Below are 55,895 nucleotides of genomic sequence, written 5' to 3' on the forward strand. Positions count from 1 at the left end.
GCCGACCCTGACCCTGCACCCGGACACATACCTTGGCGTCCTTCTTGGAGACATCAATGCCCGAACACCGCGGATGAACCACCTCCATGACCATCACCTTCCATCCAGAACTATTGTCGTGGAGCGTGTTTCGGGGAGAGCCAAACAAAGACAGGAGTCTCTCTCGCGTGCTCACAGGCAACAATCCACGGCCCCCGCACAACCACAGGGGTGCTCTCCGCCACCAAGCTGCTCGCCGTACTCACCGGCAACACAGACGCAACGGGGTCCACCGAAACACCCCACAAGCGTCGACCCAACCCGCTCCGAGAAGCAACCCGCCACCACGGCTACCAAGCCGAACGCCCCGGACTAATTTTCATCCCCCACGCCGGGGTGCAGCCCCCTTGGCAGCTGCTCGGCAAGGGGCGGGCGAGCTGGCCTGTAAGCCGGATTCTGTTCCACACCGCCGCGGCTCTCACCAACGGCGGCACGGCGGCGACCATCCATCTGGACACACCGTTGCCGGGTGCCTCAAGCGGCCTACCCGCAGGCTCGGGCGAGCAACCCTCGGGCGCCTGCGCGGCCGCACTTTCGGTGCGACCTTCTTGGCCTTGCTTCGGGTGGGGTTTACCTAGCCACCCCGGTCACCCGGAGTGCTGGTGCGCTCTTACCGCACCGTTTCACCCTTACCACCACGAGGGTGGCGGTCTGCTTTCTGTGGCACTTTCCCGCGAGTCACCTCGGATTGCTGTTAGCAATCACCCCGCTCTGTGAAGTCCGGACTTTCCTCGACTCGACGCTGGTCTTGCGACCAACCCGAGCCGCGGCCGCCCAGCCAACTCGTCCGCGACCAACACGGTACTCGCTGGACAATGGCGAGGCCAGCGGCGCCTTCGGCGGAGGTCCGCACCGCTGCCTCGGGTCGCACCTGGCCCGCATGGAGCTGCGGGCGGCGTTGCGCGAATTCCACCGGCGCATTCCCGACTACGTGATAAAGCCCGGAGTTCAGCTACACCGCCGCACTGAGGTCAGTGGAGGCGCTGCCACTGACCTTCCCGGTGCCCACACCATGACACGAGTCGTCGTCGACGCCCACCGCTGCGTGGGCCACGGGCGTTGCTACACCTTGGCGCCCGACGTCTTCGACTGCGACCCGTTCGGCCACTCCGTTGTGCTCGTCGAGGAAGTCGGCAGCGAACTCGAGGCGCAGGCGGTCGCCGGTGAGCAAACTGCCCGGAGCAGGCGATTACGATACTTCGCTGATGTCTCGGTGGAAGCAGCGTGTCGAATCCGGCGATTGGGTCGCCATCAATGCCGAGGTGAGCGAATTCGGCGGGGCGCTGTTGCCGCGATTGATCACAACCAGCGAGGCGGCGCGGTTGCGCAAGCTTTACACCGATGACAGCTTGTTCCGTTCGACGGTCAACATGGCGCCCAAGCGGTATGGAGCCGGCCAGTACCGCTACTTCCACGCGCCCTATCCCGAACCGATCGAAAGCCTTAAGCAAGCGCTATATCCTAGGCTGCTGCCGATCGCGCGCGACTGGTGGTCCAAACTCGGCCGGCACGCTCCGTGGCCGGACACCCTCGACGAGTGGTTGGCGGCCTGCCACGCCGCCGGCCAGACCAGATCCACCGCGCTGATGCTCAAGTACGGCACTAATGACTGGAATGCCCTACACCAGGACCTCTACGGGGACTTGGTGTTTCCACTTCAGGTGGTGATCAATCTCAGCCACCCCGATACCGACTACACCGGCGGCGAATTCCTTCTCGTCGAGCAACGTCCCCGTGCCCAATCCCGTGGCACCGCAACACAATTGCCACAGGGGCATGGCTACCTGTTCACCACCCGCGATCGGCCGGTGCGATCGACGCGGGGTTGGTCGGCTTCACCAGTGCGCCATGGGCTTTCAATCATTCGTTCGGGTGAACGCTATGCCATGGGGTTGATCTTTCACGACGCGGCGTAATGGCACGGGCCCCGAACATCGCAGGCGCCGTCACTACGCAAACACGAAGAGAACAGTGCGTGTCTATTTGGTGCTGGCCAAAATGCATGCCGACACGCCGGTTGACCTGCCACGACTAATCGCCTTCGCAAATATAGCGTGAGCCGAAATCGGACCGGAAGGCATTGGGTTGACCGAAGATCCGTTCGGCGGAATGTCTCGTCGCGAGTTTATTGCCAGGGTCGCCGCGGGCGGCACCGGCGCTCTAATGTCCTTTGCCGGCCCGGTGATAGAAAAGGCTTACGGGGCTGGGCCGTGCTCTGGGCATTTGACCGACATCGAGCACATTGTGTTGTTCTTACAGGAGAACCGATCATTCGATCATTACTTCGGAACGCTTTCTGGCACCGATGGATTCAACACTCCGTCGCCCGCGTTCCAGCAAAAGGGCTGGAATCCGCAGACGCAGCAACTCGACCCCGCCGGCATCACCATCCCGTTCCGATTCGATACCACCCGAGGCCCGTTCGTTGACGGCCAATGCCTGAACGACCCCGACCACTCCTGGAAGGCGATGCACGAGTCCTGGAACGGCGGTGCCAACGATAACTGGCTACCGGCACAGGTCAGCGCCAGTCCGGTGGTGGGCAATGTCCCCGTGACTATGGGCTATCACACCCGCAAAGACATCCCCATCCACCACATGTTGGCGGACACGTTCACGGTCTGCGATCGGTACTATTGCTCGGTTTTGGGTCCCACCCTGCCCAACCGGCTGTACTGGATCAGCGCCTCGATCGACCCCGCCGGCACCAACGGCGGCCCCCAACTCACCAGCCCCGCCGCCGAACCGGTTGCTCAGTTCAGCTGGACAACCATGCCGGAAAACCTCAGCGCTGCCGGCATCAGTTGGAAGCTGTATCGCAGCAAAGCTCTCGGGCCAATCGCTAGTCATTACCTTAACTACACCTATGACCGAATGATGACGTATTTCAAGCAAGCCCAGGATCCCCGCTCAGACCTGGCTCGCTTCGGCGTCGCACCGACCTACCCCCTCGACTTCGCCGCCGACGTCAAAGCCAATAGGCTGCCCCAGGTTTCCTGGGTGGTTCCTAACACACCGTTGTCCGAACACCCCGCATTCCCCCCGGCCGTCGGCGCTATCGGCATTGTGCAGCTGCTAAGAATTTTGCTTTCCAATCCGACGGTATGGGAAAAGACCGCGCTAATTGTCGCCTACGACGAAAATGGTGGTTTCTTCGACCACGTCACACCGCCGACCCCTCCGGCGGGAACTCCCGGCGAATTTCTCACCGTTGCCGACATCAACAGCGTGGCGGGCGCTAGCGGCATACGTGGACCCATCGGTTTGGGTTTTCGCGTCCCGTGCATCGTGATTTCGCCATACAGTCGCGGCCCGCTGATGGTCCATGACGTTTTCGATCACACCTCACAGCTGAAGTTGATCGGCAAGCGGTTCGGGGTGCCGATTCCCAACCTCACCGCCTGGCGCGACAGCACGGTCGGCGATATGACGTCGACGTTCAACTTCGCCGTCCCCCCTAACCCCTCGCGACCCGACTTGGGTCACCCGCTGCTTGACGCGGTGCCGAAACTGCCCCAGTGCGTACCCAACGTGTATTTGGGAACGATCGGGTTGAATCCGAATCCAGTGACGGGAGAGATCGGCGAGGCAATCCCGTATCGGGTGCCCTTTCCGCAGACAATGCCCAGTCAGGAAACCACCCCCGTACGCGGTGTACCCAGCGGTCTCTGCTAGCTAGCACCGGGTGTCTACAGGTAACCGGTTTGGTTGACCAGCCGCACCGATGACGCTCCATCGGGATAGAACTCGGCGATGCTCAACGACGCCAGATCAAGATGCAACCGGTACAGCACACCCGGGCCGACACCCAATGCGAGCCGCAGCAACACCTTGATCGGGGTGACATGCGAGACCACCAGCACCGTCTCGTTCTCGTGCGCAGTCATGATCCGGTCACGTGCCCGACGCACCCGCCACATCACTTCGTCGAAGCTTTCGCCGCCCGGCGGCGTCGTGCTGGTGTCGTGTAGCCAGCGACGATGCAGCTCGGGATCGCGTTCGGCGGCCTCGGCGAACGTCAGCCCCTCCCACGCGCCGAAGTCGGTCTCGATGAGGTCGTCGTCGACGGTCACGTCCAAGCCCAGCGCTCTTGCCGCCGTCGTCGCGGTGTCGTAGGCCCGCTGCAGTGGTGAGGAAATCACGGCCGTGATCCCGCCGCGCTGCCCCAGATATCGCGCCGCCAAGCCAGCTTGCCGCCATCCGACTTCGTTGAGCACCGGGTTGCCGCGCCCGGAGTAGCGGCGTTGCACCGACAACTCGGTCTGCCCATGCCGCAACAACAGCAGCCGGGTGGGAGTGCCGCGCGCGCCGGTCCAGCCGGGCGCGACCGGGGACTGCGTTGCAACCTTGGCGGGTTCGGCGACCGGGACGGTGGCTTTGTTCACCCTGCGGTTGGCGCGAGCGGCGGCATCCATCGCCTCGTTGGCCAACCGATCGGCGTGCGAGTTCCGGGCCCGGGGCACCCATGAATAGGTGATCCGGCGAAACCTCGACGCGAGCACCTGAGCCTGGGCGTGCAACTCAACGAGGTCGGGGTGCTTGACTTTCCAACGCCCCGCCATTTGTTCCACCACAAGCTTGGAATCCATCAGGACTGCCACTTCGGTGGCACCCATTTTCACCGCATCGTCCAAACCGGCTATTAGACCGCGATATTCAGCGACGTTGTTCGTCGCCCTGCCGATCGCCTGCTTGCTCTCTGCGAGCACGGTCGAGCGGTCCGCGGTCCACACCACCGCGCCGTAGCCGGCCGGGCCGGGGTTGCCCCTCGACCCGCCGTCGGCCTCGATGACAACTTTCACTTCTCAAATCCCTTGACCCGCAACAAGATCGCCCCGCACTCCGGACAGCGCACCACCTCGTCTTCGGCGGCCGCGGCGATGCGGGCCAGCTCGCCGCGGCCGATCTCGATCCGGCATGCGCCACACCGGTGACCCTGCAATTGTCCGGCGCCCGCCCCTCCCCTGGCCCGCTGCCGTTCGTAGAGCGCCGACAGGCCGGGGTCCAGCGTCGCGGTCACCGCCTCGCGACGCGATGAACGTTCATTGCGGGCGTGATCAAGCTCGGCGAGCGCGGCGTCGAGTTCCTGTTGCGCACTGTCCAAGTCGGCCTGCAGCCCATCGAGCGCTTGCAACTCGGCCCGCTGCTGGGCCTGCAGCTCCTCGCGGCGCTCCATCACGTCGAGCAGGGAATCTTCCAGGCTGGCCTGACGACGCTCCAGGGTCTCCAGCTCGTGTTGCAGATCGGACAATTGCTTGGCATCCGTCGCCCCGGACCTCAGCAACGACCGGTCCCGGTCTTCGCGCTTGCGCACCGCGTCGATCTCGCCCTCGAAGCGCGACACCTGGGCGTCCAAGTCCTCCACGGCGATTCGAAGGGCGGCCAGCCGATCGCTGGCGGCCGTGTGCTCGGCCTTGACCTTCTCGTAGGCCTCCCGCTGCGGCAGATGAGTGGCCCGATGAGCCATCCGGGACAGCTCAGCGTCCAGGGTCGCCAGTTCGAGTAGCGAACGCTGCTGTGCTACTTCGGCTTTCATGACGGATCTCTTTCAGTCTCGTTCTCGAGATTCCACGGGTCGGTTCGGAGGGTGCACACCCGAACCGGCAACGCCGCGCCAAACCGCGATCGCAACAGCTCGGCCGCCTGGCCGCACCACGGGAATTCGCTGGCCCAATGCGCGACGTCAATCAAGGCCACCTGTGAGGCCCGGCGATGTTCATCCGCCGGATGGTGCCGCAGGTCTGCCGTGACATACGCCTGCACGTCCGCGGTGGCCGCGGCGCCCAACAACGAGTCCCCGGCGCCCCCGCACACCGCGACCCGGGACACGAGCATGTCGGGGTCGCCGGCCGCGCGCACGCCCCAGGATGTCTGGGGCAACGCGGCGCTGACGCGGGCGACGAATGCGCTCAGCGGTTCGGGTTGTGGCAGCGTGCCGATGCGGCCCAACCCGACGCCGGTCGGCGGCGGCACCAACGCGAAGATGTCGAACGCCGGCTCCTCGTAGGGGTGCGCAGCCCGCATCGCCGCCAACACACCGCGCCGCGCTCGCGCGGGTGCGACGACCTCGACGCGATCCTCGGTCACCCGCTCGACGGTGCCGATACTGCCGATCACCGGCGACGCTCCGTCGTGTGGCAGGAACTGACCGGTACCCGTCACACTCCAGCTGCAGTGCGAGTAGTCACCGATGTGTCCGGCACCGGCTTCGAAAACCGCCGCCCGCACCGCGTCTGAATTCTCGGGAGGCACATAGATGACCCACTTGTCGAGGTCCGCCGCACCCGCGGCACCCGACGCGGGGGCAAGCACCGCTTCGACACTCAGGCCGAGAGCCTGCGCCAGCGCGTCGGACACCCCAGGCGACGCCGAGTCGGCGTTGGTGTGCGCGGTGAACAGGGAACGCCCGGCGCGGATCAAGCGGTGCACGAGCGCGCCCTTGGGCGTGCTGGCCGCGACCGTGTCGACCCCGTGGAACAGCAACGGATGATGAGCCAGGAGCAGCCCGCCCTGGGGAACTTCTTCGACGACCGCCGGCGTCGCGTCGACCGCGATGGTTACCGAGTCCAGCACATCCGCAGGGTCGCCACACACCAAGCCCACCGAATCCCACGACTCGGCAAGCGCCGGCGGGTACGCCTCGTCCAGCACCGCGATGACGTCGTGCAGGCGCACAGTCACGACAGCACCTCGGCGATCTCCCCAACGAGCAGCGGCCATTCCGCCCGCACCGCCGCCCGCAGATACCGCTCGTCGAGGCCAACGAACGTGTCGCAACGGCGCACCGCAATTCCTTGATTCTGCAACCGGTTTCGTACCACATCGGCACCTGGCGTACTGAACAAGACAAACGGGGCCCGGCCGTCGACCACAGTGGCACCCACCGACCTCAGACCCGCCACCATTCCAGCACGCAACCCTGCCAGCCGGGCGGCATCGGCCGCTGCCTCGGCAACGGCTTGGGCGGTGCTGCAGGCGGCGATGGCCGCCAGTTGCAGCGTGCCCACCGGCCAGTGTGCGCGTTGCGCGGTCAGCCGGGCCAACAGCTCGGGCGAGCCAAGCGCATAACCAACCCGCAATCCGGCCAGCGACCAGGTCTTGGTCAAACTGCGCAGCACCAGCACGTCGGGCAGACGGTCGCCGGCCAATGACTCCGGTTCGCCGGGAACCGAATCCATAAACGCCTCGTCGACCACCAGGATCCGTCCGGGGCGGCGCAACGCGAGGAGCTGCTCGCGGGTGTGCAGCACCGACGTGGGGTTCGTCGGATTGCCCACCACGACAAGATCGGCGTCGTCGGGCACCGTCACGCCGTCCAGGCTGAACGGCGGCTCCAGCACGACGTGATGCACCGGGATTCCGGCCGCGTTCAGTGCCACGGCCGGCTCGGTGAACGAGGGTGCAACGATCGCGGCCCGCCTCGGCCGCAGGTTGCTCAACAGCGCAAAGCCCTCGGCCGCCCCGGCCAGTGGCGCCACCTCATCGCGGCTTCGCCGGTGGCGAGCAGCGGCCGCGTCTTGCGCGAGGCGCACATCCTGGATGCCTGGGTAGCGGGCCAGATCCGGCAGCCGCGCGGCCAGTCGCTGCACTAGCCACCCCGGCGGTTGCGCGTGGCGGACGTTGACGGCGAAGTCGAGCATGCCGGGCGCGACGTCTTGATCGCCGTGATAGCGCGCCGCCGCGAGGCTCGTGTCAAGACTTGCCATCCGTGAAACACTAGTGGGCCGCCGCGCCGCCTCGGCAGTGTCTAGCCAACACCATCACAGCCAACCACGCCCATCAAGGACAATGGGCGTGTGACAGGCACCATCTCCGCGCGCCCCACCGATTGCCGCCCGCAACTGGTGATCTTCGACCTCGACGGCACCCTCACCGACTCGGCCGACGGGATCGTGGCGTCTTTCCTGCACGCGCTCGGCCACATCGGCGCCGAGGTGCCCGATGGCGACCTTGCCGCACAGATCGTCGGCCCGCCCATGGACGAAACGTTCCGTTCGATGGCGCTCGGCGGACGCGTCGACGACGCGATCGCGGCCTTCCGAGCCGAGTACGGCGCCCGCGGCTGGGCGATGAACAGCCTGTTCGCCGGCATCGATGCACTGTTGGCCGACCTGCAAGCCTCCGGCGTCCGACTGGCGGTGGCCACCTCCAAGCTGGAGCCGACGGCCCGGCGCATCCTTGCCCATTTCGGGCTGGACCAGCACTTCGAGGTCATTGCCGGCGCGACCGCAGACGGGTCCCGCAGCAGCAAGACCGAGGTGCTGACCCACGCGCTGGAACAGCTGCGGCCGCTGCCCGAGCGCGTGCTCATGGTCGGCGACCGCAGCCACGACGTTGAGGGGGCGGCCGCACACGGCATCGACACGGTGGTGGTCGGCTGGGGCTATGGGCAGGCCGACTTCGCCGAGTTGATCGACGCCACCGGCGTGACCCATGCCGCGACGATCGCCGAACTGCGGAGGGTGCTGGGTGTCTGATCCGCGTGCCCTCCATGTCACGTTCGTCTGTACCGGCAACATCTGCCGCTCGCCGATGGCCGAAAAGATGTTCGCCCACCAAATCCGGCAGCGTGGTCTGGATGGCGCGGTACGAGTGACCAGTGCGGGCACCGGCAACTGGCACGTCGGCGACTGCGCCGACGAGCGGGCCACCAGGGTGCTGCGTGCGCACGGCTACCCCACCGAGCATTGCGCCGCACAGCTCGACGCCGATCACTTGGCAGCCGATCTGGTGGTGGCCCTGGGCCGCAACCACGTGCGGCTGCTGCGCCAACTCGGGGTTGACGCCACTCGGATACGGATGCTGCGCTCGTTCGACCCGCGCTCCGGGGCCTACGCCCTCGATGTCGAGGATCCCTACTACGGCGACCACGACGACTTCGAGGAGGCATTCGCCGTCATCGAGGCCGCCCTGCCCGGCCTGCACGACTGGGTCGACGAGCGACTCGCGCAGAACGGATCCGGGTGACGCCGCGGTTGATACGGGGCCTGGCGTTCCTGCTGCGACCGGGCTGGATCGCGCTGATCCTGGTGGTCGTCGCGTTCACCTATCTGTGTTTCATGGTTCTCGCGCCCTGGCAACTGGGGAAGAACACCAGGACGTCACGCGAGAACCAACAGATCGAATACTCGCTCAACACTCCCCCTGTGCCATTGAAAACCTTGCTGCCACAACAGGATTCGTCGGCACCTACGGCCCAGTGGCGCAGGGTGACGGCGACCGGGCATTACCTGGCGGACGTTCAGGTGTTGGCCCGGTTGCGAGTGGTCGAAGGAGACCAGGCATTCGAGGTGCTGGCGCCATTCGTTGTGGACGGCGGGCCAACCGTCCTCGTCGACCGCGGATTCGTGCGGCCGCTGCCAGGCTCACATGTACCGCCGATCCCGCGCCCGCCCGATCAAACCGTGACCATCACCGCGCGGCTGCGCGACTCCGAACCAACGGTGCCGGGCAAGGAGCCGTTCGCCAGAGACGGTGTGCAGCAGGTGTATTCGATCAACGTCGGACAAGTATCGGCATTGACCGGTGTCCCGCTGGCCGGGTCTTATCTGCAACTGGTCGAAGACCAACCCGGGGGGCTGGGGGTGCTCGGTATACCGCACCTGGACGCGGGGCCGTTTTTGTCCTACGGCATCCAATGGATCTCGTTCGGCATCCTGGCGCCGATCGGATTGGGCTACTTCGCCTACTCCGAGATCCGAGCCCGCCGGCGGGAAAAGCAGACGGCTCCAGCGCCGGACCAGCCCATGACCGTCGAGGAGAAGCTCAGCGATCGCTACGGCCGCCGGCGTTGAAGGCCGAACGCCACCACGGCGGCGGCCGCGGCCTGCACCGCTCGCGATAGCGCCACCGCACGACGTAGATCGGCCACCGTGGGCTGCCGGCCGTCACCGAGTCTGGGCCGGATCTGCAGCTCATGGTGGTACTGGGTCGGTCCACCAAGTCGTACGCTCAGCGCACCGGCGAATGCCGCCTCGACGACCCCGGCGTTCGGGCTGGGATGCCGCGCGGAGTCACGACGCCAAGCGCGCACCGCACCCAACGCTGAGCCGCCCACCACCGGTGCGCAGATCACCACCAATGCCGCAGTTACCCGCGCGCCGAGATAGTTGGCCAAATCATCCAATCGCGCTGCGGCCCAGCCGAATCGGATGTACCTCGGCGAGCGGTATCCGACCATCGAATCCAAGGTGTTGACGGCGCGATATCCCAGCACAGCCGGCACGCCGCCGGCCGCAGCCCACAGCAGCGGCGCCACCTGGGCGTCGGAGGTGTTCTCCGCCACCGATTCCAGGGCCGCGCGCGTCAGCCCCTGCTCATCCAGCCAGGCGGGATCGCGCCCGCACAGCGATGGCAACAGGCGTCGGGCGGCCTCGACGTCGCCATTATCCAGCAAGTCCGACATCTGCACGCCGGTGCGCGCCAATGAGGTGCCGCCCAGCGATACCCAGGTGGCGGCCGCGGTAGACCAGAACACGGCCCGGCGTTGCAGAGCCGCACCCAGTAGAGCCGCCATGCCGACCAGCAGACTCGCGTGTATTGCCCCGGCGAGCCTGGAGTCGCGGTAGCTGACCCGCTCCAACCTCGCGGCAGCGTCGCCAAACACTGCGACCGGGTGACCGCGTTTCGGATCGGCCAGCACGAGATCGAACAGGTAGCCGGCCAGCACGCCGGCGACCCGGGCCTGCCGTGTCGAGGCAAACACCCCGGCAGCGTCTCATACGTGGTCTACTCGAACCCATGGGAGGACATCCGCGATGAAGCGGCCCGCGACTCGAATCGCCGACCTGTTGAACCCGGCGGCGTTGCTGTTGCCGGCCGCGAACGTGATTATGCAGTTGTCCTTGCCGGGCGTTGGGTATGGCGTGCTGGAAAGCCCGGTGGACAGTGGCAATGTCTACAAGCATCCGTTCAAGCGGGCCCGCACCACGGGCACCTATCTGGCGGTTGCCGCCATCGGTTCCGAGTCGGATCGCGCCCTGATTCGCGGCGCTGTCGATGTCGCGCACCGGCAGGTCCGGTCGACATCGTCGAGCCCGGTGTCCTACAACGCATTCGACCCCAAGTTGCAGCTGTGGGTGGCCGCGTGCCTCTACCGCTACTTCGTGGACCAACACGAGTTCCTGCATGGACCGCTCGATGACGCCAGCGCCGACCTTGTCTATCGCGACGCCAAGCGGCTGGGGACCACGCTGCAAGTGCCCGAGCGCATGTGGCCGCCGGACCGGGTCGCCTTCGACGAGTACTGGAAGCGCTCACTCGACGACCTGCGCATCGACCCGCCGGTGCGAGAGCATCTTCGCGGTGTGGCCTCGGTGGCTTTTCTTCCGTGGCCGCTGCGAGCACTGGCCGGACCGTTCAATCTGTTCGCGACGACGGGATTCTTGGCGCCGGAGTTCCGGGCGATGATGCAGCTGGACTGGACGGCGGCCCAGCAGCGCCGGTTCGATTGGTTGCTGGCCGCGGTGCGGCTGGCCGACCGGCTGATTCCACACCGGGCCTGGATCTTCACCTACCGGCTGTACCTGTGGGACATGCGATTTCGCGCCCGCCGCGGCTGGCGGATCGTCTAAACCGCCGACTGTGAAAACCACGACGCCGAAATGGCGTGTCGCGTCGGCAAATTCACACTCGGCGAGGCACCTCAGCGAACAGTCGCGAAGAACTTGCGCAGGTCATCGACGAACAGCTCGGGTTGTTCGAACGCAGCAAAGTGCCCGCCGCGCGGCATCGTGGTCCAGTGCGTGATGTTGTAGACGGGCTCGCACCAGGACCGCGGCGCGCGCAGCAGCTCCTTCGGGAAAGCCGCGACGCCCGTCGGCAATTCGACGCGGTCCAGTTGCCCCCAAACCTTGAAGCTCTCCCAATACAGCCGGGCCGAGGACGCCGCAGTGCCGGTCACCCAATACATCATCACGTTGTCGAGCAGCTCGTCTCGGCTCAGTGCGTTCTCGGGATGCCCGTCGCAGTCCGTCCACGCCCAGAACTTTTCGACTATCCACGCCAACTGACCGACGGGCGAATCGACGAGGCCGTATCCCACCGTTTGCGGCCGGGTGGACTGCTGCTTGGAATAGCCCGTGCCCCACTTGCGGTGCTGGGCCAGCGCGGCCATGGCCTGTTGTTCTTCTGCGGTTGGACTGGCCATCGCTTCGGCCGTAGGCCGGCCGATGGGCATGTTCACATGGATGGCCGCGCAGTGCTTGCCCGTGCGCCCGATCTGGGTGCTGACCGCCGCTCCCCAGTCACCGCCCTGGGCGCCGTAGCGCTGGTAGCCCAGGCGCAGCATCAGCGCCTCCCAGGCGTCCGCGATCTTCTCGACACCCCACCCCGTGCGGCTCGGCTTCCCGGAGAAGCCATACCCGGGAAGCGACGGGCAGACGACGTGAAAGGCATCTTCGGCGCGTCCACCGTGGGCCGTGGGATTGCTGAGCGGCTCGATCACCTTGTGAAACTCCACGATCGAGCCCGGCCAGCCGTGGGTGATCACCAGCGGAAAGGCGTCCTCGTGCGGGGAGCGCTGATGGATGAAATGGATGTCCAGCCCGTCGATTTCGGTGATGAACTGGTCGAACCGGTTGAGCGCGGCCTCACGCGAGCGCCAGTCATATTCGCTGGCCCAATATGTGGCCAAGTCGCGGGTGTAAGCCAGCGGGATGCCCTGGCTCCAGTCGTCCACACATTCGGCTTCCGGCCATCGGGTGCGCGCCAACCGCGATCGCAAGTCGTCGAGGACGTCATCGGGAACGTCGATGCGAAACGGCCTCATGCCACTATCGCTGGTTCGCGTCCTTGATCAGCGCGCTGATCTGCTCTAGCAGTTGGCGCATGTCGGCGCGCATCGCGTCCACCGCGGCATACAAGTCCGCCTTGGTCGCCGGCTGCTGGTCCGACGCCAGAGACCGCACCGGCGGTCCCGACGTCTGCTTTGCCGTGCCTTCGCTCCGGGAACCAGATAGCTCGCTCACGCCCACGACCTTGCCATACCGGCTCAAACACGTCCAAAACCGCAATCGGGCACCACGCACGCGCCGCGAGCGCCGGTGCCTATACCGCCAGCAGGGCGCAGCCCTGGGCTGCGACTGCCTTGGCCAGGTCGTCGAACCAGTCCTGCATGGCGGTGCACAGCCTGTCCGCGACCGGCATCAGCGATCTGTCTGCGACAACCATGATCGACAGATTCCCGTCGTAGGTGAACCCGATCAACCCTAGGGCTTTCGTGCCGCCTGGCAGGGCGGTGCGTAACCAGCGGTCGAGGCGGCATCCGAGACTCGAGGCGCCGCTGGCGTCATACGAGCGTCTGGAAACGCTGCTGTCGCAAGGGGAATCGATCCATATCTTCCCCGACGGCGAACGCGCGCGCAGGTCCGGCGGATGATCGCCGACGCAAGCGGCGAGCCCGTCGTCGATAGCCACAGCCTCAAAAAGCCAGTCGTCAAGGATTCCGTCGCCACCCGATTCACCACCTGAGGCGGCCGCGCTCGCGCCCCGCGTCCCTAACAGGCTCGGATGATTGGCGGGCTGTTTCGGCCCGTCTTGGCACACTCTTGGCACAACGAGGATTTGATCGTCACGAGCTAGTCGCATTTGCGCATCAAGCCTGGTCGACCTGGCCGATCCAGGCATTGATCGCTGCGACGGCGGCATCGAGCGAGAGTTCGATGCTCGCCGACGCCGCGGCCCGCTTGTAGTCGTTACCCCAGTGGGCGTGTCCAACTACAGTTGGCGGCCACTTCCTTTTCCTTGCCGGCAAACCGAGTTGCTTAGCTTCGTCGGCTCGGGCCTGAAACAGAGCCGACCCGGCTGCCTGGATTTCGGCCAGACTCGGGCTTCCGGTCTCGGCTGCGAGGTCGCGCAGGAGGAGCAGGTCGACTACGTCGCGGGCACGATCGTTGATGGAATCTGGCGGTTCGTGGGGGTCAGAGACCGCGTGCATCTTCTGTGCAATCTGAAAGCGCATGGCGATCCCAACGAGGTGTCGGGGTCTGGCAGTCCGAACCCACTCACCGGTGGCGGGTCGATAACTTCGAAGTCTTGGCCGATGCCTGACTCGTCGGGTGAGACCTCGAACTGGATCCGCCTCCAAGTGACTCCTCGGAGCGCGATGACGATGTCGAACCGACGCGGCTTGATGATCTTCGTAGGAGCATTGACGACCTCGACCTCGCCCCGGCGCAGCGTGAGAGGTCCCCACGGCTCGGCCAGCGCGTCCTCCAAAGCTAGAAGAAACGCGTCCAGATCACCGCGGACGAGCCCGTCGACGTCCTTGGTAGGGCGGGTAGTAGCGGGCAATCGGTGCTGCAACAGAGTGCCGCCCTTAAGGAGGAACAGCTGCCTTCCGTCGGCATCGATTGCGCGTTGGACGCAAGCGACAGCGACCGACGACGCGACGAGCCAGCCGAGTCTGCCGCCCTTGGCCTCCTGGCCAAGCTTGCCCTCGGCTTGAGCAATCCATTGGTTGAGAACGGCCGCCGACGCCGGCTGCTTGGTTTTCGGCGTCAGCGTGCGCAACAGAGCGGCAAGCCGGGAATCGAAGCGCTCATGGCTCATAGCGCGCCTCCAATGCCTCGGCCAGTCCGTCACGTTCGGCAGCCTTCAGATAGCCCTGGACGTGACCCCGGTCGATGGCCTGCCGCAGCAGGTAGGTGGGGGTGCCGTATGCGATGCACTGGGCAATGGCGGTTGCCGGTGTGACGGTGGGGATCTCCTGCCACCAGCCAATCTGCCTTGGCGCGAGGTCCTCCCGGTGGATGACGTAGTCATCACCGCCCGTGCGGCGCAGGCGTCGGCGCTTGGCGACGGTGATGTGGATGCGATTGGGATTGACGTCGCTGATTTCGTAGGCGTCCAGTGCGGTCTCGTGGCTGAGGCACGCCTCAGGTGCGCGAGTCCACAGCACGGCAAGCATGTAGGGGTCGTACTGACCGACGGGGAACTGCGGAAACCGGTAGACCCCATGCGCGACGCGGGTCAGTGTGCCCCGCTGCACAAGCATTTGCAGCGCAACTTTGCCCACACTCGCAGCGTCGGCCTGCTGAGCAGTCACGAACCCGAGCTGCGTGATCGCAATATCCCACAGCTCGTCCCGCGCCAGCCGCTTCGTGGTCATGGCAAAAGTATAACGAAACCGTGATACTTTTGGCGCTGCGATCACTACGTTTCTTGTTCCGTCTTGCTAACTGATTCCCGCGCCGGTCGGATCGCGGTATGGCGCTGACCTGCACAAACGCTGGTGGGCGCGGACGGTATCGAACCGCCGACCGCTGGTGTGTAAAACCAGAGCTCTACCACTGAGCTACGCGCCCTTGAAACCACACGGCCCCGCCGCAGGCTACACGCCCAAACGCCCAGCGCCCAAAACGCTCACACCCTTAAGGCCGCTAACGCGTCGCTCCACACGCGCTGGTCGCGGGCTTCGCCGGGCTGCTTCATCTCGGCGAACCGAATGATCCCAGACCGATCGACCACAAACGTACCGCGGTTGGAGTAGCCAGCCTTGTCGTTGAACACGCCGTAGGACTGGCTGACCTCTCCATGCGGCCAAAAGTCCGACAGGACCGGAAACAGGAACCCACTCTGGGTCGCCCAGATCTTGTGCGTCGGGGGCGGGCCCACCGAGATGGCCAGCACTGCACTGTCGTCGTTCTCAAACTCAGGCAGGTGGTCCCGCAGCTGGTCCAGCTCACCCTGGCAGATCCCGGTGAATGCCAGGGGGAAGAACACCAACAGCACGTTCTTGTCGCCCCGGTAGCCACTGAGCGTCACCGGCTGATAGTTCTGGTCGCGCAGCGTGAAGTCGGGGGCGCCGGCTCCGACGTCCAGCATCAGCGCTTTCCGGCCCGCGACTTGGGCTGGACCAATCGACTGGCGCTCCAGTCACCCAGATTGACCGACGAGGTCGGCATCAGACCCGCGGTGGGTGCCGCCTCGGCGATCTCGGCGGGAAGCACGTGACCGGGCCGGCCCGTCTTAGGCGTCAACACCCAGATCACGCCGTCTTCGGCCAGCGGGCTGATCGCGTCCATCAGGGTGTCCACCAAGTCCCCGTCGCCGTCGCGCCACCACAGCAGAACGACGTCGATAACCTCGTCGGTGTCCTCGTCGAGCAGCTCACTGCCGCACGCTTCCTCGATCGCAGCGCGGATGTCGTCGTCGGTGTCTTCGTCCCAGCCCCACTCCTGGACAAGTTGGTCTCGTTGGATGCCCAGCTTGCGGGCGTAGCTCGGGGCGTGATCCGCCGCGACCACCGTGGAACCTCCTCTAAGCGCACGCACAAAGGGCGATGCGCCCTATCGTCGCACAACCACAACTGTGCATATACCAATACCTAGTAGGACGCCATGCATAGTTTCAGTGCCTTCGTCTTCGTATCGTTGAGCTGATCGACCCGACGGTTGAACTCCCCGGTGGCCGCGTGCGTGCCGATGGCGTTGGCCACCGCGCGCGCCGCGTCCATATACGCGTTGAACGCATCGCGCATCTGCGACGACAGCGCGTCGCTGAAACTGCTGGAAACCGCCGAGGCGCTGTCGTTGAGCGCCGATATGGCCGGGCCCTCGGTCGGACCAGTATTGCGGCCCGCATTGAACGCCGCGACGAAGGCGTTCACTTTGTCGATGGCGTCTTTGCTGGTGGTCGCCAGCGCGTCGCAGGAGGTATGAATTGCCTTGGTGGTCAGCGATTGTTGCCGCTGGGATTCCCGGACACTGGACGTCACCGACGACGCCGATACCGATGCCGACACCGAAGACCTGTAGGCCCCGGCGACGTTGGTGTCCGGTGTCGCCGTCCCTTCGGTGACGCTGGTACACCCCACGATTCCCATCAGCGCCACCGCAACACACCCCAGCGCCAGAGCGCCCCGCCTGGGGACGGCACGCCATCCGATGAGCACGGCTCATGACGTTACCGGGTCGCGGTCTCAACTGTCCCACCTGTACCGGATTCGATTCGGCACCCGGCGGCTATCCGCCTGGCACGCCGGTGCGGCACGATAGGGGGACGGACAACCCTCACCAACTACAGGAGTAGTGCGTTGACCACCGAGTTCGCTCGACACGATCTAGCCAAAACCCCAAGCAGCGCAAGCGAACCCGACCGCGTTCGGGTGATCCGCGAAGGTGTGGCGTCCTATCTGCCCGATATCGATCCCGAGGAGACGTCGGAATGGCTGGAGTCGTTCGACGAGCTGCTTGAGCGCTCGGGGCCGGCGCGGGCGCGCTACCTGATGTTGCGACTGCTGGAACGCGCCGGCGAGCAACGGGTGGCCATTCCCGCGCTGACGTCCACCGATTACGTCAACACCATCCCGACCGAGCTGGAGCCGTGGTTTCCCGGCGACGAGGACGTCGAACGCCGGTATCGGACGTGGATCCGATGGAACGCGGCCATCATGGTGCACCGCGCGCAACGGCCGGGCGTGGGTGTCGGTGGACATATCTCGACCTACGCGTCGTCGGCCGCTCTGTACGAGGTCGGCTTCAACCACTTCTTCCGCGGCAAGTCGCATCCAGGCGGCGGCGATCAGGTGTTCATCCAGGGCCACGCGTCCCCCGGGATATATGCACGCGCCTTCCTCGAGGGCAGGCTGACCGCCGAACAGCTTGACGGCTTCCGCCAGGAGCACAGTCATGCCGGTGGCGGCTTGCCGTCCTACCCGCACCCGCGACTGTTGCCCGACTTCTGGGAATTCCCCACGGTGTCAATGGGCTTGGGCCCGTTAAACGCCATCTACCAGGCACGGTTCAACCATTATCTGCACGACCGCGGTATCAAGGACACCTCCGACCAGCACGTGTGGTGCTTCTTGGGCGATGGCGAGATGGACGAGCCGGAAAGCCGCGGCCTGGCCCATGTGGGCGCCCTGGAAGGCCTGGACAACCTGACGTTCGTGATCAACTGCAACCTGCAGCGCCTCGACGGCCCGGTCCGCGGCAACGGCAAGATCATCCAGGAGCTGGAGTCATTCTTCCGCGGGGCCGGCTGGAACGTGATCAAGGTGGTGTGGGGCCGCGAATGGGACGCCCTGCTGCACGCCGACCGTGACGGCGCGCTGGTGAACTTGATGAACACGACGCCCGATGGTGATTACCAGACCTACAAGGCCAACGACGGCGCCTATGTGCGCGACCACTTCTTTGGCCGCGACCCGCGCACCAAGGCGCTCGTAGCCCACATGACCGACTCCGAGATCTGGAATCTCAAGCGCGGTGGCCACGACTATCGCAAGGTCTATGCCGCCTACCGCGCCGCCGTCGACCACAAGGGACAGCCGACGGTCATCCTGGCCAAAACCATCAAGGGCTACTCGCTGGGGGCGCACTTCCAGGGACGTAACGCCACCCATCAGATGAAAAAGCTTGCGCTGGAAGACCTTAAGTACTTCCGGGACGCCATGCGCATTCCCATCAGCGACGCTCAACTCGAAGAAGACCCCTACCTGCCGCCGTACTACCACCCAGGCCCGGACGCCCCGGAGATCCGTTACCTGCTCGACCGGCGCCGCACCCTGGGGGGCTTCGTCCCCGAACGACGGACCAGGGCCAAGGCGCTGAGCTTGCCCGGCCGCGACATCTACAAAGCGCTGAAGAAGGGCTCGGGACACCAGGAGGTCGCCACCACCATGGCGACGGTACGAACCTTCAAAGAAGTGTTGCGGGACAAAGAAATTGGGCGACGGATTGTTCCCATCATTCCCGATGAGGCCCGTACCTTCGGGATGGACTCCTGGTTTCCGTCCTTGAAAATCTACAACCGCAATGGCCAGCTCTACACCGCCGTCGACGCCGAACTGATGCTGGCCTATAAGGAAAGCGAAGTCGGCCAGATTCTGCATGAGGGCATCAACGAGGCGGGGTCGGTGGGCTCATTCATCGCGGCCGGCACCTCGTATGCCACGCACGACGAGCCGATGATCCCGATCTACATCTTCTATTCGATGTTCGGGTTCCAGCGCACCGGCGACGGCTTTTGGGCCGCGGCCGACCAGATGGCCCGCGGGTTCGTGCTGGGGGCCACCGCCGGGCGCACCACGCTGACCGGTGAGGGCCTACAACACGCCGACGGCCACTCGCTGCTACTAGCCAACACCAATCCGGCGGTCGTCTCTTACGACCCCGCGTTCGCCTTCGAAATCGCTTACATCATCGAAAGTGGTCTCGAGCGCATGTTCGGGAAGAACCCGGAGAACGTGTTCTTCTACATCACCATCTACAACGAGCCATACGTACAGCCACCGGAGCCGGAGAACTTCGATCCCGAGGGACTGCTGCGGGGTATCTACCGGTATCATGCGGTGCGAGAACAACGCGCCAGCTCGGCTCAGATCCTGGCCTCCGGGGTGTCGATGCCCGCGGCGCTGAAGGCATCCGAGATGCTGGCCGCCGAATGGGATGTCGCCGCCGACGTGTGGTCGGTGACCAGTTGGGGTGAACTCAACCGCGACGGGGTGGCCATCGAAACACAGCGCCTGCGCCACCCCGACCAGCCGGCGGGCGTCCCGTACGTGACGAAGGCGCTGGAGCAGACCAGCGGCCCGGTGGTCGCCGTATCGGACTGGATGCGGGCGGTACCCGAACAGATCCGCCCCTGGGTCCCCGGCACCTATGTCACGCTGGGCACCGACGGTTTCGGGTTTTCCGACACCCGTCCCGCGGCTCGTCGCTACTTCAACACCGACGCCGAATCGGTGGCGGTCGCGGTGCTGGAGGCGCTGGCCCGTGACGGCGCCATCGACCCGTCGGTGGCGGTCGCGGCCGCCCGCCAGTATCGGATCGACGACGTGCGGGCCGCACCCGAGCAGACCTCTGATCCAGGTGTGGCCTAACCACGCCCGTCCTTTTGGGGGAATCTTCCAGAATTTGGGCGTAGCTTTTAGGAGTGAACGACAACCAGTTTGCGGGCCCTTTTGCCGCTAGGCCCCGGTCGCCCCTGGAACTCCTGGAGACCGTGCCCGAATCACTGCTGCGGCGGTTGAAGCAATACTCGGGCAGGCTGGCCACCGAGGCGGTCTCGGCCATGCAAGATCGATTGCCGTTCTTCGCTGACCTGGAAGCCTCCCAGCGGGCCAGCGTGGCGCTGGTGGTGCAGACGGCGGTGGTGAACTTCGTCGAGTGGATGCACGACCCGCACAGCAACGTCAGCTACACCGCGCAGGCGTTCGAGCTGGTGCCACAGGACCTGACCCGACGCATCGCGCTGCGCCATACCGTGGACATGGTGCGCGTCACCATGGAGTTCTTCGAAGAAGTGGTGCCGCTGCTGGCCCGCTCCGAAGAGCAGTTGACCGCGCTGACGGTGGGGATTTTGAAGTACAGCCGAGACCTGGCGTTCACCGCGGCGTCAGCCTATGCCGATGCGGCCGAAGCACGAGGCACCTGGGACAGCCGGATGGAGGCCAGCGTCGTCGACGCGGTGGTACGCGGCGACACCGGTCCTGAGCTGTTGTCCCGCGCGGCCGCATTGAACTGGGACACAACCGCGCCGGCGACGGTGGTGGTGGGCACCCCGGCACCCGGACGCGACGGCCCCAACAGCCCGCACAGCAGCGCCCGGGCCAGTCAGGACGTCCGCGATATCGCCGTCCGCCACGGCCGAGCGGCCCTCACCGACGTGCACGGCACCTGGCTGGTGGCGATCGTGTCGGGCCAGTTGTCGCCCACCGAGAAGTTCCTGAAGGACCTGTTGGCCGCCTTTTCCGACGGACCGGTGGTAATCGGGCCAACGGCACCCATGCTGACGGCGGCGTACCACAGCGCTAGCGAGGCAATTTCCGGGATGAACGCGGTCGCCGGCTGGCGCGGCGCACCACGCCCAGTTCAGGCACGAGAACTCCTGCCAGAACGTGCGCTGATGGGAGATGCATCGGCGATCGTGGCGCTGCATACCGATGTGATGCGGCCCCTGGCCGATGCCGGACCGACGCTCATCGAGACGCTGGACGTTTACTTAGACTGTGGCGGCGCGATTGAGGCTTGTGCCAGGAAGTTGTTCGTTCATCCAAACACCGTCCGATACCGACTCAAGCGGATCACCGACTTCACCGGGCGCGATCCCACCCAACCGCGCGATGCGTATGTCCTGCGAGTGGCGGCGACGGTCGGCCAACTGAACTATCCGACGCATCATTCCAGCGTTGGTAACAATGCGGTCTCACCCCTTCCACTGCCGCTCAGAGGGGGTACGGTAGCTCCGTCGGTGGGAGAGTGATTTAGATGACAGGTCGCGGGCTGATCTCAAACGTGTAGCTTACGCGCCTGTTTTGTAGGGTGTATACAAAAACCTAAGACGAGGTTCATAATCTGTTACACCCCGCAAAACCGTCTTCACAGTGTTCTCTTAGACACGTGATTGCGTTGCTTGCACCCGGACAGGGTTCCCAGAGCGAGGGAATGCTGGCGCCGTGGCTGGAATTGCCAGGCGCCGCAGACCGGATCGCGTCGTGGTCGAAGGCCACTGGCCTCGATTTCGCCCGTCTGGGCACCACCGCGTCGACCGAGGAGATCACCGACACCGCCGTCGCCCAACCACTGATCGTTGCCGCGACCCTGCTGGCTCACCAGGAGCTGGCCCGGCGTGGTCTGCTCGCTGGCCAAGACCTCATCATCGCTGGCCACTCCGTGGGCGAAATCGCGGCCTACGCGATTGCCGGCGTGATGGGCGCCGACGATGCGGTCGCGCTGGCCGCCACCCGCGGCGCCGAAATGGCCAAGGCGTGCGCTGCCGAGCCGACCGGCATGTCCGCGGTACTCGGCGGTGACGAGGCCGACGTGCTGACTCGACTCGAGCAGCTCGACCTGGTTCCCGCTAACCGCAATGCCGCCGGCCAGATCGTCGCCGCCGGCCGGCTGACCGCGTTGGAGAAGCTCGGCGAAGATCCGCCGGCCAAGGCCCGAGTGCGCGCGCTGGGCGTCGCCGGAGCGTTCCACACCCAGTTCATGGCACCAGCGCTTGAAGGCTATGCCGCGGCGGCGGCCCGCATCGTGACCGCCGAGCCCACCGCCACGCTGCTGTCCAACCGCGACGGGAAGCCGGTCGAGTCTGCCGCGGCGGCGATGGAGGCCCTGGTCTCCCAGCTCACCCAGCCGGTGCGCTGGGATCTGTGCACCGCATACATCCGTGAGCACAGCGAGAACAATGTCACGGCGATCGTGGAGTTCCCCCCCGCGGGCACCCTCACCGGTATCGCCAAACGCGAACTTCGGGGGGTTCCGACGCGCGCCGTCAAGTCACCCGCAGATCTGGACGAGTTGGCAAGCCTGTAACCGCCGGCTCGGCCAAAAGGCCAGAACCACTAAGTACGTCAGTTCGATTGATACACAACACATTATGAAGGGAAGCTAGCTGTGGCCGTATCTCAGGAAGAAATCATCGCCGGTATTGCCGAAATCATTGAAGAGGTCACCGGTATCGAGCCGTCCGAGGTCACCCCGGAGAAGTCGTTCGTCGACGACCTGGACATCGACTCGCTGTCCATGGTTGAGATCGCTGTGCAGACCGAGGACAAGTACGGCGTCAAGATCCCCGACGAGGACCTTGCCGGTCTGCGTACCGTCGGTGACGTCGTCGCCTACATCCAAAAGCTCGAGGAAGAGAACCCCGAGGCCGCCGAGGCGCTGCGCGCCAAGCTGGAGTCGGAGAACCCCGAGGCTGTTGCCAACGTCAAGGCGAGGCTGGAAGCAGAGAGCAAGTGACCAAGCCTTCCACTGCTAATGGCGGTTACCCCAGCGTTGTGGTAACCGCCGTCACAGCGACGACGTCGATCTCGCCGGATATCGAGAGCACGTGGAAGGGTCTGTTGGCCGGCGAGAGCGGCATCCACGTGCTCGAAGACGAGTTCGTCACCAAGTGGGACTTGCCCGTCAAGATCGGTGGCCACCTGAAGGAGCCAGTCGATAACCACATGGGCCGGCTGGACATGCGCCGCATGTCCTATGTCCAGCGGATGGCCAAGTTGTTGAGCGGTCAGCTGTGGGAGAACGCCGGCACCCCCGAGGTCGATCCGGACCGGTTCACCGTCGTGGTCGGTACCGGCCTTGGCGGCGCCGAGAGGATCGTCGAGAGCTACGACCTCATGAACGAGGGCGGCCCCCGCAAGGTGTCCCCGCTCGCAGTTCAGATGATCATGCCTAATGGCGCGGCAGCCGTGGTGGGCCTCCAGCTCGGGGCTCGTGCCGGGGTGATCACCCCGGTGTCGGCCTGTTCGTCGGGCTCGGAGGCGATCGCGCACGCGTGGCGGCAGATCGTCATGGGTGACGCCGACGTCGCCGTCTGCGGCGGTGTCGAGGGCCCGATCGAGGCGCTGCCCATCGCGGCGTTCTCCATGATGCGGGCCATGTCGACCCGGAACGACGACCCCGAAGGGGCATCGCGCCCGTTCGACAAGGACCGCGACGGTTTCGTGTTCGGCGAGGCCGGGGCGCTCATGCTCATCGAGACCGAAGAGCACGCCAAAGCCCGCGGCGCCAAGCCGCTGGCACGGTTGATGGGCGCCGGTGTCACCTCGGACGCATTCCATATGGTGGCGCCCGCGGCGGACGGCGTCCGTGCGGGAAGGGCGATGACCCGGGCGATGGAGTTGGCGGGCTTGTCCGCCAAGGACATCGACCACGTCAATGCGCACGGAACGGCGACGCCGATCGGCGATGCCGCGGAGGCCAATGCCCTCCGGGTGGCTGGCTGTGAGCAGGCTGCCGTGTATGCGCCGAAGTCGGCGCTGGGCCATTCCATCGGCGCTGTCGGAGCGCTCGAAGCGGTACTCACGGTGCTGACGCTGCGGGACGGCGTCATCCCCCCGACCCTGAATTATCAAACCCCTGATCCCGAGATCAACCTTGATGTTGTCGCGGGCGAACCTCGCTACGGCGAGTTCCGTTACGCGATCAACAACTCATTCGGGTTCGGCGGCCACAACGTAGCGCTCGCCTTCGGGCGTTACTGAGCACGGCGTCTGGCGACGATGCGGGCCGCAACCGGCCCGAGGAGGAGCCGGACAGATACGGAAGGGACGTTCGCAAGACAAATGACGGAGCTGGTTACCGGGAAAACGCTCCCGAATGTAGTTGTCACCGGCATCGCCATGACGACCGCACTGGCAACTGACGCCGAGACCACGTGGAAGTTGTTGCTCGACAGCCAAAGTGGGATCCGTACGCTCGACGATCCATTTGTCGAGGAGTTCGACCTGCCGGTTCGCATCGGCGGTCACCTGCTGGAGGAGTTCGACAGCCAGCTGACCCGCGTCGAGCTGCGCCGGATGGGTTACTTGCAGCGGATGTCCACCATTCTGAGCCGTCGGGTGTGGGAAAACGCCGGCTCGCCGGAGGTCGACCCCAACCGCTTGATGGTGTCCATCGGCACCGGGTTGGGTTCGTCGGAAGAAATGGTGTTCAGCTACGACGACATGCGGGCCCGTGGGATGAAGGCGGTCTCGCCGCTTGGCGTGCAGAAGTACATGCCCAACGGCGCCGCGGCGGCGGTGGGTCTGGAACGGCATGCCAGGGCGGGGGTCATCACGCCGGTGTCGGCCTGTGCGTCCGGTTCCGAGGGCATCGCTCAGGCCTGGCGGAATATCGTTTTCGGCGAGGCCGACGTCGCGATCTGCGGCGGCGTCGAGACCAAGATCGAAGCCGTCCCGATCGCGGCGTTCGCGCAGATGCGCATCGTGATGTCCACCAAGAACGATGACCCCGCCGGTGCGTGTCGCCCGTTCGACCGGGACCGCACCGGTTTCGTGTTCGGCGAGGCCGGGGCGCTGATGGTGATCGAGACCGAGGAGCATGCAAAGGCTCGCGGTGCCAACATCTTGGCCCGGCTGATGGGGGCCAGCATCACCTCGGACGGGTATCACATGGTGGCGCCGGACCCCAACGGCGAACGGGCCGGGCACGCGATGACCCGGTCGATTCAGCTCGCGGGCCTGACGCCAGGCGATATCGACCACGTGAATGCGCACGCCACCGGGACCTCGGTGGGCGATGTTGCCGAGGGCAGGGCCATCAACAACGCGCTGGGCAGCAACCGGCCGGCGGTGTACGCACCGAAGTCTGCTCTCGGCCACTCGGTTGGTGCGGTCGGTGCCGTGGAGTCGATCCTGACGGTGCTCGCCTTGCGGGATCAGGTCGTTCCGCCGACACTTAACCTGGAAAACCTCGATCCAGAGATCGACTTGGACGTGGTGGCGGGTAAGCCGCGACCGGGCGACTACAAGTACGCCATCAACAACTCGTTCGGATTCGGCGGCCACAACGTAGCGATCGCCTTCGGGCGGTACTGATCTGACCCCGAGCATCACCGGAACAGGAGACCTGCGATGACAATCATGGCCCCCGAGGCGGTTGGCGAGTCGCTCGACCCACGCGATCCGCTGCTGCGTTTGAGCAACTTCTTCGACGACGGCAGCGTCGAACTGCTGCACGAACGTGACCGCTCGGGTGTGCTTGCCGCGGCGGGCACCGTCAACGGTGTGCGCACGATCGCGTTCTGCACGGACGGCACCGTGATGGGCGGTGCCATGGGCACCGAAGGCTGCGCGCACATCGTCAACGCCTACGACACCGCAATCGAGGAGCAGAGCCCGATCGTGGGCATCTGGCACTCCGGTGGTGCCCGGCTGGCCGAGGGTGTGCGGGCGTTGCACGCGGTCGGCACTGTGTTCGAGGCCATGATCCGCGCATCCGGCTACGTTCCGCAGATCTCGGTGGTCGTCGGCTTCGCCGCCGGCGGGGCTGCGTACGGACCCGCGCTGACCGACGTCGTCGTGATGGCGCCGGAAAGCCGGGTGTTCGTCACCGGGCCCGACGTGGTGCGCAGCGTCACCGGCGAGGACGTGGACATGGCGTCGCTCGGCGGACCGGAGACCCACCACAAGAAGTCCGGGGTATGCCACATCGTGGCCGACGACGAACTCGACGCCTACGAGCGCGGCCGCCGCTTGGTCGGATTGTTCTGCCAGCAAGGGCATTTCGACCGCAGCAAGGCCGAGGCTGGGGACACCGACATCCACGCGCTACTGCCCGAGTCCGCTCGGCGGGCTTATGACGTGCGTCCGATCGTGACCGCGATCCTTGACGAGGACACACCTTTCGACGAATTCCAGGCGAATTGGGCACCGTCCATGGTGGTCGGGCTGGGCCGGCTGTCCGGCCGCACGGTTGGCGTACTGGCGAACAACCCGTTGCGGCTCGGCGGCTGCCTAAACTCCGAAAGTGCCGAGAAGGCAGCGCGTTTCGTGCGCCTGTGCGACGCGTTCGGGATCCCGCTGGTGGTGGTTGTCGATGTGCCCGGCTATCTGCCCGGTGTCGACCAGGAGTGGGGCGGAGTGGTACGCCGCGGCGCTAAACTGCTGCACGCGTTCGGCGAGTGCACCGTTCCGCGGGTCACGCTCGTTACTCGAAAGACCTATGGCGGGGCCTACATTGCGATGAACTCCCGTTCGTTGAATGCGACCAAGGTGTTCGCCTGGCCGGACGCCGAGGTTGCGGTGATGGGCGCCAAAGCGGCCGTCGGCATCCTGCACAAACGCAAGCTTGCCGCCGCGCCGGACCACGAGCGCGAGGCGCTGCATGACGAGTTGGCCGCCGAGCACGAGCGGATTGCCGGCGGCGTGGATAGCGCCATCGACATTGGTGTGGTCGACGAGAAAATCGACCCTGCGCATACCCGCAGCAAGCTCACCGAGGCGCTGGCGCAGGCGCCAGCGCGCCGCGGCCGCCACAAGAACATCCCGCTTTAATAGCGCGAGCAGACGCAAAAGCCCCCGAAAACCGTTGTTTTCGGGGGCTTTTGCGTCTGCTCACCGGGCGGCCGCGAGGAACTCCTCGGCAACGGTAACCACCCGCTCGCGATCGCGCGGCACCAAGCCAATCCGGGTCCGGCGATCGAGGATGTCGTCGACATCGAGCGCGCCCTCGTGGCTGACGGCGTATTCGAACTCCGCCCGGGTGACGTCGATACCGTCGGCGACCGGCTCGGTGGGCCTTTCGCAGGTGGCGGTTCTGATGACGTTTGGCGACTCAGCCCCGTAACGGGCGACCAAGGACTCCGGCAATCGGCCACCCGGTCCGGCGGCGGGCCCGGGGTTGGCGGGCGCCCCAATCAGGGGCAGGTTGCGGGTCCGGCAATCCGCGGCCTGCAAATGCCGAAGGCTGATCGCACGATTGAGGACATCCTCTGCCATGTAACGATATTCGGTCAGCTTGCCACCGACCACGCTGATCACGCCGGACGCCGACTCGACAACGGCGTGATCACGCGACACATCGGCGGTGCGACCTTCGCCGGTATCAATCAGCGGCCGCAAGCCGGCGTAGGCACCGATGACATCCGCGGTCTGCAGCGCGGTCCCCAGCGCGGTGTTCACCGTGTCGAGAAGGAACATGATCTCCGCCGAAGACGGCTCTGGCACATCGGGAATCGGTCCGGGAGCATCTTCGTCAGTCAACCCGAGGTACACCCGCCCCAGTTGCTCGGGCATCGCGAACACAAATCGGTTGAGCTCACCCGGAATCGGAATAGTCAGCGCCGCAGTCGGATTGGCGAAGGCTCTGGCGTCGAAAACGAGATGTGTTCCGCGGCTGGGCCGCAACTTCAGCGAGGGGTCGATTTCGCCACCCCACACTCCCGCCGCATTGATGACGGCGCGCGCGGAAACATCGAACGATTGCCCGGTGCGCTGGTCGGTTAGCCGCACCGACGTTCCGGTTGCCTCGGACGCGGCCACGTAGGTGAGGATGCGCGCGCCGTGCTGCGCCGCGGTGCGCGCCACCGCGGTGACCAATCGGGCGTCATCGATCAATTGTCCGTCGTAGGCCAGCAACCCACCCTGAAGGCCCTCACGCCGCACGGTCGGCGTCATCTCCACGACCCGCTGCGCGGAGATCGTTCGCGACCGGGGCAACGTCGAGGACGGCGTGCCCGCCAGCATCCGCAGCGCGTCGCCGGCCAGAAACCCGGAGCGAACCAACGCGCGCTTAGCGAAATTCATTGACGGCAACAACGGAACGAGCTGCGGCATGGCATGAACAAGATGAGGGGCGTTGCGCGTCATCAGTATTCCGCGTTCGATGGAGCTGCGCCGGGCAATGCCCACATTGCCAGTGGCGAGATATCGCAGACCGCCGTGCACCAGCTTCGAACTCCAGCGGCTGGTGCCAAACGCCAGATCGTGCTTTTCCACCAGGGCCACCCGCAGGCCACGCGACGCGGCGTCCAGAGCGATACCGACGCCGGTGATACCGCCGCCGATGACGATGACGTCGAGCGGCTCGCCATCGGCGAGTGCCGCCAGGTCGGCGGTCCGTCGCGCGGCGTTGAGGGCGGTCGACTCGCTCATCAAGACAAGTATCCGTTCAGTGCATAGGTGAGTTCGGCGGTGAGCGCTTCGCGGTCCAGGATCGGCCGGATGATTTGCGCGGACTGAATCGCCGACTGGGTGATCAGCAGCACCATCGCAGCGAGCTTCCATGGGTCGCCGGGGCGGACACTGCCTTCGCGCTGTGCTTCTGACAGCCAGTTGGCTAGCGTCTCGATGAGAATCCGCTGGCTCCGTCCGAGGCGCTCGGTGATGTAAACCATCACCATCTCCGAGCGCAGGATCGATACGACGACTTCGTCGTCCAGCAGGCCGGTGGCCACCGTGGCGATCCGTTCGACCAGCGCCTCCCGGCCCTCGCCGTGCCGTGGCACCGCGCGCAACGTCCGAGTGGCGTGGATGGTCAGGAGATCCGCCACAATCGACTGAGTATCCGGCCAGCGGCGATACACGGTCGGCCGGCTCACACCCGCACGGCGTGCAATCTCGGCGAGGGTCACCCGGTCCACACCGAAATCGACAACACAGGTCTCCGCGGCACGCAGTATCCGGTTCCCGATGTCCGCAGGCTCATTACTCATTGACACCATGTGTAATACTGTAACGCATGACGCATCTCGAGGGACTCCTTCCGCCGATGAAATGGAACGCGTGGGGAGATCCCGCCGCCGCCAAGCCGCTTTCCGATGGCATCCGATCTTTACTGAAACAGGTCGTGGGCCTGGAAGATTCGGATGAGGTCGAACTCGAACCCGACCAGGTTCAGTTGCGCCCGTCGTCTTTGTCGCAAGCGGATCACGATGCGCTGGCCGAGATCGTCGGCGCGGAGTATGTCCGTACCGCCGACCGCGATCGGCTGCTGCACGCCGGCGGCAAGTCCACGCCCGACATGCTGCGGCGGAAGGACCGAGGCGTCCAGGACGCTCCCGATGCGGTGTTGCTGCCCGGCGGCCCCAGCGGCGAGGACACCGTCGCCGCGATCCTGCGCTACTGCTCCGAACACGGCATTGCCATTGTCCCGTTCGGGGGTGGCACCAACGTCACCGGTGGGCTCGATCCCACACGCGGTCAGTTCAGCGCTGTGATCTCACTAGATTTGCGGCGCTTCAACCAACTGCACTCCCTCGACGAGGTGTCCGGCATCGCCGAATTGGGGGCCGGTGTCACCGGCCCGGAGGCCGAACGCCTTCTCGGCGAGCACGGCTTCTCGCTCGGGCACTTCCCGCAGAGCTTCGAGTACGCCACGATCGGGGGTTTCGCGGCCACCCGGTCGTCGGGCCAGGACTCGGCAGGCTACGGCCGGTTCAACGACATGATTCTCGGTCTACGCATGATCACCCCGGTGGGCATCTGGGATCTCGGTCGGGTTGCGGCGTCGGCGGCCGGACCTGACTTGCGCCAGGTGGCTATCGGCTCGGAAGGCACCCTCGGCGTCATCACCAAGGTGCGGCTGCGGGTGCACCGCGTACCCGAAACGACTCGCTACGAGGCATGGTCGTTCCCGGACTTCGCCATCGGGGTCGCGGCTCTGCGCGCCATCACCCAGACCGGCACCGGACCCACCGTCGTCCGCCTCTCCGATGAGGCCGAGACCGGAGTCAACCTCGCGACCCACGAAACGATCGGTGAAAACCAGGTCACCGGAGGCTGTTTGGGGCTGACCCTGTTCGAGGGCACCAAGGAGCACACCGAAAGCAGGCACGCCGAGACGCGGGCGCTGCTGGAAGCCCACGGCGGCAAGTCGTTGGGCGAAGGCCCAGCCCAGACCTGGGAGCACGGCAGATTCAGCGCACCCTACCTGCGTGACTCGCTGTTGGCCGCGGGCGCGCTCTGCGAGACCCTGGAGACGGCCACCGACTGGTCCAACATTCCGACGCTGAAAGCCGCTGTGACCGAAGCACTTACCAGCTCGCTGGCCGAATCGGGCACACCGGCGCTGGTGATGTGTCACGTCTCCCATGTGTATCCCAGCGGCGCGTCGTTGTACTTCACCGTCGTCGCCGGGCAGCGCGGCAATCCGATCGAACAGTGGTTTGCCGCTAAGAAAGCCGCCTCAGACGCGATCATGGCCACCGGCGGCACCATTACCCACCACCACGCGGTCGGCGCCGACCACCGTCCGTGGATGCGCGACGAGGTGGGCGATCTTGGCGTGCAGCTGTTACGTGCCGTCAAGGCGAACTTGGATCCGGCCGGAATTCTCAATCCCGGCAAGCTGATTCCGTGACCGCGGAAAGCACCATCACCGGGCAACTGCGCCAGCGCGAGATCGCCAAGGTAACCGCGCTGACCAATCCCCTCTCGGGACATGGCGCCGCGGTAGGCGCGGCACGGCACGCGATCGCTCGGTTGAAGCATCGCGGTGTGGAGGTCGTCGAAATCGTCGGCGAGGACGCGGAAGATGCGCGCTATCTCGTCGCCGCGGCGCTTGAAAAGGGCACTGACGCGGTCGTTGTCACCGGCGGCGACGGCGTGATTTCCAATGCCCTGCAGGTATTGGCGGGCACCGACGTCCCGCTGGGAATCATCCCCGCGGGCACCGGCAACGATCACGCCCGTGAATTCGGAATTCCTACAAAGGATCCCGAGGCCGCCGCGGACATCGTCATCAACGGCTGGACGGAAACCATTGACCTGGGCCGAATTAGCGACGGCAAAGGCGTTGACAAATGGTTCGGCACCGTGGCGGCAACCGGATTCGATTCCCTAGTGACCGATCGCGCCAACCGGATGCGTTGGCCACATGGGCGGCTGCGCTACTACATCGCGATGCTCGCCGAGCTGTCGCAGCTGCGACTGTTGCCGTTTCGGATGGTGCTCGACGGAACCACGGAGATCGACTCCGACCTCACGCTTGTGGCCCTGGGTAATACCCGCAGCTATGGCGGTGGGCTGCTGATCTGTCCCAACGCCAATCACTCGGACGGGCTGCTCGACATCACCATGGCGCAATCGGATTCTCGAACCAAGCTGATCCGCCTGTTCCCCACCGCCCTCAAGGGCACCCATATCGGCCTTGACGAGGTGAGCACGGCACGGGCCAAGACAATCCACGTCGAGTGCCCCGGTATCAACGTGTACGCGGACGGCGACTTCGCCCGCCCGCTACCCGCCGAGATCTGCGCGGTCCCGGCCGCGCTACAGATTCTGCGACCCAACCATTAGGTGGATGCAAGCCTGCGCGGCCAGTTCGAGTGCGGGCGATCCGTGATTGGACGCGGATCATCCGCTGTGCCCCGACCAAAGGCTCGCGCCAACCACCCAGGGGTATTAGGCCACTGGTGCAATTTGCTTTGGTGAGGGCGCAGTCTTCGTGACATTTGACGACGCGATTTCGCCACGCATGCCAGCCCGCACGGCTGACACACCCTGCCGGACTGCTTGTACTGCGGCCCCACAGCACATAACCGGGTCGCAATCATGTAACGACCGGTCCATCGAATGCGACATCTTTTCAAACCGGCACACGCGGGAGGAAAGAATGTCCGGACTTCGCAAGACCGCGCTGGTCGCCTTGGCGGCTGCGTCGTTCGGGGGCTTGCTAGCTGCCCCGAAAGCCTATGCCGGTGAAGTTGCGTCGTGGAACGGGCAATACATCCTGACGCTGTCCGCCAACGCGAAGACGGGCACCAGCATGGCGGCCAGCCAGCCGGAATATGCCCACCGGACTAGCGTCTCCGTTAGTTCGAGCTGCTCAGCGGGCGGCTGCGTCGCCACTGTGAACGACCCTCCCCCACCCAAGAATGAATCCATGCCGCGGACAATCGAATTCACCTGGAATGGGTCTCAGTGGATACGTGAGATGAGCTGGAAGTGGGACTGCCTACTACCCGACGGCACCATCGAATATGACCCGGCGAAATCCATAACGGTCTACACGCCGGGCGATCACGGAATCCTCACCGGCGTCTTTCACACCGATATAGCGAGCGGCGCGTGCAAGGGCAATGTCGATATGCCGGTGTCGGCAAAGCCCGTGTCAGTTCCGGTCAATTAGCCCACGCCCCGGCTGAGCCAGGTCACTTCACCGGCGTCGCCGCCGTCGCGGTACACCTCGAGCGCCTCGTCCCACGCCGTCCCCAGCACCGAATCCAGTTCGGCGGCCAATGTGTCGGCGCCCTGCGCCATCATCGCCCGCAGCCGCATCTCCCCCACCATGATGTCGCCGTTTGCGCTCATCGCGCCGCTCCACAAGCCCAGTTGGGGCGTGTGGCTGAACCGCTGGCCGTCGACTCCCGGGCTGGGATCCTCGGTGACCTCGAACCGCAGCACCGACCAGGAGCGCAACGCATTGGCCAGTCGCCCCCCGGTGCCCACCGGCCCGACCCAGTTGGTGACCGCCCGCAGCTGTCCGGGCATAGCCGGCTGCGGCGTCCAGACCAGGTTCGCCTTGGCCTGCAGGGTCGACGACAACGCCCACTCGACATGCGGGCATACCGCCGCGGGCGAGGCGTGGACGTACACCACACCGGCCGTCACGTCGGCGAATTGATTCGACGCACGCATCTGTTGCTCCTTCGGTTCCACGAGGGACGTCTTCCCCAACGACCTGGTGAACCCGACCAAGCAGGATGCTTGCTGATATTTGTGTGTCTTGCGTGTCTATTGTGCCTTGTGAGGCCCCTGTTGCGCTAGTGTGCAGTTCCGTCAAATTTCACTGGGCCAGCACGCGATCGCTGAGCGCCGGCCACAGATCGAGCGCCCAGTCGCCGAAATCGCGGTCCGTGAGGACCACCAGCGCCAGGTCGGCCTCGGGATCTGCCCAGATAAAGCCGCCCGATTGGCCGAAATGGCCGTACGTCCGCCCCGAGTTGCGCGGGCCCGTCCAGTGCGGCGACTTCGAATCCCTGATCTCAAAGCCCAGCCCCCAGTCGTTGGGCCGCTGGACGCCGTAGCCGGGCAACACACCATCCAGACCTGGAAACTGCACCGCGGTGGCGTCGGCGTGCATCTGCGCCGAGACCGTCGACGGACGCAGCAGGTCACCCGCGAACGCCGCTAAGTCGGCAATCGTCGAGGTCGCCCCGAACCCGGCGGTCGCGGCACCGCCTTCGAGGTGGGTTGTCGCCATCCCCAGGGGCTCGCACACCGCCTCGATGAAATACCGGCCGAACTCGATTCCCGACTCCCGCTGCACGGTTTCGGCCAACACCGCAAAACCATAGTTGGAATACATCCGCCGGGTGCCGGGCCGAGCCAGCGCCTGATTGGAGTGCATCGCCAGCCCCGAGGTATGCGCCAGCAGGTGGCGAATCGTGGAGCCGGGCGGACCCGCCGGGGTGTCGAGGTCGACAACCCCCTCCTCGACTGCGATCTGCGCCGCACGGGCCACCAAGGGCTTGGTCACCGACGCCAACACAAACACGTGTGCGGTGTCGCCGTGCGTGGCTAGCACTCCGGCAGGTCCGACCACCGCCGCGGCAGCATTGGCCACCGGCCAATCGGCGAGGGGGTCGAGCGCATCCAGGGCGGGCACTACTTGGTGGCGATGTAGTAGTTGTTGATCGGGTCCGACTCGATCTCTGCCACCCGCACGTCGGCAAACCCGGCATCGGCGAGCATCGAGGTGGCCAGCTGCCATCCCCACGCCGTGCCGAGTCCGGCGCCGTCCAGGGCCAGCGACACGGTCATGCAGTGCATCAGTGAGACCGTATAGAGGTAGGTGCTCATCGGGACGCTGACGTTTTCTTCGAGTCGGCTCGACGCCTTGATGTCGGCCATTAGCAGGACGCCGCCGGGCCGAAGTGCCCGGTAGATGTTTGCCAGCACCTGCGCCGGTTGCGCCTGATCGTGGATGGCGTCGAAAACGGTGATGACGTCGTAGGCCTCCGGCTTGTCTAGTTGAGCCAAATTGTGACTTTCGAAGCTGGCGTTGGTCAGGCCGAGACGATCCGCCTCGGCAATGCCCGTCGCGATCGCCTCATCGGAGAAGTCGATGCCGGTAAACCGGCTCGCCGGAAACGCCCGCGCCAGCACGTTGATCGCATGGCCGCTGCCGCAGCCGAAATCGGCGACGTCCGCGCCGCTGCGCAGGCGCCCCGGGAGTCCGTCGACCAACGGCAACACGACGTCGACGAGCGAGGCGTCGAAGACCGCGCCGCTCTGCTCGGCCATCAGCTTGTGGAAGCGGGGATATTCGCTGTAGTGCAGCCCTCCGCCCGTTCGGAAACAGTCGATGATCTTCTGTTCGACGTTGCCGAGCAACGGCAGGAACTGGGCCACCACGGCGAGATTGTCCGGCCCGGCCGCGCGGGTCAGCACGGCCGCACGGTGGGCAGGCAGCGAGTAGGTGGCGGTATCGGCGTCGTAGTCGACGATCTGCCCAGTGGTCATGCCGCCCAACCACTCCCGCACGTAGCGCTCGTTGAGGTCCGCGGCCTCGGCGATCTGGGCGCTAGTGGAAGGTGGCAGCCCAGCCATCGTGTCCAGCAGCCCGGTTTGATGTCCCACGCTCACCAGGATCGCCAGGCTGGCGCCGTCAATGGTCGCGATGATCCGTTCGGCGAAGTCTTCGCCTGTTTCCGAGGCTGTCTCGGGTGCTCCGCTCATGGTCAGCGACGCTACACCGTAGGTTGAATGCCATGAGTCAGACAGTGCGCGGCGTGATTTCCCGTAGCAAGGGCGAACCCGTCGAATTGGTGGACGTCGTCGTCCCCGACCCCGGGCCCGGCGAGGCCGTCGTCGACATCATTGCCTGCGGCGTATGCCACACCGATCTGACCTACCGCGAGGGCGGCATCAACGACGCGTACCCGTTCCTGCTCGGCCACGAAGCCGCGGGCACGGTGGAAGCGGTCGGCGAAGGGGTGACGACCGTGCGGCCGGGCGACTTCGTGATCCTGAATTGGCGCGCCGTATGCGGCCAGTGCCGGGCCTGCAAACGCGGCCGGCCGCACTATTGCTTCGACACCTTCAACGCCGAACAGAAGATGACACTGACCGACGGCACCGAGCTCACACCTGCGCTGGGCATCGGCGCGTTCGCCGACAAGACACTGGTGCACTCCGGCCAATGCACCAGGGTCGACCCGGCCGCCGATCCCGCCGTCGCCGGCCTACTGGGCTGCGGAGTGATGGCCGGTATAGGTGCGGCGATCAACACCGGGGCCGTTACCCGGGATGACACGGTCGCGGTGATCGGCTGCGGCGGCGTGGGCGATGCCGCGATCGCGGGGGCGGCGCTGGTGGGCGCGAAACGGATCATCGCGGTCGACACCGACAACACGAAATTGGACTGGGCGCGCAAGTTCGGTGCCACCCATACCATCAACGCCCGCGAATTCGACGTCGTCAAGACGATCCAGGACCTCACCGACGGCTTTGGCGCCAACGTGGTGATCGACGCCGTCGGCCGGCCGGAAACCTGGAAGCAGGCCTTCTACGCCCGCGACCTCGCCGGAACCGTTGTGCTAGTGGGCGTTCCGACACCCGACATGCGCCTGGACATGCCGTTGGTGGACTTCTTCTCCCACGGCGGCGCGCTGAAGTCGTCGTGGTACGGCGATTGCCTGCCCGAACGCGACTTCCCCACGCTCATCGACCTCTACCTGCAGGGCCGCCTTCCGCTGGACAAGTTCGTCTCCGAACGCATCGGGCTCGACGACATCGAGGACGCATTCCACAAGATGCACGAGGGCAAGGTGCTGCGCTCGGTGGTGGTCTGGTAATGGCCGCGATCGAACGAATTGTCACGCACGGCACATTCGAACTCGATGGCGGCAGTTGGGAAGTCGACAACAACATCTGGCTCGTCGGCGACGCCGCCGACGTCGTGGTCTTCGACGCCGCCCATGACGCGGCTCCGATCCTGGCCGCCGTCAAGGGCCGCAATGTGGTTGCGGTGGTGTGCACGCACGGCCACAACGACCACGTGACGGTGGCTCCCGAACTCGGCGAGGCCCTCGACGCACCGGTGCTGCTGCATCCCGGCGATGACGTGCTGTGGCGAATGACTCACCCGGACAAGCACTTTCGCACCATAGACGATGAAGACACGTTGCGCGTCGCGGGAACGGAGTTGCGGGCGCTGCACACGCCGGGCCACTCCCCCGGGTCGGTTTGCTGGTATGCCCCAGAACTTGGCACCGTGTTTAGCGGCGACACCCTCTTCTCCGGCGGACCTGGCGCAACCGGCCGCTCATACTCCGACTTCCCGACGATTCTGCGATCGATAGCCGATCGGCTCGGCACATTGCCCGGCGACACCGTCGTGCACACCGGGCACGGCGACAGCACCACCGTCGGCGACGAGATCGTCCATTACGAAGAGTGGGTGGCCCGCGGCCACTAAGTCCGCCCGCGAGCGTGCGCAGAATGTCAGCCGTACCGGCGTGTCGGCGAACAGACACGCACGCTCGCCACAACAAGCTAGCCCAGGATCCGCCGCTTTTCGGCCTGAAACTCCGCTTCCGTCAGCGCTCCGGAATCTCGCAGCGCCGCAAGCGTTTTGAGTCTCTCTAGCCTGACGCCTTCGTCGGTCGGTTCGTAAGCCCCAGCGTAAGTGTTCGCTACGGGTGTGGTCAGTATCGCCGACGCCGCCTTCCGCCTGGGGCGAGTCATCCACCTGATCGACAAGGCTAGGTCAACCAGGCCGACGGCGAACATGCCGACGAACACCCACACCAGGTAGCCATACGAACTCTTGTGTCCGAACGCCAATCGCGGGTTGATGAATCCGTTGACCTGGCCATCCGTGGTGATGTTGTAAGTACCCTCGGCGGGAATCTGAACCAGCCAGACCCGCACATGCGCATCGTTGTTGACCGTCGTCGTGCTACCGATGCTTTCCCTCACTACCGGTTGCGGGACGCCGTCCGGGGGGTTGATCGTGACCCCAAGCGGTGGCACCGGCAGCCCGCTGCCACTAGGACCGCTGATGACCGCCGTGTGCAGGCTCACGGTGACTTCGCCGGCCGGCAAATGCAGGCTGCCCGATCCCGGGACGGGTACTTCGCCGTAGGCGTTGTACTTGTCCAGAAAAAATGCGTTGAGCACCAGTACGGTGATGAAGCCGCCCACCGAAACCACCAGCATCGCAATGGCGGCGGCCAGCGAAATCTTGGCGAGCCGTGCGCTACTCATTCACGCAGTGTTTCACGCGGGCAACTCGGTGACGACGAAACACCATAACCGCGCCAGCGCCACCGAGAACCGCAAACGCCGTCACCGGCGCCCAGTCTCCGAGTCGCTGGTAGGGCGTAGTTGTCGAGCCCAACGGAACGCTGACCATGACGACCCCACGGAATTCCGACGAGCACCACGCCAGCCGACGGCCCCGAGCGTCGAAGGCCGAACTATCGCCGGACAATCCGACATGCACCGCCGGGCGGCCCACTTCGACGGCGCGGACCGCAGGCTGGCTGGCCAATTGCGGCTGCGCCCAACTTCCTTGAAACGTCGACGTGGAACTCTGATACACCAGCAGCCCGGCGCCCCGCTGCGCCGCACCGCGGGCGAGATCGGAGAAGGTTGCCTCATAACTGATCAGCGGTCCGATCTCCAGGGAGCCCACGCGCAGCACCACCGGCCCGGTCCCCCGCCCCCGGTCGTCGGCGGCGGCTTTGGTGCCGCGCGTGAACCGGCCTAAAAGCGGTCGCAGCGGCACGTATTCGCCAAACGGCACCAGCCGGGTTTTCCGATAACTGCCCACTGCTCCGTGCTCGCCGACGAGCACCGCCGTCTTGTAGATGCCCCCGTTGGGTGTGCGCGCGTCGACGTTGACCAGCAGGTCCGCTCCGACCTGCCGCGACAGCTCCGCGAGGCGGGCCAACACCTCCGGATGGCTGTCGAGATCTTGCCCGACGCTGCTTTCTCCCCAGACCACCAAGTCCGGCCGCTGACTCGCGAGCGTTGCGGTGAGTGCTTCGCTGGCCGTCCGCCGGACCGTAGCGTCGTCGATGTCGCCGGTCTGTACCAACGCCACGAGCACGGTCGCACCGCCGGTTGTCGCGTGGCCCAGCAGATACCAGGCCGGGCCGAGTCCAGCGCACGCCAGCATGCAGCCCAATGCGACACATCGACCCATTACGTCCCGGTGCAGGATCAGGCCGGTGATCGCGGTATTTGCCGCGGCGACAAGAAAACTCGTCAGCCACACCCCGCCGAGTGCGGCCGACGCAAGCGTCACAGGCTGGTTCCATTGCGACGCACCCAACGATGCCCACGGACCGCCCAACGAGTGCCACGACCGCACCGCTTCGGCCGCTACCCACACGCTGGGCAACACCATCACGGCGGCAACCGTGCGCCCGGTAGTGACCGGCGCCGACAGCAGCCGGTGCGCGAGCCACCCCCACGGCAGCCACAACGTGCCCAGTCCAATCGGCAACACTGCCGCCACCGGGCCAACGCTGGTCACCAGCCAGTACTGGGTGGTCAGCACGAATCCGACAACACCCCACCACGCGCGTACGGCGCCCTGCCAGGACGTCGGCGCGGCCCGCACCACCAAGAGCAGCGGGACCACGCCGAACCAGGCCAGCCACCACCACGACGGCGCGGGAAAAGCGAGCGCAAGTAGCGCGCCAGCGGCCAAGGCCGCCGCCCAGCCAGGGATGCGCCGTCCCACGCTCGTGGCCATGCAGATCAGAATGCCGCTCAACTTCGCGGAAGACGAGGGAAGGAGGACACTGGGACCCACCGGAGACCAAGCAACCGGAAAAGGGAGTGATACGCATGGCCAACAATCTCGTCGCCACGGTGCCCAATCTTTCCGGGAAGCTGGCGATTGTCACCGGAGCCAATAGCGGTCTCGGGTTCGGGTTGGCCCGGCGGCTGTCGGCGGCCGGCGCCGACGTGGTGATGGCGATCCGCAATCGCGCGAAGGGTGAGGCGGCGATCGAGGAAATCCGCAGCGCGGTTCCCGACGCCAAGCTGACCATCAAAGCACTCGACCTGTCGTCACTCGCCTCCGTCGCCGCGTTGGGCGAGCAACTCAACGCCGAGGGCCGCCCGATCGACATCCTGATCAACAACGCCGGTGTCATGACGCCACCCGAACGCGACACCACCTCAGACGGCTTCGAATTGCAGTTCGGCAGCAACCATCTCGGACACTTCGCGCTCACCGCGCACGTGCTGCCGCTGTTGCGCGGGGCCAAGGGCGCGCGCGTGGTATCCCTGAGCAGCCTGGCGGCCCGCCGCGGTCGGATCCACTTCGATGATCTGCAGTTCGAGAAGTCGTACGCCGCGATGCCGGCCTATGGCCAGTCGAAGTTGGCGGTCTTGATGTTCGCTCGGGAGCTGGACCGCCACAGCCGCAAGGCGGGCTGGGGCATCGTGTCCAATGCCGCACATCCGGGATTGACCAAGACCAACCTGCAGATCAGCGGGCCGTCACATGGCCGGCAAAAGCCGGCTCTGATGGAGCGTTTGTACAAGGCGTCCTGGCGGTACGCTCCGTTCCTGTGGCAGGAGATCGACGAAGGTATCCTGCCCGCACTTTATGCGGCCGCGACACCGCAGGCCGAGGGCGGGGCATTCTATGGACCGCGCGGGTTCTATGAGGCCGCCGGCGGCGGCGTGACTGAGGCCAAAGTTCCCGCTCGTGCCCGCAACGAGGCTGATAGCCAACGTCTCTGGGAGATCTCCGAGCGGCTCACCGGCGTTAGCTACCCGGACTAGCCGCCGCGTGAGATTCCCGGAATCTGCGGAATGTCCGGAATCGGCGGGACCGGCGGAATCGGCGGCGGATTCGGCAGGGCCGGTGCCTGCGGCGCCGGTGATTGCGTGGTTGCCGACGGCAGGGTGGTCACCGGAGCGGATGTCGGCGATGGCGGTGGCGTAGTGGTGACGGGCGGCGGAGTCGTGGTAGCGGGCGGCGCCTCCGTCGTCGTCGGCGGCGGCGGCGTTTCCGTAGCCGGCGCCGGTGGCGGCGGAGGCGCTTGCTGGGTCGGTGGCGCTGGCTGACTGGTCTCGGGTGTGGGTCCGGTGGTTCCGGTATCCGTCGACGGTGGGGCGGCGGGCGGCGCTGAGGAACTGGGAACGGTAGTCACGCCCGTGGCGGGCGCGGGCTTGTTGTCGGACGAGCTCAACCCGATCACCACCGCGGTACCCACGAGCAGCACCGCGACGACAGTGCCGATGATGATCACCGCCGGCAGCCGATACCAGGGAATGATCGTGGGTTTGGGCTCTGCTTCCACGCGGGAGTCGCGGTCGAAGCTCAATTGCGGGCGTGCGGCCGTGAACCCGGAGCCTCCCAAAGAACCTGGGTACTCGCCGGTGCCCGCAGGCGTGGCGCGGGAGTCGTCGTCGGCCTCCGACCAGGCCAACGCGGGCTGCAGAACCGAGACCGGCGCATCGACCATCCCGTTCGCCGCCGGTGCCGGCGCCGAAACAGCCGGGGCCGTAACCGGCGGAGTCGATGCCTTCGGCGTCAACACCGTCGCACTGGCATCGGCTGGACCGCCCGCGGCCCGCAGCGCGGCGCCGATCGCTGCCGTCAGTTGCGGACGCGGCGTCGTCACCACCGGGACGCCGAAGCGCCCCGACAGCGTGGTGGTGATCGCCGGGATGTTGGCTACCCCGCCCACCGAAACGATTGCAACCAGCTTGGCCGCGCGGATTCCGCTGCGCCCCAACGTCTGATCCAGTGCGCCGACAAACCCGTCCAGCGAACCGCGGATCGTGTCCTCGAGCTCGTTCCTGGTGAGCCGGACTTCCCCGCGCATCCCCGGTAAGTCGCCGAGCGTGGTGACTGTGCTGGACGAGAGCTGCTGCTTGGCATTCCTGCATTCCGTCCGCAGCCGCGCCAGCGAGCCGATCGCAAAGGTGCCCGCCGGGTCGAACGGGCCCGTGCTCGGAATTTCCGCCATGACGTAGGTCAACAACGCCTGATCGATCAGGTCGCCGCAGAAGTCGTGATAACGCACGGTTGCCGCCACCGGCTGATACTCGCCGTCGGCGTCAACCACCGTGATGCTGCTGCCGCTACCACCGAAATCGCACACCGCGACAATCCCGCGGGCCGGGAGGCCGGGGTTGGCCCGCACGGCGAAAAGCGCTGCCGCGGCGTCGGGGATCAGCGACGGCGGTTGCGCCCCACGCGACCACTCCGATACCCGGCTCAAAGCGGCGCTCAGCGCGTCCACCGCCGCGGGTCCCCAGTGGGCGGGATAGGTCACCGCGACACTGTCGGGTAGCGGGCGGCCGCCGGTGGCCGCATAGCCGAGCGCCCGCAGCCCGTCGGCGACCAGGGCCTCGCTGCGGTGCATCGAGCCGTCGGCCGCCACGATTTCGACCGGGTCCCCCACCCGGTCGACGAAGTCGGTGATCACCAGGCCGGGCTCGTAGAGTCTGGGATTTTCCGGTGGGACGCCCACCTCGGACGGGCGCTGTCGGTACAACGTCAGCACCGGCTTGCGGGTGAGCGCGTGATCCGCGGTGACCGCCGCTAGGTTGGTGGCACCGATCGACAGGCCCAGTGCGGACCGTGGTGCTGCTGCCATGTGGTCCAATCCCCGTGTTCAGCGGCATGTCCCGGCCATCCCGCCTACCCGAATTTTCTCGGTATTACCTATAGCCAATCTTTGCGTCAGCTATGCGCGAGCTGTATGACGACACGACACACGCTGCTCACCGGATGGTGCCCGCACCGGGGATCAGCGGGAGATCGAGCGCGGTGACCCAGCCGGGGGACAGCTCATTGACCGCCGGTACCGCGTTGAGCGCCCGCATTCCGGTGGCCAAGCAGCCGGCGGCGGCCGCATCCCGGCCCGAGCCGTCGGTGAACCGGAACGCGGTTTCCTGAAAGATGCTCGGGGTCCCCTCGATGTCCACCCGGTAGACGTCATTGTCATGGCCCGTTGGCCAGGCGGGGGCGGCGTCGAGTCCGATGCGGTTGACGTGCTCCAGTTGGATGCGGGTTTCGCCCTGGTAGACGCCGTTGATGGTGAACCGGACGGCGGCGACGTGGCCCGGTTTGATCACGCCTTTGGCCGATTTGCGCTCGGTGGGAGTCACCCATTTTTCCCAGGTCGTGGTGATTTCGTCGAGCATGATGCCGGCGGCGTGGGCGATCATTGGCACGGTGGCGCCCCACGCGAAGATCAACACGTCTCGGTTCTCCAGCATCGGGGTGAACTCGGGCTTCTGACCGATACCCATCTCGTGTTCGTAGTCGCCCTCGTAGTTCGTATAGTCCAGCAGCTCGGACGCCCGGACTTTGCGCACCTCGGAACACAGGCCCATCAGGGTCATCGGAAACAGGTCGTTGGCGAATCCCGGGTCGATGCCGGTGGTAAAGCACGACGACTCGCCCAGTTCACAGGCTTCGGTGATGGGCGTGATCCAGTTCGGCGGGTTCAGGTGCATGGTCGGCCAGATCCACGGCGTCATCGCGGTCGAGCAGACGTCTATCCCGGCCCGCAGGAACCGCGCAACCAGCAGGATGTTGTCCTTGGCGTGCATCGCGGTCGGGCCGTAGTGCACCAGCGCGTCGGGTTTGAGCGCGATCAGTGCGTCGACGTCGTCGGTAGCGGTGATGCCGACGGGTTCGGCCAGCCCGCAGATGTCGCCGACGTCGCGGCCAACCTTGTCGGGATTGCTGACGCCGACGCCCACCAGCTCGAACAGCGGATGCTCGACGATCTCGGCGATCACCATCTTGCCCACGAATCCGGTGCCCCAGACCACCACTCGCTTGCTCTTGTCCAAACCGGCCACCTCCTAGTCCCTAGTCCGCTTCACCCTAAGCCTCTGGTGTGCCGTCGTGCGCGGTGACAACATGGACAACCATGAGACATCTCAGCGGACCCTCGATCCTGTTTGCTATCGGTATCGGCTTGGCGGCCACGTGTGGTGTGGCAAACGCGGACCCAATGCCCCAAGTCCGCTACGAAGTGAGCGGCAGCGGCGTCGCCGAATACATCTCGTACCAAACCGCCGAAGGCCAGCAGCGTGCCGTCAACGTGCCGCTGCCATGGAAAACAGAGTTCACCTCATTCGGTGGTCAAGTGTTCGTGCTCAGCGCACAGGGACCGGGCACCATCTCCTGCAGGATCCTGCTGGACGGCAACGTGGTGAATGAGCAGACGTCCACCGGGCTGCCCGGCCGAGCCGCCTGTTCGCACTGATAGCGGCCCAGAGGAGGATCGGATGGCCCTCAAGAGCGGTATTTCGCCTCGGGTCAACGGGGTACCGCCGCCCGAGGTGCCACTTGCCGATATCCGTCTCGGCGAGCTGAAATTCTGGGAACTCGACGACGACATCCGCGACGGCGCCTTCGCCACCTTGCGCCGCGAGGCGCCGATTTCGTTCTGGCCCACCCTCGAACTGCCCGGATTCACCGCCGGCAACGGGCATTGGGCGCTGACCAAGTTCGACGACATCTTCTACGCCAGCCGTCACCCCGAGACTTTCAGCTCCAGCCCCAACATCACGATCAACGACCAGACACCGGAATTGGCCGAGTACTTCGGCTCGATGATCGTGCTCGACGACCCGCGACACCAGCGGCTGCGCTCGATTGTCAGCCGGGCGTTCACTCCCAAGGTCGTTGCCCGCATCGAGGCGTCGGTGCGCGACCGGGCCCACCGGTTGGTGGCATCGATGATCGCCAATCATCCTGACGGGCAAGCCGACCTGGTCAGCGAGCTCGCCGGGCCGCTGCCGTTGCAGATCATCTGCGACATGATGGGGGTTCCAGAGGAGGACCATCAGCGGGTATTCCATTGGACCAACGTGATTCTCGGGTTCGGCGACCCCGATCTGGCGACCGATTTCGACGAGTTCATACAGGTGTCGATGGATATCGGCGCCTACGCCACCGCGCTGGCCGACGACCGTAGGGTAAACCACCACGACGACCTGACCACGAGCCTGGTGGAAGCCGAGGTCGACGGCGAGCGGCTGACATCGTCGGAGATCGCCATGTTCTTCATCCTGCTGGTGGTGGCCGGCAACGAGACGACGCGCAATGCGATCAGCCACGGCGTGCTCGCGCTGTCCCGCTATCCCGAGGAACGGGACAAGTGGTGGTCGGACTTCGACCGGGTAGCGCCCACCGCGGTCGAGGAGATCGTGCGGTGGGCGTCTCCAGTGGTCTACATGCGCCGCACCCTGACCCGGGATGTGGAGCTGCGCGGCACCAAGATGGCCGCCGGCGACAAGATCTCGCTGTGGTATTGCTCGGCCAATCGGGACGAGTCAAAGTTCGTGAATCCGTGGATGTTTGACGTCACCCGCGACCCCAATCCGCACGCCGGCTTTGGTGGCGGCGGCGCCCATTTCTGCCTGGGCGCGAACCTGGCTCGTCGTGAGATCAGGGTCGTGTTCGACGAGTTGCGCCGCGAAATGCCGGACATCGTCGCGGCCGAGGAGCCCGCACGGCTGCTGTCGCAGTTCATTCACGGCATCAAGCGGCTGCCGGTGGCGTGGACGTGATGTGCCGAGCAGACGCAAAAGCCCCGAAATCTCACCGATTTCGGGGGCTTTTGCGTCTGCTCGGCGTTATGCTCGCCATGATTGGGTTGAGTCTCGCGCCGGTTGCCCACGCGGACATGCTGATTGCCAACTACCTACTGCAAACGAGCCGGGATCCGGGCCACAAATGGCTTGGGAGTATCCGTACCTGCACGTCCAACGCTCCCGGATGCGTTCACGTGCAGGCGATTCCACAACCCAACGGGCAAGCGGCCCCGTACGACGGGGATGCCCGGTTATCCAACGGCCGGTACACGATGGCCGTCGACGTGCCCGATGGTGTGCGCTGCGTGGTCCAATTTTTCCCCTCCCATGACGTCTACTCGTGGGATGCCGTGACACTGGCCGGCTCGGTGGATTCCACGTACGGCACCGGCTGCGGTGGGGCGCCGGGGGGTACCGACAGCTACCCGTTTTCGTTGGTGCGGTTCTAAGCCAAAAGACCGCACTACGCGGCGATCTCGTAGACGAACAAGATGCGCGGGTACACGGTCAACCATTCGGGCGGCTGCCGGAGTCGAGCTATGCACCTAGCGTTGTCGCCCAGCCACTCCAGCGCGGACCGGTAGGCGCCTAGGTGTGCGGGCCGAAAGGGGTAACGGTAGCACCGCGCGAACAACTGCACATGCGCGAACAGCGCAACCTTGCCAAGACGCCCGTCCGGCACGTCCTCGAAGACGATGATGCTGCGGCGCGCGATCCGGTGGCACTGCTTGATCAATCCCATCGGGTCATGGCTGTGATGGAGCACCTCGCTGACCACGACGTGATCAAATGCCTTGTCCGGGAACGGGATTGTGGCGCCGTCAAAACGGCGAAATGGGATCGGGGTCTGACGAAAATCCTTGACGTCCACCCCACTTGGATCCACCCCATACATTTGCTGTAGATACGCCGAGAGATGGCCGGTCCCGCACCCAACGTCGAGCAGGCTATCGCCACGTTTGACGTAGCCGGCCAGCGCTTCGGCCTGGCCCCGTAGTCTCGCCGCAGGATTCATGACATGCAGCGCTTCCGCAAGGCGTCGCCGGCGTTCCCACAGTCTGATGCGCACCCAGTGACCTCCCATCCGAGGATTATTCTCAAGCATGCCCATCCCCGCGTTTCCTGAGTCCGACGTGCTGGCCACCCGGCAGAAGCTTGTGCTCGACCATTTCCATGATGAGGTTCGCCAGGACTGGGACGCGGTATTGTCGACCTTCCCACACCCCCGCTATGAACTCATCCCGCAGCTGACCGTCCACGACGGGGACCAAGCGGTGCGTAGCTACTACAACTACACGCGCACCGCCTTTCCGGACCAGGACCACGAAATTATCGCGTTGCGCCACAGCGCCGACGCGGTGATCGTCGAGTTCTGGTTGATGGGCACGCATCGGGGCTATCTGGACAAGATTCCGCCGACCGGCGGCCGGTTCCGTGTCCGGATGACCGCCTACTTCGTCTTCGACGAGACGGAAACCCTTGTTTGCGAACGCATCTACTTCGACAGATTGACCATGTTCAAGCAGCTGATCGACGGCCTCGACATGAAACGGCCGGCGAACTGGCTGCTGGCCGCGCGTTGCGTGCGTGGCCTGCTGGCAATGTCCTCGGCGGAACCGGACCCGGCGCTCACCCAAACGCTTCCCCCTGAGCTTTCGGATGCTTAGACTCCCTGCCATGCAGGTCCCACATGTGTTGTGCGGCCTGTCCGCAACAGCACTGCTGGCCAGTTGTGCCACCGACAGCGGCCATGCGGGCACGACATCGACGGCGGTACCACCGACAACGGCGGCCGTCACCGCCACCGTCACGCCGCGACCCGCCATACCCGGCTCGCAAACTCAGAAGTGGATTGACCTTCAAGTCGGCCAGTGCGTGGCCGACCTTCCACCGGCCGATCTCAGCCGCATCACGGTCACCCTGACCGATTGCGGGACACCGCATTTGGCCGAGGTGTATCTACGCGCTCCGGTCGCCGTCGATTCGGCCATCGCCACCGTCGCCAACCGAGCGTGCGCTTCCGGGTTCGCGCCCTACACCGGGCAAGCTCCGAATGGCAGTCCCTACTCAATCACTTGGCTCATCGATTCCCACCAGGATCGGACCGGCGCCGATCCCACCCCAAGCATCGTCATCTGCCTGCTGCAAGCGGCCAACGGCCTACTTCTAACTGGGTCCGCGCGTCGCTGACACATCGGCCGCAGAATCTTGACGATAGCCATAGCGCGCCATGACCTCGCCCCAGTGCTCATCGACGATCGCACGCTGCTCGGCGCTCACCTGGTAGGTGTTGGTTTTGTAGTCCGCATGGTCGGCAAGGTACTCGCGCAACCGGGGCAGATACCGCTCGAAATCGCCCAGCCCCAGATGCTCGTACAATCGGCGAAGCTGTCCTTCGGGGTCAGCGATCAGCTCCTCATAGCGCAGTTCGTAAAAGCGTGACGGGTCAACAAGTTCCCGGCCTTCGTCCAACTTTCGGTACAGGTCGACGTAGGTCGACAGCACCTTTTCGTCTAACCCCTTGAACGTCGGTCGTTGCAGGCCGTGTATGCGGTACAGCGCCTTATGCAGATGCACGGTCGACGGATAAACAACGTATGGGTCCCGGACGATGTGGACGAACTTCGCTTGTGGAAATATGTCCAACAGCACCTTGATTCGGAAGCTGTGCGTCGGGTTTTTCAGGATCACTGTCTTGCGGCGGCGGTAGTACACTCGTTGAACGAACCGGAATAAGGTCCATTTCCAAGCTTGCAGTTCTTGTGGTGTCAACTGCTCCAAGTCCAGATACCGCTCATGCTGAGGCGGCCGGTTTGGGAATGCAATGGTGAGATACGGCGACGGCTGCCCCTGCATGCACCAAATGAACTCGTCTTCCTGTGGGTGACGCAGGCTCAGATCCATGTTGTCCATCGCCCGATGCTTCGACACCAGGAATCCTACAAACGGAGCAAACCACTCGGTCAGTAAAAAGTGCTGTGGCGCAAGGCATTCGTAGCCAGTGGGACCGGTGTGGCGATCGTCGAGGACCAGCAGTTCGTGCAACAACGTGGTACCGGTACGCCAGTGTCCGACTATGAAAATCGGCGGATCGGCGATCACCGTCTTGGCGACGCGGCGGCCGAACACGATCTGCTGGCCTAGTCCCAGAAAAGAATTGACGACGCTGAGAAACGTATAGAGGACAGCCAAGTGCCAGCGATTCCAGTGCACGGCGAAACGGTTGCGGATCAGCAGGCGCGTCCAGGCAGAGAAATTGCAGCCGATCCACAACGGCGCCGCCCACTCATGCCACCAGGAAAATCGGGTCGACGAACGTATCGCCTGCGCAGCGGCCGCGACAACCATTACGGTGTAGCCCGGGGCGTCACCGCGACCCGCAACCGGGTCAGGCCGCGCAGGTTGGCGTTTCTCGACCACCGCGGCGGCTCAAGCACGTCGATCCGGTCGATGTTCTGGACGATCTCACGCAACACTGCCTGACCCTCCATCCGCGCTAGCTGGTTTCCGGGACACAGGTGGATGCCGGAGCCGAACGCAAGATGCCCGGCCGGGTTGCGGTCGGCACGGAAGACATCCGGGTTGTCGTATTGGCGTGGGTCACGGTTGGCCGCGCCCCACGCCAGCAGCACCAGTGACCCTGCTGGGATGACGGCTTGACCGACAGAGTAGTCGACTCGCGTTGTGCGGCAAATATTTTGGATTGGCGACACAAAGCGAAGTTGCTCCTCGATCGCCGACGGGATCAGCTCTGGTCGCTGCCTAAGGAGTCCGAGCTGATCTGGATAGTCGGCGAGCGTGAGAAACAAGCTGCCGATCAGGTGAGCGGTGGTCTCATAGCCCGCGACTAGCAGCAGCGCAGCGAAGAAGAACAACTCGTCTTCGCTGAGCCGACCATCGTCGGCATCCGCGGCAAGCTTCCCGAGAACTGTGCGGTCGCCCAGCAGCCCGCCGTCCCGCCTGCTAGCGAACAGCGCACGCAATCGCCGGAATCCCGTGAAGCCCTGCACCAGTGAAACCAGCCCGGGCACTGACAAATTGACATCGGTGATCCGAATCGCCTGATTGGACAAGCGGCAGAACGCAGCTTCGCCCGGGCCCGCGACGCCGAGCACGTTGGTGATGGTGCGCATCGGCATCGGTTCAGCCACGGTGGCGACGACATCCGCGGGTGTCTGTGTCAGCAGTCGGCCGACGGACTCTCGGGCCAGTTGCTCGACCAGCGGACGCCAGGACTCCAACACGGCGCGCGTCATAGCCGGCGTCAACTGCTTGCGCATCCTGGTGTGCGCCGGCGGATCACACGTCGGGAGAAAAGGCAGCCACCCGCGCGAAAAGGTGACCCCACGGGCGCTGGACAACACTCCATGGTTTCGCGCCGCTTCGCGAACGTCGGCGTATCTGCTCAAGATGTAGACGTCGCGCTTGGGGTTGTACTGGACCCGCTCGCCGGCCAAGAGCTCACGGTAATGCGGGTACGGATCGGCGGCCGTCGCAGGATCAAACGGATCGAAGTTCGTCAGCTGTACATGCTGCCGATTGCGGCTGCCAACGAGCCTCGACCAGGCCTTTCCGGCGACCCTGAGTGCGAGCCGTTTCGCGACCTCAGGCCCATAGGTTCGCACCAGGCGTGCATCGCCCCACATTGTTGCGGTCGCGGAGACAACGGCCCGGGAGGACAAACTCGGACGAGGGGGCCGATCCACCGGCGCAGAAACATCCGGCCCGGTCGTCGCGAGCCTGGGTATACCGTGCTCTAGCGGGTGCTCTAACGGACATCGACCCTCCGGCGCCGCGGCCTCCGCAGGGTATTGCGTCGCTGTCATCGCCCTCCCATTTCAGGCAGCGAACGTCGTTGAACACCTGTAGGGTAGCGGCGCACTCCGGGATCGGTAGGCAGTTCGACAAAGCGTTTTGCAAACAGGGCGTTAAGTTCGAACACCCCGCAAGCGGCACTCGGAAGCGTGCGTGTCATTGTCAAACCCATTGGGCGCACGTTCGCCATCGGATGCGGCGACGTGGCGCTGTGAGCTTCGGCCTGTCATTGGTCGGTTACGTCCCCGGCGGACGCATGGCGGTGCACTCGATTGGTGGCCGATCAGTGCTCGATAAGCCAATTTTGTTGAGCGCGAACATAACCGGTACCTTTGGACGGCATGGCTACTCCACCCGACAAGGCGCGGCGCAAGATGCTGCGCGATGCCTACAAGGAAGCCCAGCGTCTGGCGGGGCCCCAGCTGACCCTGATCGACTACGACCAGCTTGACGAGTTACTCAACTACATCGAAGAAACGTTCGACGACCAGCCTTGCGACCATAGCCCGCGGCATGCTCAACGATGGGCCGAATCGCGCGGTCTCGACTGGCCAGAACTGGAGCGGGAGCTTCGGGAGTTTGGTGGCTACTGCGACTGCGAAATCTTGTTCAATGTCGAGCCTGACGAGGTATTCGGCTAGCGGCGTCAAGGTCTTTGCCGGAGTTCGTCGGCCAACCTCCTGATTTCACACCGAAGCTCATCGATGTGGGCGACAGTAGCCGCCTGATTTTCGGTACCGGTTTCGGCCACCCGCTGCACGATCCACGAGGCCAACGATGCGGTCACGACACCGACGAGGGTGATGCCGCCGATCATCAGCAGGACCGCGATCACTCGACCGGTGACGGTGATCGGGTACAAGTGCCCGTACCCGATGGTCGTCACGGTGGTTATAGACCACCACACAGCCTGCCCGAAGGTGTTGATCGTCGCGCCGGGCTGGTCGCGTTCGGTGTCCAGGATGGCCAACGATGCCACATAGATCAACAGGACGACAGCCGCGATGGTGTAGGTCAGAATGCGGCCGCGAACGGCGTTACCGACGGCTTTCTGGAGCACGCCGACCAGGACGACCAACCGCAGCAGCCGCAGCGGTCGCATCAGTGGCAGCGCAACGATAAGCAGGTCGAACAGGTGCAGCCGGAACCATTGTCGGCGGTCGGCGGCCAAGCTCAGCCGAACAAAGTAGTCGATGGCGAACAGGCTCCATGCAATCCAGCTCGCCATCCACAGAATGCGGGCCTCCTCACCGTGCGGTCGGGTGAGGACTTGCACCGAATACATGGCTAGGAAGGCGACGGCAACCGCGGCGAGTGGCCACTCGGTGCGCTGTTCCCAGAGTTGTTCCTTGGTTGGCTTGGTCACGCGGCTGGAGCGTAGCGCCTCGACAGCCACGTTGTTCGGCTAGGTCGAGGAACACGTGAGCTCATCAATGGCGAATCCGTTGGTTAGCTTGCCGCGGCTTGGGCGTTCAGATAGGCAGTTAGCCCCTTGATGACAGCTCCGGCATATCGTGCCCGGCCGTCCGCGCTTTCCATCTGGGCGGCTTCGTCGGCGTTCTTCATGTTGCCCAGTTCAACGAGCACCGCCGGGTATTGGGCCAGGCTCAAGCCGGCGAGGTCTGCGCGTCCATACAATCCGTTGGCCCCGATATAGTTGGCCGGCTGCAATCCCGCTGCCACCAGAGAATCGCGCATCGCATGCGCTAGCTGGATGGCGGGACCCGCTTGGATGTCGTTCATCGGCGGACTGGAGTAGTTCACGTGAAATCCCCGACCGGACGGGGGGCCGGCGTCGGCGTGGATGCTCACTATGGCGTCCGGGCGCATCGCGTTGGCCATGGCGGCCCGTTCATCGACACACGGCCCGACGGAATTGTCGCTTTCGCGCGACAGTTGGGTACGTACGCCCATTTGGTTGAGTGCGTCGGCGACCAGACGCGCGACGTCCCAGGTGAACGCGTGCTCGGCATAGCCGTCGGTTGCCGCGGCGCCGGTCGTGTTACACGGCTTTGTGCCGCCCCGACCATTGGGGACCTGCCGGTTAATTGAGGGGTCGTATCCGCCGTTGTGGCCGGGGTCGAGGAAGACGGCCAGTCCATTGAGACCCGCGGTGGCGTGCGGCGGGTCGATCAATGCACCGACGCCCATAACGGCCGGCGCGAGGCCGACGAGCTTCAGGATGTCGCGCCGTGATGGCGGCCCTCCACACCCGTGTGGCGCACTCACCGCGCGATGTTAACAAGCACCCAGGCGTTCCCATAGTCCTCTTCGAGGGCCGGATATCGGAGCATGCGAATCGCTCGCTGTGCAGCTGCTGAACGCGACGGGAATCCAGCCCGTTTGACGTATGCGTCTAACACGCGCACATCGTCTTCGGACACTCTGACGCTCAGCTTCATGCCCTGACGCTACTGAAGTAGTACTGCGGCAGGAATTTTGAGATTCTGCCCTGGCGCCCAAACCCCGGTCCGATCCGAGCACCTTCCAGGTACGGTTTTCCCTCATGCGGCACAGGGCGATTGAACTAGCGGTAGTTCTCGTCGCCGCTGGGTTGTTGCCGGCGTGCCACGATCGGACGCCGTCGGCGGCCGCAACTCCCAGATTCGAGCCGGCCCCCTGCCCAAAGTTGCTCGAGCCGGTCGCTGGCTCCGATACCTGGCGTTGCGGCTATCTGGTGGTGCCCGAGAATCGCGCCGACCCGAACGGACGAACGATCCGGCTCGCAGTCGCGCGGGTGCCGGCCGCGACGCCGGCGCCGGCGCCGGATCCGGTCGTGTACCTGGCCGGCGGCCCCGGCGAGGACGCGGTCCAGGGCGCGGATTTCGTCATGGGCGCCGGATTGAACCGCGACCGTGAGTTGATCCTGATTGCCCCGCGGGGGACGTACTCCAATCAGCCGGCCCTCACCTGCACCGAGATTGACCAGTTTCACACCGACAATGTCGCGATGGTCTCCGATGCGTCGCCGACCCGGACGTGTCACGTCCGGCTGGCGGCCACGGGCGCTGACCTTCGCGCGTACAACACCACCGAGAACGCCGCCGACATCGCTGATCTGCGCACGGCGCTGGGAATCGATCAATGGAATGTGTACGGGCTTTCCTATGGGTCGGAGTTGGCACTGATCTATATGCGCGAGCATCCCGCGGGGATCCGGGCGGTGACGATCGATGGGGTGGTGCCGCCCGATGTCGTGAGTCCTAGCTGGTTTTGGAGCAGCGCACGCGAAGCGTTCGACAATGTGTTCGGTGCCTGCGAGGCCGACGCGGCGTGCCGGGATCACTTTCCGCATCTGGCCGAAACATTCACGAACTTGGTGCGCCAGCTGGAGGCCAGCCCGGTCGAGACATCGGTGACGATGCCCGACAGTGATCTATCGGTGAGGGTGGTGCTCAGCGGCGGAGCGCTTGTGAACTGGATGATGCGCATGGTCTCCCGCGGCGAGAATGCCACCGAAGTCCCTTATGCGATCGATCAATTGGCGCATGGCCACCCTGAGTTCGTTGCCGCTGAGTGGGCCGAGTCGTGGGCGGCGGCCAAGTTTGTCGGCCAGTATTCCTATGGGCTGCATTTGGGTGCGACGTGTAGCGAGTGGGTGGCCTACGATCCGCCGTCGCGACTGCTGGACCAAGGGCGAACCGCCTTTCCGGATTATCCGGACTCGGTGCTGGCCCATCCGCCGCCATTTCCGTTCGGCGTCGAGGAATGCCAGGAGTGGAATGTGCCAAAGGCGCCGGAATCGGTGCGCACGGCTGCACGAAGCTCGATCCCGACGCTGATTGTCTCCGGAAAGTTTGATGCACGGACCGGTGCCCAGTGGGGTGAGTATGTGGCGCGGCAACTGAGTCATTCGACGTCCATTGCCATTCCTGGCGTCGGCCACGCGGCGGCCCTAACGTCCAAATGCGCGCAGGACGTGGTGGCATCCTTCTTCCGGACCCCGGGCTCGCCCGATACCAGCTGTGTCGCAACGATTTCACCCAAGCCGTTCAAGGTGAGGTAGGGCGGCTCGTTTCGGCGAGCGTGACTGCGACCGCCACCTGTGCGGTCAATGCGGGAAGTTGCGCTCCGCCGGGCCGATTGCGATGGTCATGCGCACCCGGCCGGTCACGACACCCACCGAGGGCCGGGCGCGGGGCTCGGCAACGATATGCCGGACAAGGCGGCGAGGCGCCGGCACGTCGGTACATCGCATCCGTTGTAACCGCGACCGTAAAGTAAATCGCTAACTGGCACGGTGAGAAGGTGAGGCCTTCGATGAGCGACATCACGGCGCGGTTTGCAGAAATCGTCGGGAACAACAACCTGCTGACGGGTGACGCGATCCCCGAGGACTATGCGCACGACGAGGAGTTGACGCACCCGCCGCAGCAGCCGGCCTACGTCGCCAAGCCGAAGACAGCTGAAGAGGTTTCACAGCTACTAAAAGCCGCAGCCGAACACAACGTGCCCGTGACAGCCCGCGGGTCCGGCTGCGGTTTGTCGGGGGCGGCACGGCCACTGCCGGATGGGCTCCTGATCTCTTTCGAGCGGATGAACGCGGTCCTGGAGGTCGATGCCACCAACCAGGTCGCCGTCGTCCAGCCCGGGGTGACGCTCACCGACCTGGACACCGCAACAGTCGATGCCGGGTTGCGGTACACGGTTTACCCGGGCGAGCTGTCCTCCAGCGTCGGCGGGAACGTCGGAACCAACGCCGGCGGGATGCGCGCGGTCAAGTACGGGGTGGCCCGTCACAACGTACTCGGGTTACAGGCGGTACTGCCCACCGGCGAGATCATCCGAACCGGCGGCCGGATCGCCAAGGTTTCCACCGGCTATGACCTGACCCAGCTGATCATCGGCTCCGAAGGCACCCTGGCGTTGGTCACCGAGGTGATCGTCAAGCTGCATCCACGGCTCGACCACAGCGCCAGCGTGCTCGCCCCGTTCGCCGACTTCGACCAAGTCATGGCGGCGGTACCCAAGATCCTCGCCAGCGGCCTGGCGCCCGACATCCTGGAGTACATCGACAACACCACGATGGCCGCGCTCATTGCCACCCAGAATCTGGAGCTGGGTATCCCAGACACGATCCGCGACAGCTGCGAAGCGTATCTCCTTGTGGCGCTTGAGAGCCGTGGCGTCGACCGACTGTTCGAGGATGTCGAGACCGTTGGTGAGATGCTCGCCGAGCTGGGCGCGGTCGACGCCTACGTCCTCGAAGGAGGCTCCGCACGCAAGCTGATCGAGGCCCGTGAGAAGGCCTTTTGGGCGGCAAAGGCGCTCGGCGCGGACGACATCATCGACACCGTCGTCCCCCGCGCAGCGATGCCGAAGTTCCTCGCGACCGCACGCGGTCTAGCGTCGGCCGCAGGCGGTGCCGCGGTGGGTTGCGGGCACGCCGGCGACGGCAACGTGCACATGGCTATCGTCTGCAAGGATCCGGACAAAAAGAAGCAGCTGATGACCGACATCTTCACGCTTGCAATGGAATTGGGCGGTGCGATCTCCGGCGAACACGGCCTTGGCCGCGCCAAGACCCCGTACTTTCTGCAGCTCGAAGACCCGGCCAAGATCGCCCTCATGCGCCGGATCAAGCAGAGCTTCGACCCGGCGGGCATCCTCAATCCCGATGTTGTTTTCCCGGCAGAACAAGCATGAGTCGCGGGGCGCAATCGCCGCTCTAGGCCGCCAAGCTGTCGATTCTGGTGCGTAGCATCTTCGCGAGGAGCTTGGTTTGTCGATCAGCGAAACCGATTTCCCCGCATCTGTCCGGCCAGTCGCGTGCGGAGTCAACCATCGCGTCGATCATCCTGGTGGTCGCCCGTGGCCGTATTCCAAGACGTTCACCGGCAATGACAAAGTCGGCCCGACTGAGCCGATTGGCACGACCATAGAGGTTGAGCGCCATGGGATCTCGCCAGCGTAGGTACGGCTGGGTGCACAGCAGGTCGTAGGCCGGAGTTGGCTGCCACACACCGTCGGCGTTGTAGATCGACAGGTTCTTGCCGTGCAGGTCGCCGTTGCCGATAAGCCAGGAAAAGACAACGGTTTTGAGCAATTCAAGGACTGCGGCCGGCTTAGATCCGCCACCTCGCGCACACGCATCGGCAAGTGCGGCAATTGCGGTCTCGGTCTTGATGCGATACTTCGAGGCCGGGTAGATGTCAGTGACCTGACACGCGTCCTCCTGCGCGATACGCGTCGAACCTTTCCTGTCGAATCGCTTCACCAACAAGGCGCTGCGCCCGTCGGCGTCATGCAACAGCGATGTCGTTGCGACTCGCAATCCGCATGCGGCGGCCATCGTCATGAAGAAGTGCTCGTTCTCGACGATCAA

General features: G+C 65.1%; 57 protein-coding genes, 1 tRNA gene, 1 other RNA gene and 2 pseudogenes (2 of these 61 only partly in view). 29 read left to right on the plus strand and 32 right to left on the minus strand.

Annotated features, from left to right (window positions below; translation table 11 throughout):
* Both AADZ78_RS16760 and rnpB read right to left on the minus strand, forming a co-directional pair.
* Positions 1–88 carry the 5' portion of an IS110 family transposase gene (locus AADZ78_RS16760; protein WP_085253334.1) on the minus strand. The gene continues 1,196 nt to the left of window position 1, outside the view, so only the first 88 of its 1,284 coding nucleotides appear in the window; the start codon lies at positions 86–88; its stop codon lies beyond the left edge, outside the window.
* 320 nt (positions 89–408) lie between these two features.
* An RNA gene (gene rnpB / locus AADZ78_RS16765) (RNase P RNA component class A) lies at positions 409–825 on the minus strand.
* Between the two features lie 46 nt (positions 826–871).
* Between rnpB and AADZ78_RS16770 the strand changes: the two are divergent.
* The 4 genes and pseudogenes from AADZ78_RS16770 to AADZ78_RS16785 form a co-directional block, all read left to right on the plus strand.
* A pseudogene (locus AADZ78_RS16770) lies at positions 872–1,055 on the plus strand (cytochrome P450); the annotation flags it as partial.
* Positions 1,052–1,245 (plus strand): annotated as a pseudogene (locus tag AADZ78_RS16775) (ferredoxin). The pseudogenes AADZ78_RS16770 and AADZ78_RS16775, both read left to right, overlap by 4 nt.
* Entirely contained in the window at positions 1,245–1,955 is a 711-nt protein-coding gene (locus AADZ78_RS16780; protein ID WP_085250038.1) for a 2OG-Fe(II) oxygenase, read from the plus strand. Before AADZ78_RS16775 ends, AADZ78_RS16780 begins: the two are co-directional and overlap by 1 nt.
* Before the next feature lie 193 nt (positions 1,956–2,148).
* Complete coding sequence (locus AADZ78_RS16785) at positions 2,149–3,714, plus strand: phospholipase C (RefSeq protein WP_085250051.1); 1,566 nt, start codon at positions 2,149–2,151, stop codon at positions 3,712–3,714.
* 14 nt (positions 3,715–3,728) lie between these two features.
* Here the strand turns inward: AADZ78_RS16785 and AADZ78_RS16790 are convergent, their stop codons facing one another.
* The 4 genes from AADZ78_RS16790 to cobC are packed head-to-tail and all read right to left on the minus strand — an operon-like array spanning position 3,729 to position 7,745.
* The gene (locus AADZ78_RS16790; protein ID WP_085250037.1) at positions 3,729–4,841 is read right to left on the minus strand and encodes a bifunctional RNase H/acid phosphatase; all 1,113 of its coding nucleotides are present in this window, start codon (positions 4,839–4,841) and stop codon (positions 3,729–3,731) included.
* Positions 4,838–5,575 carry a zinc ribbon domain-containing protein gene (locus tag AADZ78_RS16795; protein WP_085250036.1) on the minus strand — a complete coding sequence of 246 codons (738 nt, stop codon included), beginning with the start codon at positions 5,573–5,575 and terminating at the stop codon, positions 4,838–4,840. Before AADZ78_RS16795 ends, AADZ78_RS16790 begins: the two co-directional genes overlap by 4 nt.
* Positions 5,572–6,720 carry a Nif3-like dinuclear metal center hexameric protein gene (locus tag AADZ78_RS16800; protein WP_085250035.1) on the minus strand — a complete coding sequence of 383 codons (1,149 nt, stop codon included), beginning with the start codon at positions 6,718–6,720 and terminating at the stop codon, positions 5,572–5,574. The genes AADZ78_RS16795 and AADZ78_RS16800 overlap by 4 nt, the downstream gene beginning before the upstream one ends.
* Positions 6,717–7,745, minus strand: coding sequence for an Rv2231c family pyridoxal phosphate-dependent protein CobC (gene cobC / locus AADZ78_RS16805; RefSeq protein ID WP_085250034.1), 1,029 nt, complete (start codon positions 7,743–7,745; stop codon positions 6,717–6,719). Before cobC ends, AADZ78_RS16800 begins: the two co-directional genes overlap by 4 nt.
* A gap of 90 nt (positions 7,746–7,835) precedes the next feature.
* Between cobC and AADZ78_RS16810 the strand changes: the two genes are divergently transcribed.
* From AADZ78_RS16810 to AADZ78_RS16820, 3 genes are read left to right on the plus strand one after another with little or no spacing between them, the layout of a single operon-like run.
* Positions 7,836–8,516, plus strand: a complete 681-nt coding sequence (locus tag AADZ78_RS16810; RefSeq protein ID WP_239655122.1) for an HAD-IA family hydrolase — start codon at positions 7,836–7,838, stop codon at positions 8,514–8,516.
* Positions 8,509–9,006, plus strand: coding sequence for a low molecular weight protein-tyrosine-phosphatase (locus tag AADZ78_RS16815; RefSeq protein ID WP_085250033.1), 498 nt, complete (start codon positions 8,509–8,511; stop codon positions 9,004–9,006). Before AADZ78_RS16810 ends, AADZ78_RS16815 begins: the two co-directional genes overlap by 8 nt.
* An 11-nt stretch (positions 9,007–9,017) precedes the next feature.
* A complete protein-coding gene (locus tag AADZ78_RS16820; RefSeq protein ID WP_085250049.1) occupies positions 9,018–9,833 on the plus strand; it encodes an SURF1 family protein in 816 nt (271 codons plus the stop codon).
* On the opposite strand, the gene AADZ78_RS16825 is transcribed toward AADZ78_RS16820, so the two are convergent.
* Complete coding sequence (locus AADZ78_RS16825; protein ID WP_085250032.1) at positions 9,815–10,744, minus strand: cobalamin biosynthesis protein; 930 nt, start codon at positions 10,742–10,744, stop codon at positions 9,815–9,817. The two genes, AADZ78_RS16820 and AADZ78_RS16825, sit on opposite strands and share 19 nt — an antisense overlap.
* A gap of 52 nt (positions 10,745–10,796) precedes the next feature.
* On the opposite strand from AADZ78_RS16825, the gene AADZ78_RS16830 reads away from it, so the two are divergent.
* A complete protein-coding gene (locus tag AADZ78_RS16830; protein WP_085250031.1) occupies positions 10,797–11,612 on the plus strand; it encodes an oxygenase MpaB family protein in 816 nt (271 codons plus the stop codon).
* Positions 11,613–11,683: 71 nt separating this feature from the next.
* Here AADZ78_RS16830 and AADZ78_RS16835 read toward each other — a convergent pair whose 3' ends face one another.
* The 9 genes from AADZ78_RS16835 to AADZ78_RS16875 all read right to left on the minus strand — a co-directional run bounded on the left by AADZ78_RS16835 (position 11,684) and on the right by AADZ78_RS16875 (position 16,933).
* Positions 11,684–12,808, minus strand: a complete 1,125-nt coding sequence (locus AADZ78_RS16835; protein WP_085250030.1) for an epoxide hydrolase family protein — start codon at positions 12,806–12,808, stop codon at positions 11,684–11,686.
* 4 nt (positions 12,809–12,812) lie between these two features.
* Positions 12,813–13,007 carry a hypothetical protein gene (locus tag AADZ78_RS16840; protein WP_139828636.1) on the minus strand — a complete coding sequence of 65 codons (195 nt, stop codon included), beginning with the start codon at positions 13,005–13,007 and terminating at the stop codon, positions 12,813–12,815.
* A gap of 79 nt (positions 13,008–13,086) precedes the next feature.
* Positions 13,087–13,593, minus strand: coding sequence for a hypothetical protein (locus AADZ78_RS16845; protein WP_139828635.1), 507 nt, complete (start codon positions 13,591–13,593; stop codon positions 13,087–13,089).
* A 318-nt stretch (positions 13,594–13,911) separates the two neighbouring features.
* Entirely contained in the window at positions 13,912–14,589 is a 678-nt protein-coding gene (locus AADZ78_RS16850) for a nucleotidyl transferase AbiEii/AbiGii toxin family protein (RefSeq protein ID WP_085250027.1), read from the minus strand.
* Positions 14,579–15,148, minus strand: a complete 570-nt coding sequence (locus tag AADZ78_RS16855; RefSeq protein WP_085250026.1) for a type IV toxin-antitoxin system AbiEi family antitoxin domain-containing protein — start codon at positions 15,146–15,148, stop codon at positions 14,579–14,581. Before AADZ78_RS16855 ends, AADZ78_RS16850 begins: the two co-directional genes overlap by 11 nt.
* Positions 15,149–15,269: 121 nt before the next feature.
* Positions 15,270–15,344 (minus strand) — tRNA-Val (locus AADZ78_RS16860).
* A gap of 58 nt (positions 15,345–15,402) precedes the next feature.
* On the minus strand, positions 15,403–15,864 hold the full coding sequence (locus AADZ78_RS16865) for a peroxiredoxin (RefSeq protein ID WP_085250025.1): 462 nt from the start codon (positions 15,862–15,864) through the stop codon (positions 15,403–15,405).
* Entirely contained in the window at positions 15,864–16,286 is a 423-nt protein-coding gene (locus AADZ78_RS16870; protein WP_085250024.1) for a DUF3052 domain-containing protein, read from the minus strand. Before AADZ78_RS16870 ends, AADZ78_RS16865 begins: the two co-directional genes overlap by 1 nt.
* A gap of 80 nt (positions 16,287–16,366) precedes the next feature.
* On the minus strand, positions 16,367–16,933 hold the full coding sequence (locus AADZ78_RS16875) for a hypothetical protein (RefSeq protein WP_085250023.1): 567 nt from the start codon (positions 16,931–16,933) through the stop codon (positions 16,367–16,369).
* A gap of 141 nt (positions 16,934–17,074) precedes the next feature.
* Here AADZ78_RS16875 and aceE point away from each other — a divergent pair, with 141 nt between their 5' ends.
* The 7 genes from aceE to AADZ78_RS16910 all read left to right on the plus strand — a co-directional run bounded on the left by aceE (position 17,075) and on the right by AADZ78_RS16910 (position 26,770).
* Positions 17,075–19,864 carry a pyruvate dehydrogenase (acetyl-transferring), homodimeric type gene (gene aceE, locus AADZ78_RS16880; protein ID WP_085250022.1) on the plus strand — a complete coding sequence of 930 codons (2,790 nt, stop codon included), beginning with the start codon at positions 17,075–17,077 and terminating at the stop codon, positions 19,862–19,864.
* A 53-nt stretch (positions 19,865–19,917) separates the two neighbouring features.
* On the plus strand, positions 19,918–21,246 hold the full coding sequence (locus AADZ78_RS16885) for a PucR family transcriptional regulator (RefSeq protein WP_085250021.1): 1,329 nt from the start codon (positions 19,918–19,920) through the stop codon (positions 21,244–21,246).
* A 137-nt stretch (positions 21,247–21,383) separates the two neighbouring features.
* The gene (locus AADZ78_RS16890) at positions 21,384–22,301 is read left to right on the plus strand and encodes an ACP S-malonyltransferase (RefSeq protein WP_085250020.1); all 918 of its coding nucleotides are present in this window, start codon (positions 21,384–21,386) and stop codon (positions 22,299–22,301) included.
* A gap of 81 nt (positions 22,302–22,382) precedes the next feature.
* Positions 22,383–22,730 (plus strand): meromycolate extension acyl carrier protein AcpM, encoded by a 348-nt coding sequence (gene acpM, locus AADZ78_RS16895; protein WP_023365075.1) that lies wholly within the window; start codon positions 22,383–22,385, stop codon positions 22,728–22,730.
* Positions 22,727–23,977, plus strand: coding sequence for a 3-oxoacyl-ACP synthase KasA (kasA, locus tag AADZ78_RS16900; RefSeq protein WP_085250019.1), 1,251 nt, complete (start codon positions 22,727–22,729; stop codon positions 23,975–23,977). The genes acpM and kasA overlap by 4 nt, the downstream gene beginning before the upstream one ends.
* An 81-nt stretch (positions 23,978–24,058) precedes the next feature.
* Positions 24,059–25,312: a 3-oxoacyl-ACP synthase KasB gene (gene kasB / locus AADZ78_RS16905; protein ID WP_085250018.1), complete on the plus strand. Its 1,254-nt coding sequence runs from the start codon at positions 24,059–24,061 to the stop codon at positions 25,310–25,312.
* A gap of 36 nt (positions 25,313–25,348) precedes the next feature.
* The gene (locus tag AADZ78_RS16910; RefSeq protein WP_085250017.1) at positions 25,349–26,770 is read left to right on the plus strand and encodes an acyl-CoA carboxylase subunit beta; all 1,422 of its coding nucleotides are present in this window, start codon (positions 25,349–25,351) and stop codon (positions 26,768–26,770) included.
* A 60-nt stretch (positions 26,771–26,830) separates the two neighbouring features.
* Here AADZ78_RS16910 and AADZ78_RS16915 read toward each other — a convergent pair whose 3' ends face one another.
* Together AADZ78_RS16915 and AADZ78_RS16920 are read right to left on the minus strand one after the other, a co-directional pair.
* A complete protein-coding gene (locus tag AADZ78_RS16915; RefSeq protein WP_139828633.1) occupies positions 26,831–28,369 on the minus strand; it encodes a glycerol-3-phosphate dehydrogenase/oxidase in 1,539 nt (512 codons plus the stop codon).
* The gene (locus AADZ78_RS16920; protein WP_085250015.1) at positions 28,369–28,938 is read right to left on the minus strand and encodes a TetR/AcrR family transcriptional regulator; all 570 of its coding nucleotides are present in this window, start codon (positions 28,936–28,938) and stop codon (positions 28,369–28,371) included. The genes AADZ78_RS16915 and AADZ78_RS16920 overlap by 1 nt, the downstream gene beginning before the upstream one ends.
* Before the next feature lie 47 nt (positions 28,939–28,985).
* On the opposite strand from AADZ78_RS16920, the gene AADZ78_RS16925 reads away from it, so the two are divergent.
* The 3 genes from AADZ78_RS16925 to AADZ78_RS16935 all read left to right on the plus strand — a co-directional run bounded on the left by AADZ78_RS16925 (position 28,986) and on the right by AADZ78_RS16935 (position 32,345).
* Positions 28,986–30,575 carry an FAD-binding oxidoreductase gene (locus tag AADZ78_RS16925; RefSeq protein ID WP_085250048.1) on the plus strand — a complete coding sequence of 530 codons (1,590 nt, stop codon included), beginning with the start codon at positions 28,986–28,988 and terminating at the stop codon, positions 30,573–30,575.
* A gap of 14 nt (positions 30,576–30,589) precedes the next feature.
* Positions 30,590–31,513: a diacylglycerol kinase gene (locus AADZ78_RS16930; RefSeq protein ID WP_139828639.1), complete on the plus strand. Its 924-nt coding sequence runs from the start codon at positions 30,590–30,592 to the stop codon at positions 31,511–31,513.
* A gap of 316 nt (positions 31,514–31,829) precedes the next feature.
* Positions 31,830–32,345 (plus strand): hypothetical protein, encoded by a 516-nt coding sequence (locus AADZ78_RS16935; RefSeq protein ID WP_085250013.1) that lies wholly within the window; start codon positions 31,830–31,832, stop codon positions 32,343–32,345.
* Here AADZ78_RS16935 and AADZ78_RS16940 read toward each other — a convergent pair.
* From AADZ78_RS16940 to AADZ78_RS16950, 3 genes are all read right to left on the minus strand, one after another.
* On the minus strand, positions 32,342–32,854 hold the full coding sequence (locus AADZ78_RS16940; RefSeq protein ID WP_085250047.1) for a DUF3145 domain-containing protein: 513 nt from the start codon (positions 32,852–32,854) through the stop codon (positions 32,342–32,344). The genes AADZ78_RS16935 and AADZ78_RS16940 overlap by 4 nt on opposite strands.
* 148 nt (positions 32,855–33,002) lie before the next feature.
* A complete protein-coding gene (locus AADZ78_RS16945; protein ID WP_085250046.1) occupies positions 33,003–33,815 on the minus strand; it encodes a serine hydrolase domain-containing protein in 813 nt (270 codons plus the stop codon).
* Between the two features lie 8 nt (positions 33,816–33,823).
* Positions 33,824–34,897 carry a class I SAM-dependent methyltransferase gene (locus AADZ78_RS16950; RefSeq protein WP_085250012.1) on the minus strand — a complete coding sequence of 358 codons (1,074 nt, stop codon included), beginning with the start codon at positions 34,895–34,897 and terminating at the stop codon, positions 33,824–33,826.
* Positions 34,898–34,929: 32 nt separating this feature from the next.
* On the opposite strand from AADZ78_RS16950, the gene AADZ78_RS16955 reads away from it, so the two are divergent.
* Both AADZ78_RS16955 and AADZ78_RS16960 read left to right on the plus strand, forming a co-directional pair.
* Complete coding sequence (locus tag AADZ78_RS16955; RefSeq protein ID WP_085250011.1) at positions 34,930–36,015, plus strand: S-(hydroxymethyl)mycothiol dehydrogenase; 1,086 nt, start codon at positions 34,930–34,932, stop codon at positions 36,013–36,015.
* The gene (locus tag AADZ78_RS16960; RefSeq protein WP_085250010.1) at positions 36,015–36,638 is read left to right on the plus strand and encodes an MBL fold metallo-hydrolase; all 624 of its coding nucleotides are present in this window, start codon (positions 36,015–36,017) and stop codon (positions 36,636–36,638) included. Before AADZ78_RS16955 ends, AADZ78_RS16960 begins: the two co-directional genes overlap by 1 nt.
* A gap of 77 nt (positions 36,639–36,715) precedes the next feature.
* On the opposite strand, the gene AADZ78_RS16965 is transcribed toward AADZ78_RS16960, so the two are convergent.
* Positions 36,716–37,429, minus strand: a complete 714-nt coding sequence (locus tag AADZ78_RS16965) for an SHOCT domain-containing protein (protein WP_085250009.1) — start codon at positions 37,427–37,429, stop codon at positions 36,716–36,718.
* On the minus strand, positions 37,422–38,927 hold the full coding sequence (gene lnt, locus AADZ78_RS16970) for an apolipoprotein N-acyltransferase (RefSeq protein WP_085250008.1): 1,506 nt from the start codon (positions 38,925–38,927) through the stop codon (positions 37,422–37,424). The genes AADZ78_RS16965 and lnt overlap by 8 nt, the downstream gene beginning before the upstream one ends.
* Positions 38,928–39,022: 95 nt before the next feature.
* On the opposite strand from lnt, the gene AADZ78_RS16975 reads away from it, so the two are divergent.
* Positions 39,023–39,970 (plus strand): SDR family oxidoreductase, encoded by a 948-nt coding sequence (locus AADZ78_RS16975; RefSeq protein WP_085250007.1) that lies wholly within the window; start codon positions 39,023–39,025, stop codon positions 39,968–39,970.
* Here AADZ78_RS16975 and AADZ78_RS16980 read toward each other — a convergent pair.
* Both AADZ78_RS16980 and AADZ78_RS16985 read right to left on the minus strand, forming a co-directional pair.
* A complete protein-coding gene (locus AADZ78_RS16980; RefSeq protein ID WP_085250006.1) occupies positions 39,967–41,796 on the minus strand; it encodes an Hsp70 family protein in 1,830 nt (609 codons plus the stop codon). The genes AADZ78_RS16975 and AADZ78_RS16980 overlap by 4 nt on opposite strands.
* Before the next feature lie 127 nt (positions 41,797–41,923).
* Positions 41,924–42,952: a dihydrodipicolinate reductase gene (locus AADZ78_RS16985; RefSeq protein WP_085250045.1), complete on the minus strand. Its 1,029-nt coding sequence runs from the start codon at positions 42,950–42,952 to the stop codon at positions 41,924–41,926.
* A 131-nt stretch (positions 42,953–43,083) separates the two neighbouring features.
* On the opposite strand from AADZ78_RS16985, the gene AADZ78_RS16990 reads away from it, so the two are divergent.
* The 3 genes from AADZ78_RS16990 to AADZ78_RS17000 all read left to right on the plus strand — a co-directional run bounded on the left by AADZ78_RS16990 (position 43,084) and on the right by AADZ78_RS17000 (position 45,204).
* On the plus strand, positions 43,084–43,422 hold the full coding sequence (locus AADZ78_RS16990; RefSeq protein WP_085250005.1) for an MmpS family transport accessory protein: 339 nt from the start codon (positions 43,084–43,086) through the stop codon (positions 43,420–43,422).
* A 22-nt stretch (positions 43,423–43,444) separates the two neighbouring features.
* On the plus strand, positions 43,445–44,731 hold the full coding sequence (locus AADZ78_RS16995) for a cytochrome P450 (protein ID WP_085250004.1): 1,287 nt from the start codon (positions 43,445–43,447) through the stop codon (positions 44,729–44,731).
* 77 nt (positions 44,732–44,808) lie between these two features.
* The gene (locus AADZ78_RS17000; RefSeq protein ID WP_085250044.1) at positions 44,809–45,204 is read left to right on the plus strand and encodes a hypothetical protein; all 396 of its coding nucleotides are present in this window, start codon (positions 44,809–44,811) and stop codon (positions 45,202–45,204) included.
* Between the two features lie 14 nt (positions 45,205–45,218).
* On the opposite strand, the gene AADZ78_RS17005 is transcribed toward AADZ78_RS17000, so the two are convergent.
* Positions 45,219–45,824: a class I SAM-dependent methyltransferase gene (locus tag AADZ78_RS17005; protein WP_239656710.1), complete on the minus strand. Its 606-nt coding sequence runs from the start codon at positions 45,822–45,824 to the stop codon at positions 45,219–45,221.
* Between the two features lie 34 nt (positions 45,825–45,858).
* On the opposite strand from AADZ78_RS17005, the gene AADZ78_RS17010 reads away from it, so the two are divergent.
* Together AADZ78_RS17010 and AADZ78_RS17015 are read left to right on the plus strand one after the other, a co-directional pair.
* Positions 45,859–46,422: an ester cyclase gene (locus tag AADZ78_RS17010; protein ID WP_085250003.1), complete on the plus strand. Its 564-nt coding sequence runs from the start codon at positions 45,859–45,861 to the stop codon at positions 46,420–46,422.
* 10 nt (positions 46,423–46,432) lie between these two features.
* Positions 46,433–46,945, plus strand: coding sequence for a hypothetical protein (locus AADZ78_RS17015; RefSeq protein WP_085250002.1), 513 nt, complete (start codon positions 46,433–46,435; stop codon positions 46,943–46,945).
* Here AADZ78_RS17015 and AADZ78_RS17020 read toward each other — a convergent pair.
* Together AADZ78_RS17020 and AADZ78_RS17025 are read right to left on the minus strand one after the other, a co-directional pair.
* On the minus strand, positions 46,922–48,103 hold the full coding sequence (locus tag AADZ78_RS17020) for a sulfotransferase (protein WP_085250001.1): 1,182 nt from the start codon (positions 48,101–48,103) through the stop codon (positions 46,922–46,924). The two genes, AADZ78_RS17015 and AADZ78_RS17020, sit on opposite strands and share 24 nt — an antisense overlap.
* Positions 48,103–49,581: a cytochrome P450 gene (locus tag AADZ78_RS17025; protein ID WP_085250000.1), complete on the minus strand. Its 1,479-nt coding sequence runs from the start codon at positions 49,579–49,581 to the stop codon at positions 48,103–48,105. Before AADZ78_RS17025 ends, AADZ78_RS17020 begins: the two co-directional genes overlap by 1 nt.
* Before the next feature lie 330 nt (positions 49,582–49,911).
* Here AADZ78_RS17025 and AADZ78_RS17030 point away from each other — a divergent pair, with 330 nt between their 5' ends.
* Positions 49,912–50,211, plus strand: a complete 300-nt coding sequence (locus AADZ78_RS17030; RefSeq protein ID WP_085249999.1) for a DUF2695 domain-containing protein — start codon at positions 49,912–49,914, stop codon at positions 50,209–50,211.
* 5 nt (positions 50,212–50,216) lie between these two features.
* Here the strand turns inward: AADZ78_RS17030 and AADZ78_RS17035 are convergent, their stop codons facing one another.
* The 3 genes from AADZ78_RS17035 to AADZ78_RS17045 all read right to left on the minus strand — a co-directional run bounded on the left by AADZ78_RS17035 (position 50,217) and on the right by AADZ78_RS17045 (position 51,972).
* Complete coding sequence (locus AADZ78_RS17035) at positions 50,217–50,936, minus strand: potassium channel family protein (protein WP_085250042.1); 720 nt, start codon at positions 50,934–50,936, stop codon at positions 50,217–50,219.
* Between the two features lie 83 nt (positions 50,937–51,019).
* Positions 51,020–51,799, minus strand: coding sequence for an Rv3717 family N-acetylmuramoyl-L-alanine amidase (locus AADZ78_RS17040; RefSeq protein WP_239655116.1), 780 nt, complete (start codon positions 51,797–51,799; stop codon positions 51,020–51,022).
* Positions 51,796–51,972, minus strand: a complete 177-nt coding sequence (locus tag AADZ78_RS17045) for a ribbon-helix-helix domain-containing protein (RefSeq protein ID WP_085249997.1) — start codon at positions 51,970–51,972, stop codon at positions 51,796–51,798. The genes AADZ78_RS17040 and AADZ78_RS17045 overlap by 4 nt, the downstream gene beginning before the upstream one ends.
* 104 nt (positions 51,973–52,076) lie before the next feature.
* On the opposite strand from AADZ78_RS17045, the gene AADZ78_RS17050 reads away from it, so the two are divergent.
* Together AADZ78_RS17050 and AADZ78_RS17055 are read left to right on the plus strand one after the other, a co-directional pair.
* On the plus strand, positions 52,077–53,576 hold the full coding sequence (locus tag AADZ78_RS17050) for an alpha/beta hydrolase (RefSeq protein WP_085249996.1): 1,500 nt from the start codon (positions 52,077–52,079) through the stop codon (positions 53,574–53,576).
* Between the two features lie 254 nt (positions 53,577–53,830).
* The gene (locus tag AADZ78_RS17055; protein WP_085249995.1) at positions 53,831–55,216 is read left to right on the plus strand and encodes an FAD-binding oxidoreductase; all 1,386 of its coding nucleotides are present in this window, start codon (positions 53,831–53,833) and stop codon (positions 55,214–55,216) included.
* Positions 55,217–55,238: 22 nt separating this feature from the next.
* On the opposite strand, the gene AADZ78_RS17060 is transcribed toward AADZ78_RS17055, so the two are convergent.
* Positions 55,239–55,895, minus strand: the 3' portion of a protein-coding gene (locus tag AADZ78_RS17060; protein WP_085249994.1) for a type II toxin-antitoxin system HipA family toxin. It continues 576 nt past the right edge of the window; only the last 657 of its 1,233 coding nucleotides appear in the window; its start codon lies off the right edge, out of view — the gene reads right to left on this strand; the stop codon is at positions 55,239–55,241.

Source organism: Mycobacterium riyadhense (assembly GCF_963853645.1).
Taxonomy (GTDB): Bacteria; Actinomycetota; Actinomycetes; order Mycobacteriales; family Mycobacteriaceae; genus Mycobacterium; species Mycobacterium riyadhense.

Coding starts and splice junctions, on each gene's coding strand:
- AADZ78_RS16780 (WP_085250038.1), top strand. CDS start 1,245: ATGTCTCGGTGGAAGCAGCGTGTCGAATCCGGCGATTGGGTCGCCATC.
- AADZ78_RS16785 (WP_085250051.1), top strand. CDS start 2,149: ATGTCTCGTCGCGAGTTTATTGCCAGGGTCGCCGCGGGCGGCACCGGC.
- AADZ78_RS16795 (WP_085250036.1), bottom strand. CDS start 5,575: ATGAAAGCCGAAGTAGCACAGCAGCGTTCGCTACTCGAACTGGCGACC.
- cobC (WP_085250034.1), bottom strand. CDS start 7,745: ATGGCAAGTCTTGACACGAGCCTCGCGGCGGCGCGCTATCACGGCGAT.
- AADZ78_RS16830 (WP_085250031.1), top strand. CDS start 10,797: ATGAAGCGGCCCGCGACTCGAATCGCCGACCTGTTGAACCCGGCGGCG.
- AADZ78_RS16835 (WP_085250030.1), bottom strand. CDS start 12,808: ATGAGGCCGTTTCGCATCGACGTTCCCGATGACGTCCTCGACGACTTG.
- AADZ78_RS16850 (WP_085250027.1), bottom strand. CDS start 14,589: ATGAGCCATGAGCGCTTCGATTCCCGGCTTGCCGCTCTGTTGCGCACG.
- AADZ78_RS16855 (WP_085250026.1), bottom strand. CDS start 15,148: ATGACCACGAAGCGGCTGGCGCGGGACGAGCTGTGGGATATTGCGATC.
- AADZ78_RS16865 (WP_085250025.1), bottom strand. CDS start 15,864: ATGCTGGACGTCGGAGCCGGCGCCCCCGACTTCACGCTGCGCGACCAG.
- kasB (WP_085250018.1), top strand. CDS start 24,059: ATGACGGAGCTGGTTACCGGGAAAACGCTCCCGAATGTAGTTGTCACC.
- AADZ78_RS16910 (WP_085250017.1), top strand. CDS start 25,349: ATGACAATCATGGCCCCCGAGGCGGTTGGCGAGTCGCTCGACCCACGC.
- AADZ78_RS16915 (WP_139828633.1), bottom strand. CDS start 28,369: ATGAGCGAGTCGACCGCCCTCAACGCCGCGCGACGGACCGCCGACCTG.
- AADZ78_RS16920 (WP_085250015.1), bottom strand. CDS start 28,938: ATGGTGTCAATGAGTAATGAGCCTGCGGACATCGGGAACCGGATACTG.
- AADZ78_RS16925 (WP_085250048.1), top strand. CDS start 28,986: ATGAAATGGAACGCGTGGGGAGATCCCGCCGCCGCCAAGCCGCTTTCC.
- AADZ78_RS16935 (WP_085250013.1), top strand. CDS start 31,830: ATGTCCGGACTTCGCAAGACCGCGCTGGTCGCCTTGGCGGCTGCGTCG.
- AADZ78_RS16940 (WP_085250047.1), bottom strand. CDS start 32,854: ATGCGTGCGTCGAATCAATTCGCCGACGTGACGGCCGGTGTGGTGTAC.
- AADZ78_RS16950 (WP_085250012.1), bottom strand. CDS start 34,897: ATGAGCGGAGCACCCGAGACAGCCTCGGAAACAGGCGAAGACTTCGCC.
- AADZ78_RS16955 (WP_085250011.1), top strand. CDS start 34,930: ATGAGTCAGACAGTGCGCGGCGTGATTTCCCGTAGCAAGGGCGAACCC.
- AADZ78_RS16960 (WP_085250010.1), top strand. CDS start 36,015: ATGGCCGCGATCGAACGAATTGTCACGCACGGCACATTCGAACTCGAT.
- AADZ78_RS16965 (WP_085250009.1), bottom strand. CDS start 37,429: ATGAGTAGCGCACGGCTCGCCAAGATTTCGCTGGCCGCCGCCATTGCG.
- lnt (WP_085250008.1), bottom strand. CDS start 38,927: ATGGCCACGAGCGTGGGACGGCGCATCCCTGGCTGGGCGGCGGCCTTG.
- AADZ78_RS16975 (WP_085250007.1), top strand. CDS start 39,023: ATGGCCAACAATCTCGTCGCCACGGTGCCCAATCTTTCCGGGAAGCTG.
- AADZ78_RS16980 (WP_085250006.1), bottom strand. CDS start 41,796: ATGGCAGCAGCACCACGGTCCGCACTGGGCCTGTCGATCGGTGCCACC.
- AADZ78_RS16985 (WP_085250045.1), bottom strand. CDS start 42,952: ATGGTGATCGCCGAGATCGTCGAGCATCCGCTGTTCGAGCTGGTGGGC.
- AADZ78_RS16990 (WP_085250005.1), top strand. CDS start 43,084: ATGAGACATCTCAGCGGACCCTCGATCCTGTTTGCTATCGGTATCGGC.
- AADZ78_RS16995 (WP_085250004.1), top strand. CDS start 43,445: ATGGCCCTCAAGAGCGGTATTTCGCCTCGGGTCAACGGGGTACCGCCG.
- AADZ78_RS17000 (WP_085250044.1), top strand. CDS start 44,809: ATGATTGGGTTGAGTCTCGCGCCGGTTGCCCACGCGGACATGCTGATT.
- AADZ78_RS17010 (WP_085250003.1), top strand. CDS start 45,859: ATGCCCATCCCCGCGTTTCCTGAGTCCGACGTGCTGGCCACCCGGCAG.
- AADZ78_RS17015 (WP_085250002.1), top strand. CDS start 46,433: ATGCAGGTCCCACATGTGTTGTGCGGCCTGTCCGCAACAGCACTGCTG.
- AADZ78_RS17020 (WP_085250001.1), bottom strand. CDS start 48,103: ATGGTTGTCGCGGCCGCTGCGCAGGCGATACGTTCGTCGACCCGATTT.
- AADZ78_RS17025 (WP_085250000.1), bottom strand. CDS start 49,581: ATGACAGCGACGCAATACCCTGCGGAGGCCGCGGCGCCGGAGGGTCGA.
- AADZ78_RS17030 (WP_085249999.1), top strand. CDS start 49,912: ATGGCTACTCCACCCGACAAGGCGCGGCGCAAGATGCTGCGCGATGCC.
- AADZ78_RS17045 (WP_085249997.1), bottom strand. CDS start 51,972: ATGAAGCTGAGCGTCAGAGTGTCCGAAGACGATGTGCGCGTGTTAGAC.
- AADZ78_RS17050 (WP_085249996.1), top strand. CDS start 52,077: ATGCGGCACAGGGCGATTGAACTAGCGGTAGTTCTCGTCGCCGCTGGG.
- AADZ78_RS17055 (WP_085249995.1), top strand. CDS start 53,831: ATGAGCGACATCACGGCGCGGTTTGCAGAAATCGTCGGGAACAACAAC.